Raw genomic sequence first — 57,671 nt, 5'->3', positions numbered from 1 at the left:
CTTGTCGTTTTTTGTGCCGCATTGAGCCAGGTAACCCCGGGTTTGAACAATTGCTCCAGATTAATTACGGCTTAGCCCGCGATGGTAAAACCAACGCCAAAGGCATGCCCAAAGGCTTGTTAAACCTGGCTTACGTTCTTTCATTGGGCGAAACCCGGTTGCCTGGATTGTTGTCGGTTTTAGGCGCTTTTTTTAAAATTTTAGCCCGGCGGGCGGTGAAAAAAGGCATTGCGGCGCAATTGCAACAACAATATGTGCGCTTTTAAATCCAATCTTATTTATCTGAAATAAAGCCTTTTGCAAATTCTCTTTTAAAAAACACCCGAAGTAAATCTTGGCTTTTACCAAGATTAATGCCGGCCTCTTGCCGCACCTTTGTCCTGACGATGAAACGAATAGCTTATCCAGAATCATAAACCAGTCTTAAATAAACCTTATCTATCCTAACCTTAAAAATGAAAAATTTTAAAAAATTATCCTGGTACGTATTACCTATTGCCTTATTACTGAGCTCTTGTAAAGAAGACGACGAAGCAGCCCAACCTACCCCTAATAAGCCCAACACCGAAGCAATAGTTTTGGAAGACATTAAAGTTAAAACCGTGTTGGAAGACCGCAACACCGATCCGCAGGTAGCCGACTACTTCGTGAAACAAGATGTGCGGGTAATGGCCGAGTTGACTATTAAACCCGGCGTAGTAATTGCCTTTGCCGAAAACACCGGTTTAAGCGTAGAAGAAGCCGGCGGTATTTTAATTGCCAAAGGCGAGCCCACCAATAAAATTGTTTTCACCGGCGAAGGTGCCCACCGCGGGTTCTGGAAAGGCATTACGGTTTTTTCGAACAGCCAGGCCAACGAATTCTCCCACACCGAAATTAAATACGCGGGCAGCTATCCTACTTTGTTCAATCAAAAAGCCGCTTTATCGGTGTTTAAAGAAGCCAAAGTAGCGGTAAAAAATACGCTTATCATGCAAAGTGGTGGTTATGGTTTGCACCTCGCCGAGCACAGCATTTTAAATTCTTTCGCCGCTAATACCTTTAAAGATAACCTGGAAGCGCCGCTTTTAACCGCCGTGCAAAACATCCCGAAATTAGATGGGGCAACTGCTTTCACCGGCAACAATGGCCGCGATATTATTGAAGTAACCAGCTCGTCGATTACCGGCACCGGCGAAGTAGTATGGCCCGCCTTTACCGATAAAACCCCTTATCGTTTCCTGGGCCGGGTTACTGCCCAAACCGGCTGGAAGTTGAGCCCCGGCATTACCATTGAAGTAGTTGAAAACCAGATGATCGACGTAGAAGATGGTTACCTAAATGCCGTGGGTACTCCCGAAAAGAAGATTACGTTTACCGGAGTTATTAAAACCGGAGCTTCTTGGAACGGCATTCTTTTCTATACCCACAACCCGGCTAACGTAATGAAACAAGTGCAAATTAGTTATGCCGGTGCCAACAGCTTACTCAGCGGAGTAAAATCAAGCATTGCGCTTTTTGGTACCGATGCCGCTAATTTAACCATTACCCAATCCAGCATCAGCCACAGTGGCGGCTACGGCATTCATGTGTACGGCCAAGACGCAACCCTGAACGCCGACGCCGAAACCAGCAACACGTTTACGGCCAATGCTTTAAAAAGCGTGTACTACGAAGATTAATCCATCCAGAAAGTAAAAAATTAAAAAAACGGGCAACCAAATAAAAAATCACCATAGCGGTTGCCCGGCTTTCTTGCAAAACTATTTCCTACTCTTAAAACTATCCTGCCTAACCTTTTGCCTTTCTTAAAAAATGAAAAATTTAAAAAAAATGTTTTCTGCGTTGCTGTTAAGTGGTTTAGTAATATGTAGTATTAGCCGCTGCAACCCGGATGGAAATATCTCCGAACCCGGAATCAACTTTGAAACCCCCACCGAAGTAGCACCAACGCTTTATAATTCTACTCCCGATGAGCAAATAAGCACCTGGTACACCCACCATAACGGGCTGCTCAATCCGGAAACATCTTCTATTACCATCTACTTAACTACTCAACGTACCGATATCGCCAACCAGTACGCAGTCAATTACATAGATGTGGATGATAACATTGCTGCTGGATGGGCTAGCAACTCAAATGGTGCCACCTGCATCGGGCACGTTCGCTAATAATATGAACCAATAAGTAAGGGGCACCATATGGATAGCGCAGCCAGAATTATTTTTTGTTCAATAGCTAGTAGCTTCCGGGTCGTTTAACTTATTAATCCTTAAAAGATAAATTAGAAAATACTTGCTAAAGTAGTTTTTAAGAACCAAGATTAATCCGTTTTTAAAGTTCTGATCCAAATCTTTTTATCTTATTGTGTTTACCGGCCACTTGTTTACTAGCAGATATCCTGCATTTATTTGATGCTTGTTAAAACCCATCTAGCTATTATTACGAATGACACCTGTAAAGCTTTACCGCACAAGCATTAGCTTTTAAACCCAAGCGTGTAATCGTAAAAATTTAAAAAATGGACTTGAAAAATATAGGCTGGATTGGCTTAGGAAAAATGGGTACCCCGATGGCCCGGAAATTAGTTGATGCGGGTTATTCCGTAACCGTATACAACCGGAGCAAAGAAAAAGAAGCCGCTTTGCGTTCCTCGGGAGTAAGCTCTGCCGAATCGCCGGCTCAACTGATGCAGCAAGCCACGGTAATTTTCCTGATGGTATCCGACGATGCTGCTACCCGCGAAATTTTTACCAACGAACAAGGTTTGCTTCAGGCACAAGCTACCGGAAAAATAATTATTAACATGAGCACGGTTTCGCCGGGTGTTAGCCAAGAAATGGCTAATCTGTGCCAGCAACAGCAACATCATTACCTCGATGCTCCCGTGTCTGGCAGCGTAAAGCAGGCCGAAGAAGGCCAATTGGTAATTATGGTGGGCGGTGAAGAAGCTGTTTTTAACCAGGTTAAACCTATTCTGGACCAACTTGGCAAACTAACTTTGCGGGTAGGAAATACCGGGGCGGGCAATACGGCCAAACTGGCCATAAATACCTTACTCGGATTTTACGCCCAAGGCCTGGCCGAAGCCGTAATTTTTGCGCAACAACGCGGCATTCAACCGCAGGATTTATTAACCTTAATTGGCAACAGCGCCTTAGGAAATATTTTTACCAAATTAAAAGGAGAAGCCATCCTGGCGAACAATTTTCAACCGGCTTTTGCCTTAAAGCACATAGCGAAAGACCTGCGCCTGGCCCAGCAGGAAGGCTCCCACACTCCCCTGGCCGAAGTAGTGCAAGCTACCTTTGAGCAAGCCGAACCCAGCTTAGGCGAAGAAGATATTATTGCGATTATCAAACATTTGAGTGCTGAAAATACAAGCAACTAAAATCTATCGGTACACTTTAGAAGCTTTTCTTTAAAGCCACAGCCTATAGATATTATCTTTCAATCCCTTTTGAAGGAAACTGTTACGGTTATTCCTGTCGCGAGCGTCCACACTCGTGATGCTTATCGTCCGGCCTCTGGCCGGTAGGAACCTGTTGCTGATTATCTTTAATTTAAGTTTATCGGTTTGCCGGGACAAGGGCATACTACATTTTAGACACGAGCGGAACGCACACACCGGCGAGGGTATCAAATTTTAAATTTTTAAAATTTTACTTGCCAGAAATGCAACAGATAGTTCTAACCAAGAGCAAAGAATGACGCTAAACTGTCCTATTGTTCATCAAGTTTTTAGCATCAGGCTTTATCGTGTATACCAGAATTACTATTCCAAAATAACCGCATCTCCTTCGCTGTTTTTAGGGAAGGTGCCGTAGGCGGAAGAGTATTTATAGCCAGACAGAAAAAACAAAGATTCTACTAATAAAATAACCCAATAAGCAAGTCGAAACAGCAATTGCTATGCGAACAAAAGCTCACAAGCAACCACTGCTACCATGCTACCATAAAAATTACTTTAAAAATAACTGCTGCACACACACCACCGTAGGTATTTGAGCTTCTACACCCGAATAAGTCAGTTTGCCCGTTTTAAGATCGCGTTTAAAAACAACTACGTTGTTATCGTCGCGGTTGGCTACAAATAAATAATCGCCTTTTTTATCCACGAAAAAATTGCGGGGGTGTTTGCCCCGGGTAGGTTCAAAGCCCACTAAAGTGAGTTTGCCAGTTTTAGCGTCTACGGCGTAAATAACCAGGCTGTCGTGGCCGCGGTTCGAAGCGTACAGAAACTTACCATCCGGCGAAAAATGAATGTCGGCGGCCGAACTGGTGCCGGTAAAATCCTGGGGTAACATACTGATGCTTTCTAAAGCGGTTAAAGCCCCCGTGGCTTTGTTTACTTTATAGGCCGCTACGGTATTGTTGAGCTCGGCTGCCGAATAAGCAAAATTACCGTTCGGGTGAATAACTAAATGCCGCGGACCGGAACCCGGTTTAGTTTGAGCAAAAGGAGTAGGGGCCGGACTTAGTTTACCGGTTTTCGCGTCAACCGCGTAAATCATAATTTTATCGATGCCTAAATCGGAAACGTAAATAAACTTACCATCGGCAGAAGGTACTGCCTGGTGCACGTGAGGCTCTTTTTGCCGGTTCGGGTTAATGCTAAACCCTTCGTGTTGTTTTAGATCGGCCAGTTGCCCCAAACTGCCATCCGGCTTTATTGGATATACGCTTAAATTACCGGCACCATAATTCGAAATATAAACAAACCGGCCTTTAGGATCTACAGCAATGTGTGCCGGACCCCGACCGCCTGTTGTTTGCTCGTTTAATTTTGTTAACAAACCCGTTTGCGGATTAATCTGGTAAGCCATTACGCTGCCTTCCTGGTTAGGCGCAGGGATAGCCCCCTCGTTGTAAACCGCGTAGAGGTATTTGCCATTGGGGTGCAAATCTAAGTAATTGGGGCTTTGGCCGCCCGCTACCGTGGCGATTTCGGTTAACTTTCCCTGTGCCCGGTCGAAATTTAAGATATAAAGGCCTTTACTGCCTTTGTTGGTGAAAGTGCCCGCGTATATAATTTCTTTACTGCCCGGCTTTTGGGAAAAAGCGGTAAGGTAGCAAAACAGTAAAATGTTAAATAAAAAAAGCGTTCTTTTCATAGTTCGGTTAGTGAGTAATTAAAATTTTAAAATTTTTGCGTTTCCGCAATAAAACAGAAAGAGTACAAAGCCAGTCGGTTACCAGCCAATGTCTTTCGTAAATTAAATGCCAAATTACGGCTACTCTATAAAAAAACAAGCTGCCCTGTTTCTTATACAAGACACCAAACCTAAAATAAAGGTGAAACCCTGGTTGTGGGTGAGCAGATAACATAGGCCTCTTGCAAAAGCATCTTTCTTCAAGCAAAACTAATCTAGGTTAATGTTGAGGGCTTGCAATTTTTAAAATTTTCATTGATGCGGTTTATATAAAGTAATCGTATTACGGAATATTAAATTTTTTGTAATAAGAGATGACTTTAGTAAAAATTTTATGAAAGTATTTTTGATTAACCGAATAATTTAAATACTTTGCAGCGTCAAATAAGCTAATCTTATGACTGCCATGTTTTTGGAAGATGCCTTCTTACAAACGCTTAACCACGTAGAGCGGAAGAAGCATTTGCAAAAACTAAAGCTTATCAAATACTTGTACCTGAAAGGTGCCAAGACCAACGCAGCTATTTGCGAGCATTTTTCGATTAGTGCTCCTACTTCCATCGCGTTACTCAACGAATTAATTTCCGACGGCATCGTAGAAAAACAAGGCCGCGGCTTATCCATTGGTGGCCGCAAACCAGACTTATTCGGTCTCCAGGAAAATTCCTTGTTTGTGCTGAGTATCGAAATGGAAAAGCACAAAATCCGGATGGCGGTTTTTAACAACAATAACCAGAATTTAACCGGTATCCGCACTTATTCGCTGCAAATTACTCAAGACTTAAGCGCCATCGAGCAACTGCACACCTTCGCCGAAGAATTGCTGCAATCCTCAGGCATTAAGCGCGATAAACTTATTGGTATTGGCATTAGTATGCCGGGTCTGGTGGCTTCCAAAGAAGGAAATAACTATACCTATTTATTAAATCCGGATAAATCAGAGTCGTTGCAAGAAGTGCTGGAGAAGAAATTTCAAAAACCAGTATTTATTCAAAACGACGTGAAAACCATTAGTCTGGCGGAACACCGTTTTGGGCTGGCCCACGGCAAAAAAGACGTGTTAGTAATCTGGATGAACTGGGGCATTGGCTTCGGGATGATTCTGGATGGGAAACTGCGCAGCGGTACCTCGGGCTTTGCCGGCGAGTTTGGGCACATACCCATGGTGGAAGACGGTTTGTTGTGCCAATGCGGCAAACGGGGTTGTTTAGAAACCATTGCTTCGGGGATGGCCTTGGTGCGCATGGCGAAAGAAGGTATAAAAGCCGGCGCAATCTCTATGTTAAGCGCTTTGCCGAAGCAGGAATTAGAGCAACTGGAGCCCCGCGCCATTATTGATGCCGCTAACCGCGGCGACCAGTTTGCTATTTCTATTTTATCGGAAATTGGTATTAATTTAGGGAAAGGCTTAGCCGTTCTGATTCAGTTGTTTAACCCGGAATTAATTATATTGAGCGGTACCATTGCCGAAGCCAAGCAATTTATTACCACGCCGGTACAACAATCTTTAAACACGTATTGCATGGCGCAGTTACGCGAAAAAACGAGTATTGCCTTATCTGATTTAGGTGAAAATAACATGATTCTGGGGTCGCTGGCCCTGGTAATGGAAAATATTTAAAAAATTAATGAACTGCTTCTTTCTCAAATTTAAAACTTAAGTTACAGACAGAAACAGCTAAAAACATCAGCATTAAAACCAGGTTATACGAATAATTACGTGTAGCTATTAGAACATAAACTTTAAAACTACTTTATACGGTTTAACTATGATCCGCTTAAACTTACTCGAAGAAACCCGTTTTGAAAAGCTACCCGTTACGGTTTACCCCAATCAGGACATTGCCTCCAAGCAAGTAGCCCGCCGCATTTGTGATCTTATCCGCCGGAAGCTGCAAAACGGAGAAACCACCGTGTTGGGCCTGGCTACCGGTGCTACGCCGGTGGGCGTGTACGCCGAATTGGTTCGCCTGCACCGCGAAGAAGGCTTAAGCTTTCAGAATGTAATTACATTTAACCTGGATGAGTATTATCCCATGAAACCCACCGCGCCGCAAAGCTACGTGACTTTCATGAACGAAAACTTATTCGACCACATCGATATTCCGCGGGAAAACATTAACATTCCGGATGGTACCTTGCCTTTGGAAGAAATTCCGGCTTTCTGTTTGGAATACGAGCGCAAAATAGAAGAACTGGGTGGTTTGGATCTGCAAATCCTGGGTATTGGCCGTACTGGTCACATTGGGTTTAACGAACCCGGCTCGGCACCTAACTCCGGTACCCGCCTGGTAACCCTCGACGACCTAACCCGCCGCGATGCTTCCCGCGATTTCGGTGGGAAAGAAAATGTGCCGACTAAAGCCATTACCATGGGTATCGGTACTATTTTTAAAGCCCGCGAAATTATCTTGATGGCCTGGAACCGCAAAAAAGCCCCAATTATTAAAAAAGCGGTAGAAGGCGAAATGTCCAGCGAAGTACCAGCTACTTATTTGCAATTATCAGATAACGTAGAATTTGTGCTGGACGAAGATGCCGCCGCCGAATTAACCCGTTTCGATACGCCGTGGCAGGTAAAAGATTGCGTTTGGGACGAGCAACTCACCAAAAAAGCGGTTATCTGGTTATCACGGTTGTTAAACAAACCGATTTTAAAACTAACCGAAGAAGATTATAATAATCACGGCATGGCCCAACTGGCCGTAGAAAAAGGCCCGGCTTATAACATTAACATTCACGTTTTCAATAAAATACAGCACACCATTACCGGCTGGCCAGGTGGTAAACCAGATTCCGATGATTCGCAGCGGCCAGAGCGGGCCAACCCGGCAAAAAAACGCGTCATTATTTTCTCGCCGCACCCCGACGATGACGTAATTTCGATGGGTGGTACTTTTATCCGGTTAGTGGACCAAAAGCACGACGTGCATGTGGCTTACCAAACATCGGGAAATACCGCCGTGTGGGACGATGACGTTTTGCGCTACATGGAATTTGCCATTGACTTTAATGCCAGCATCGGCGAAGACAACAGCCACTTGAAATCGATTTACGACGACATGCGGCAGTTTTTTGCCCAAAAACAACCCAACCAGGTTGATACCCGCGAAATCCGCGACGTGAAAGGCTTTATCCGCAAAACCGAAGCTATTTCGGGTGCGCGTTACGCTGGCTTAGCCGACGATCACATTCACTTTATGGCCTTGCCGTTCTACGAAACCGGTAAAACCAGCAAAAATCCGGTTACCGACCGCGACATTGAGTTAACTATGGATTTGTTGCAGAAAGTAAAGCCGCACCAGATTTTTGCCGCCGGCGATTTTGCCGATCCGCACGGTACACACATTGTTTGTTTCCGGATTATTCTGGAAGCAATGAGTCGCTTGCAAAAAACCGAAGAATGGACCAAGGACTGCTGGTTGTGGATGTACCGCGGTGCCTGGCATGAATTTGAAACCCACGAAATTGAAATGGCTGTACCGTTGTCACCGCAGGAAGTGGAACGCAAACGCAACGCTATTTTCAAGCACCAATCACAAAAAGACCGGCCGGTATTCCCCGGCGACGATGCCCGCGAGTTCTGGGTACGCGCTGCGGAGCGTAACCGCGAAACTGCCAAAATTTACGATAAATTAGGCCTCGCGGATTACGAAGCCATGGAAGCTTTTGTGCGCTGGAAATTCTAAAATTTAAAAAACCAGGATCAACGCACAGTTTATAAAGTTGTTTGTGAAGACACAACCAGCGGCAACAGCTAAGGGCGATCGTACCGTCTCATGCCGCCGTTTGTGTCTTCACAAACGGCTTGTGCAAATCATAAAATTTAAAAAAACAGAATCACCTTCCTTTTAACCTTGCGGGGTTAATCAGGAAGGTGATTCTGTTTTAACAAAGTCCAAAATTAAATTATTAACCAAACTGGGCTGCTCGTGGTGAAGCCAGTGCGTAGCGTTATCCAGAAATTCTAAGCGGCCTTGGTTACATTGGTTGATACTGGGCTGGGCCATTTCAGAGCTTAAAAACTTATCTTTCTTGCCCCAGAGCAGCAAAGTAGGAACGGTTATCTTTTCTTTGTTGGTGAGCGGGTCGTATTTATAAGCCCGGTACCAGTTAATCATGGCCCGCAAGGCGCCGGGTTGCTGCCAGGCTTTTTTATACAAGGCAATTGTTTGGCGCGAGAAGGTACGGGGCAAAGCCGTTTTAACCACCGAACTTTCTAAAATTTTAAAATTAAACGCCCGGCACAGCAACTCCGGTAAAACAGGCACCTGAAAAAAGCCGGCGTACCAACTACGGAGACGTTGCTTGCCACTCTTTTTTAATTGTTGCTGCAACACCACCGGGTGCGGCATGTTCAGAATTATTAATTTATGAATAAGTTCGGGATAGTGGAGCGCCAAGGACCAGACTACGGCTCCGCCCCAATCATGACCCGCCAGGTAAACTTGCCCGGGAGTTAGTTGTTGGATTAAAGCGGCTATGTCGGCGGTTAGGTGCGGGAGCGTATAGTCTTTTACTTTGCTGGGTTTGCTGCTGCGGTTGTAGCCCCGCTGGTCGGGCGCGATGGCGTAAAATCCTTGCTCCGCGAAAAACAAAAGCTGCTGGCGCCAGGATAAGCCCATTTCCGGAAACCCGTGTAAAAATAAAATAACAGGATGGTGCGCTTCGCCGGCCGTAGTTACCTGCAATTGCACGTTGTTTACCGCGTATGTTTTTTGCGTTAAGGTCATGAGTAATCATACTGCAAAACCTGGCTTAAGGATGTATTGGAATAAAAGGGGAATGGTTAATATGATTAAAATTTAAAAAAACAGTTTGCAGAAGTAAGTATTGAATTGTTTTAGGCATATCTTGAAAAATAAATTTTATACTTGGCAAAACCGCTCCTGATTTATAGAACTAATTAAACTACACTACATGATACAAACCATCATCTTTGATTTGGGCGGCGTGCTCATCGACTGGAATCCGGAGTATTTGTACCGGAAATTGTTTACTGATGAAACGGAAATGCGGCATTTCCTGGCAAATGTGTGTACCCCGGATTGGAACGAAGAACAGGACGGCGGCCGAACCATACAAGAAGCCACGGATTACTTACTGGCTAAACACCCGAAACACGAGGCAAATATCCGGGCTTACTATGAGCGTTGGCCCGAGATGCTGGGCGGTGCCATTGCCGGTACCGTTGATATTTTTAAAGAATTAAAAGAAACCGGAAAATATAAGTTCTACGCGCTTACCAACTGGTCCGCCGAAACGTTTCCGATAGCGCTGCAACAATTTGATTTCTTGGGTTGGTTTGATGGGGTGGTGGTATCGGGCACTGAAAAAGACCGCAAACCTTTTGCTTCTTTCTACCAAACTTTGCTGAACCGCTACGATGTTAAACCCGAAGAATCTATTTTTATCGACGATAACCTGCGCAACGTACGCGCCGCCGAAGCTTTAGGCATTACCTCCATTGCGTTTACTTCCCCGGAAGCTTTACGGGAAGAGTTACAAGCCCAGGAGCTTTTGTAGATATAGTAGCTCGAAATTAGTCGTTTTTTTAAGATGTTGCCCCAGATTATAAGTAAGTTTATTTACAGAGTAACCTGATAAATTACATAATTTTATTCGGTTCTTCCGGAGGAAACTATTTGGCTACGTAGCTAAATAGTTTCCTCCGGAAGAACCCGTAATACTTAAGTTACTGCGGATGTATGTTTGAGTGGTAATTAAAAGCTTGTAATAGGCTCGTAAATCAGTTGAACTACTCCAGATCGAAAAACTTTGGTATCGACTAATTTTAGGTTTAGCCGGTTTTTTAAATTTTGAAATAAAGGTTTACCGGAACCCAGTACCGTGGGATGTACCGCAATCCGGTAAAGGTCAATCAGGCCCAGATTATTGAATGTAGTGATGAGTTGCGCACCGCCGTACAACCATATATCTTTTCCGGTGCTGTTTTTAATTTCGGCTACTTTTTCCGCTAAGTCGGAGGTAATAAAAGTGGCGTTTGCATCATCCCGGAAATGGCTCGAAAATACGTATTTTTCTTTGGCATGAACCGCTTGCCAGATTGCTTTTTCGGAAGGGCTGGCCGAAGAATCGGGCTGGTAGTTTCCCCACAAATCGTAACTAACCCGGCCGTAGAAAATAGTGTCAATGGAATTTAAAAAATTTTCAAATTCCATATCATCGTCCATGATACACCAATCAATTTCGCCGTTACTCCCTTCAATGTAGCCATCCAGGGTGGTGGCTAAATCCAAAATTACTTTGCGCATAACTACTTTATCATTTTAAATGTCCACAAATTTAGGAACTTGGGATAGATTAGGCTTTGGAAAAAAACGACAAAATTAAATAGCAGAAGGCGTAAGTCCGGTATATTGTTTTATCTCATTAGTTAAATGTGCATGGTCGTAATACCCGCAATCAAAGGCAATATCCAGTAAACTTTTGTGCTGGTAATTATTTTTAATTTTTAAAAAAGCGGTTTGAAAGCGAGTAATTTTGGTAAACTCTTTCGGGCTTAGGCCAATATGTTTCTTAAAACTTCTTTCTAATTGCCTGCAAGTCATAAAATTTCTTCTCGCCAATTGGTCAATACTAATCTGGCCTTTCGCTAATTGAATATCTTTTATGATGGGTATTAGGTTGTGTTTCTCAGAAGTAAGTCTATTGCCGAAGTACTCATTTAGCGAAGAAACAGTATTTTGCATTAGCTTCTGCATAGTTCGTTCTGGTATCAGATCGAAATCTACTGTTTTATCAATAACCTCGGATAGCGGAAATTGATAATAAAACTGTGAAAACGCAGCAGGATTAAAGCAAACACCAATCAAACGGCCACCCGGTGGTATACTGGTTTCTTTAAAGGTAGTCATGGGGCCAACTAAATAGGGTTTTCCTGCATGAAGGATTACTAGCCCATTGTCGGTAGTGCACTTTTCTCCCAAGTTGATAACAAGGCCGCAGCATCCATCCGGAAAGATCCGCTCGCATTCCGGTTTATTGTCCTCACAATCTAAGGTCCAATAACTATCAATGTAGGCCGATAAAGCTGGATGCGGTTTAATTTGCCTGTAAATCATTACTCCTATTAAATGTAAATAGTACCTTACGAACAATGATAAACTCTAAATTAACAGAGGCAATTTGTTTCTTAAGCCTTAATTCTCAGCTCAAAAATGTTGGGCCAGAGTTTACCGGTTACGTAAATAGTGCCGGAAGTTGGGTTAAAAGCGATGCCGTTTAGCTCCAGGGCGTTAGGGTACTTGCTTTTTACCTGGTTGGTTAAGGCGCTTAAATCCAGAATACCGGTGGCCTGGCCGGTAGCTTCGTCTATACGCACAATGCTGTTGGTGGTGTAAATATTAGCGTAAATCACCCCTTTAATGTACTCCAGTTCGTTCAGGTTTACGAGTGGGTCGTAGTTGTATTTTACCTGTAAGGTTTTAACGGTTTTAAACGTATTCGGGTCCAGGTACGTGAGCTGGCTGGTGCCGTCGCTCATAATTAAATGCGTGCCGTCGGTGGTCAGGCCCCAGCCTTCCTGGCTCGGGAAGGTAAATTCCTGTAATTTTTTAAAAGTTTTGGCATCGTACACAAAGCCTACCTTAGTGGTATAAGTTAACTGGTAAATTTTATCGTTTAAAATTACCATGCCTTCGCCAAAGTATTTGTTTCTGTCCAGCTCAATTTTTTCGTCGATTTTACCGGTTTTTAAATCTACAATGCCGATAAGGGAGCGGGTTTGGGGCATTTCGGTGGGGGAGCCGGTACTTTCGAATAACTGGCCCTGGTGCAGCAGCAAGCCTTCGGTAAAAGCGGTGGTATCGTGCGGGAAAGTGTTTACCACTTCGTAATTCATGGTAATCGGGCTTACCACCGGCGGCGGAGCCTGGGTGGTGGTGTTGGACTCCGTAGTCTCTTTTTTGTCGTTGTTACAAGCCGTTGCCAGCCCTAAACTCAGCAGGATAACAAAAGAAGAAAGCAGGTTGCAGTTTAGTTTATTCGAAAAACAGGCAGAGTATCTCACAAAGAAAAAGCTAAAGTAACAGGTAAAAAGCTGGCTCACCCACGGGTGAAAAAGCAAAAATTTTAAAAAATAAAGGTACGTTAGTTTCGGAACGCTAAACTACATTTTTAAATTATAAAATTGTACGGCATTGTTGCCCAGTATAGCCGCTTGCTCATCCGGCGAAAGAGCCGTAACGAAATCCACGACTACCTGCATCACCGCTTCGTACTCCCCGGCCAGACGGCAAACGGGCCAGTCGGAGCCAATCATCAGCCTTTCGGGGCCAAATGCTTCCAGGGCAATATCTAAGTAAGGACTTAAATCCTGCGGTTGCCAGTTGGCCCAATCGGCTTCGGTAACCAAGCCCGATAATTTAGCGCTGACGTTCGGATAGCTGGCCAGTTTTTTTAAATTTTCGGCCCACGGTTGCAGCTCGCCTTTTTTGATGAACGGCTTAGCCAAATGGTCCAACACAAACTTTTGTTCCGGAAACTGCACTACAAATTGGGTAGCTACCGGCAAATGCCGCGGGAATATCAAAATATCGTAGGTTAAGCCCAGCGGCTGTAACAAGGCGATGCCCCGCAAAAAAGCCGGCTGAATCAGGAATAAATTATCGGGCTCGTCCTGCACTACGTGGCGTACGCCTTTAAACAAAGGATTCTGCGCAAAGTAAGCTAATCTTTCCCTGGCATCGTCGGCACGTAAATCTACCCAACCCACTACGCCTTTGATAAAAAAATATTCCACTGCCAGATTTAACAAAAATTCTGTTTCGGCTTCGGTTTGGGCCGCTTGCACGGCTACGCAGCCCGTAAAACCCGCTTTTTTTAAATTTCCCGCTAAATCTTCGGGTAAATAATGGCGCTGTAAAACGGCCATTTCAGGAGTTATCCAATCGTGCGTGGCGGGTGAATATTGCCAGAAATGCTGGTGCGCGTCTATCCTGATCATTTAATTTTCGGGTTTAGATAAAGTGTTTTTAAACTGCCGTTCCGGGTTTAAGCTGTTTTTAAAATTGGTTAGTTTATTCGGTTGACCTGGTTGCTTCCGTAGCTCAAATTGGTCGTATACTTCGCCGGTAACGGTAATGGCTTTATAGAGAACCTGGTCGTGATCAACGGTGATAACCTGATATAGCTGGGTATTTTCGGCTTTTCGCGCCATCCACTCTTCCGGACTTATATCGTACATTTTAGGACCGCTTACCGATACCACGTACACCGTGCCGGTCTGATCGTCTTTGTAATTTACACCGTAAGGCAGATTCGTGCCCCGGGCGTAATTATGTTCGTGGCCCTGCATCACCAAATCTACTTTATATTTATCAAAAATTGGTTTCCAGTGCTTCGCTAAATTTCCAATTTCGTTGCGGCCCGACGTTGAAAATACCGGGTAATGAAAAAAAACAAAGGTCCATTGCTGCGGATTATTTTTTAAAATTTTCTCCAACCAATCGGCTTGCGCGGGTACGTGCATCATGGAGTTAAGCGCAATAATCCGAATGTTCTGGTAGTCTACGTAATAATTGGTGTCTTGCAAATCTTTAATGCCGTTGGCGGGCAACGTAAAATGCGGTTGCCACAACCGGGTAAGCGTAGGAATGCCCACGGTGCGGGTATATTCGTGGTTGCCCGGCGTAGGTAAACTGGGTATGGTGGCGTGAATAAAACTGCCGGCGCTAAACCATTCTTGCCATTCCGCGTCGGCTTCGGCGTGGTTAATTAAATCGCCGGCGTGAATCATGAATTTAGCCTGTGGCGCGGTGGCATAAGCGGCCCGGATGGTACGCGACCACAGCGAAAACAAATCGTTTTGCGCATCGCCCAGGTAAATAAATGAAAAAGGCTCGGGTTGGTTATTGGCAGTTTTAACCTGGTACCACTCGCTCCAGTAGGTGCCATCGCCCACGCGGTAAGCGTATAACGTGTTGGGCTTTAAGTTCTGGAAAGTAACGTGGTGGTACAGAGCGGCGCCGTTTTCGGTTTTAAGGGATTCGGTTTTGGCTTTTACTTCCTGGGCTTGTTGGGTAAAAAATGGCGAGGCATCGGCTATGGCTACTTCGGCTTTAGGGGTTTTTATTGAATTATCGGTGCGCCAGGTAGCCGTAAAAGAAGTGGTAGGATCGGCTACCCAGCTCAAAATAATCCGGTCGGGCCGCGGCGAAGGCGCTGCATTTACCGGCGAAGCCAGAGCCATTTCCTGGCCCTGCGCTGCGGCTAAACGAATTACCAGTACCTGAAATAAAAATAATTTAAAAAATAAGTTTACCAAACCAGCTTTTGGGGGCATAAAGTACGTGTTTTAACCTGCTTCTTTAGCGTAAACCAGGTAAATGGGTTGCCTTTATTTCGGTGATCTGATTTTTTTAAATTTTAAATTATTACTTATTTCCGGGAATAAATTGGGGCTGGCATTTACCTTAAGCTTTGTTAGTAACGCTATTATAAAAAATTATTGTGATAAATGGCAGCCGGTAAAATTTCGGGGTTGGTGTATTTAATAATTTTTGAATACAGCTCGTTCGGGTTAAAAGGTTTACTTACGTGTTCGTTCATGCCGTAATGCAGCGCCTTTTCCCGTACATCCACCATGGCAGATGCCGTTAAAGCAATAATGGGTATAGTGGCGTAGCTGCCCCCCAGCTCCCGGATTTGTTTGGTGGCTTCAAACCCATCCATTACGGGCATTTGTAAATCCATTAAAATTATATCGTAGGTTTGCTGCCGGGCCATGTTTACGGCTACTTCCCCGTTTAAAGCGCAATCTGGCGTAATGCCCCAATTTTTTAAAAACTGCATAGCAATAAACTGGTTTACCTCATTATCTTCTACCAGCAACAAACGCACATTCTCTAAATTCTGGCTGGGGTTATCAAAGTAAGGTTGATCAGGAGCTACTACTTGCTGCGGGCTTTTATTAAACGGAATGGTTACTGTAAATACGCTGCCTTTGCCCAAGGTGCTGGTTACCGATATAGTGCCGTTTTGCAGCTCTATCAGGCGTTTAGTAATAGTTAAACCTAAGCCGGTGCCACCAAATTTGCGGGTAGTGTCGGATTGGGCTTGGGTAAAGCTTTCGAAAATAACAGAAAGTTTATCTTCCGGAATGCCAATGCCGGTATCGGTTACTATAAACGATAGAGTAGCCTGCTCTTTGGTTTCTTCTTCCAGAACAATATCCATGGTAATGCTACCCTGAGCAGTAAATTTAATGGCGTTAGATAGCAAATTAGTAATAATCTGATTTAATCGCACGGGGTCGCCCACCAAAACAGAGGGCAAAGCCGCATCGAGACGGGCTTTAATTTTTAAATTTTTTTCATCGGCCTGGTACTGGAACGATTGCTTTACGCTGGAGATTAAATCAGGCAGGTTAAAAGGTGTTTCTTCAAAGGTAATTTTACCGGCTTCTATTTTACTAAAATCCAGAATATCGTTTATTAAGATAAGCAGGTTTTCGCCGGAAAAACGCAGCACTTTTAAGTTTTCGATTTGTTCCGGTTTGGGGTTGCTTTGCAAAAGCAAATGCGACATGCCAATAACCGCATTTAACGGCGTCCGGATTTCGTGGCTCATCATGGATAAAAACATTTCCTTGGCCCGCACTAATTCTTCGGCTTGTTCTTTGGCCAGAATTAATTCCTGCTCAATTTTCTTGTGGTTAGTGATATCCTGGATGGTGCCCACCAAACGACAAGGCTGGCCGGTTTCATCTAATTCGGTGCGTCCCACATCCTGAATGTAGCGCACTTGCCCATTGGGCAGCATTATTCGCGATTCTGCGGTGTAAGGTTGTTGATAAACAATGGTTTCCTGCAGCTTTCCAATTAAGGCTTGGGCATCTTCGGGGTGCAAAAGCTGCAGTACTTCTTTAAAATTAGGCGGTTCTTCGTGAGGCTCCAATCCAAAAATATGGAAAGTTTCGTCGGACCAAACGGCTTTTTCTAACTTTAAATCGCAGTACCAGGAACCCAGATGTGCAATTTGCTGCGATTCCGTTAGCATTTTCTGGCTTTCCCGCAGGCTTCGTTCTATCTCTTTGGCTTCAGTAATATCGGTGGCAATACACAATATCTGCGGTTTTTTATCAGCTTGAATAAACGGTATTTTTAAAAGATTAAAACACAGTTGTTGGTCTTTTAAAGGGTGATACACGTTTAATTCTTTTATCTCGACGGATTGGCAGGTTTCCAGAACCTGATGATCCTGATTCTGGCTTACCGCGGAGGCTTCCAGGGAGGACTCGAATGCCGCTGAATTTTGCCCGATTAACTGATCGGCCGGTAAACCAAAAAAATCAGCAAAGGCTTTGTTTACCAAGGTAAATTGACCTTCTTCATTTTTTAAATACAGCAAACTCGGGTTGGTATCTATTACTTGTTGCACCAACTCTTTCTGGTACTGCAATTCGGTTTCTATATTTTTGCGATCGGTAATATCAAAACCATAGCCAATGAGGTATTGCAGGTTGTTGGCTTCATCAAAAATAGGATTAAGCCGGCGCATATAATGAAATAGCTGGCCATCGGGAGCTGCAATAGTCTCTTCCCATTGCATAATTTGCTTTTTAACGATAGCTTCTTGTATTTTTTGTGTATGCTGTTCGGCTATGCTTAGTTTACAGTTGCGATAAGCTGCGTATTCAAAATCATTTTTGCCAATAATCCACTGCTGTATCTCCGGATTTTTTATGGCTTGCGGGTTCGCAAATAAGTAGCGTAGTTCGGCATCAAACACGGCCACATCCGACGGTATATTATTTAAAATGCTTTCGTAAAAAGTGCGCTGATTTTGAAGTTCTTCTTCGTTTAGTTTACGTTCCGAAATATCATTTACCACTACCACCAGGCCATCCCCCATTTTATTGGCAATTAGTTGGTACCAGTTCTTCCGGCCATCTTTTCCGTAAAAATAAAGTTCTTCTTGTATGGGCGTATTCTGGTCGATTACTTGTTTAGCTAAAGGAAGGAGGATTTTTAAATTTTCGGAATTTGATACCTTTGAAAAAGCCTGCCCAATGACATCGGAGGCTTTTTGCTCGATAATTTTTTCTACGGCCTGGTTGAGCATTAACCATTTAAAATCAACTATTTGATGGGCTTCATCCCGGATGCATTGAAAAGCGCAAATCCCCGAAGGGGAGTTGTCCAGTACGTTTATGAGCAGGTTTTCTACATTCAGGTTTTCACTACCCGATTTCCGTAATTGGGTAATATCGCGGGCGGTAGCAAATATTTTTCCATGAATGGTTTGGTTACGGCAACTAATCCACCGGATGGTACCATCTTTTGCAAAGTACCTCGATTCTGATTCTATGGCCTCTCCAGCAGGCAATTTCTCGAGTAAGTTAATCCAGTTATTTAAATCTTCGGGATGAATAAAGTCTAAAACCGATTGGCCAATAAGTTCGTGCGGTTCAAAGCCCATTATGGTCTTAACCGCCGCATTTACTTCTATAAACAAGCTTGTTTTTAAATCAATGATGCACATCATCTCCACGCTATTGTTAAACAGCATCTTATGAAGGTTCAACCGTTGATTTTCTTGTTCTAATTTTCTGCGATGAAAACGGAGTTCTAAGCTAGTTATCACGCCTTGTGCCAGGGTTTGTAAGGACTGACGTTGCGCATTGGTTAAGGATCTGGATTTTTTATCAAGCACGCACAAAGTACCTATCCGGTAACCATCTGAGGTAATTAAAGGAGCGCCGGCATAAAAGCGAATTGGCGGGTCCTGGGTTACAGCAAGGTATTTACAAAACAACTCGTGTTCCGACGAATCTTCTACTTCCAGAATATTGTCATCCAGAATAGTATATTGGCACAATGAATTACTACGCGCTATTTCGGTAAATTTCAGACCGATTATCGATTTAAACCATTGCCGATCCTGGTCAATAAAAGATATATGCGCAATAGGCGTATTGCAAATTTGGGAAGCCAATTGCGTGATAGCATCAAAATCAGCTTCTGCCTCGGTATCCAGTATTTCGTATTGGTACAGCGTATTTAATCTTTTCGCTTCTTCGGACGGGGCAAGTAAAGTAAAATTTTTAGCTGGCATGCAAAGCAATTAAATAAATGGCAGAACTTTGAAACAAGAACTTGTTATCGGGAAAATTATAATTGTTAACACATTTTATGTGCCAAATAAATTCAAAAGAAGCTTTTTTTAATAAAAGTTTTGAGGCAGCATTACATAAGTGATAGATCAGGATAGCAGAAATACTTTGAAATTTAACAGTTTTTGGTAGGTAGGAGATTTGTTCAATATAGAAAATAAGAAGTAAGATGAAGAAAGAAAGGGAATATTAATAGAAAATATAAATTAAAAAAATCCTAATTATGAAATTATAGAATAATGCCAGAAAAGTATAACTAATTTTAAGAAAAAGTTACATGTAAAAATAACAGGCAGCTTAAGTTTTAGCTTGTACTGCCTGTTATTAGATTAAGCATTTAACGCTCGGGCTACTTGTTTCGAGACACCCAAACCATCAATTCCCAATTCTACTACGTCGCCGGGTTTTAAGTATTGCGGCGGTTTAAAACCCAATCCAACGCCGGCCGGAGTACCCGTAGAAATAATATCGCCGGGAAGCAGCGACATAAACTGGCTTAAATAACTAACCACGTAAGGTACGTTAAAAATAAGATTGCTGGTATTGCCATCCTGCTTGGTTTCGCCGTTTAGGGTAAGCCATAACCGCAAGTTGTGCACATCGGCAATTTCGTCTTTGGTAGCTAAAAATGGTCCAAGAGGAGCAAACGTGTCGCAACTTTTACCTTTTACCCACTGGCCACCGCGCTCTAACTGGAACGCCCGCTCGCTGTAGTCGTTGTGCAAGGCGTAACCGGCAACGTAATCCAGGGCATCGGCTTCGTCTACGTAAGTAGCTTTTTTACCAATTACCACGGCTAGTTCTACTTCCCAATCGGTTTTTTCGCTGTTTTTCGGAATAATTAAATCATCGTTCGGGCCAACCAAAGAAGAGGTAGCTTTAAAGAAAACAATAGGTTCGGCTGGCGTAGCGGCACCCGTTTCTTTGGCGTGGTCGGAGTAATTTAAACCAATGCAAATAATTTTGCTGGGGCGCGTAATGGGCGGCCCTAAACGTACTTCACTGCCAACTTCGGGAGCCGTAGCCGCATTGGCGTCGGCCCAGGCCTGCAGGCGCGTTAAACCATCGGTAGCAAAAAACTGTTCGGTGTAATCTTCGCCGAAGGCGCTGGCATCTATGCGGCGCTCATCAGGCAATTGCAAGCCGGGCTTTTCCTGGCCGGGCTCTCCAAATCGAATTAATTTCATTTAATATATCAAGTAGGTTATAAGTTTAAAATACCCCTCCCCCTGCGGGACCTCCCCTAAAAACAGGGGAGGAGAGGCGGCTTGTCGTAACTAATAGCATTATTTCTGCTAATAATTGCCGATGTTTTGTTAGGTTCAATTCAGTAGCAATGTCAATCTAGTTTTTTATTAAAATTTTAAAAAATTGATTGATGATTAGAATTAATTGAGTCATCTTTCTACGCAGCATTACCCGCATCTCCTCCCTGTTTTTAGCTTGGCCTTTAGGCCGGAGGAGTTAACTATTCAGCGTTATAAAACCGCCGTCAATCGGGTAGTCGGTGCCGGTGATAAAGCTGGCTTCTTCGGAGCTGAGGTACAGCGCCAGGTGAGCAATTTCGTTGGGAGTGCCCATTCGGCCAATGGGTTGCGTTTTCGATAGTTTCTCGAACATTTCCTGTTCACGGCCCGGATAATTTTTGGCAATAAAGCCGTCAACGAACGGCGTATGTACCCGGCCCGGCGAAATGCAATTGCACCGGATGTTGGATGTTAAATAATCGCGGGCTACCGAATACGTCATGGCGATAACGGCACCTTTACTCATAGAATAAGCAAACCGGTCGGGGATGCCTAACGAACCCGCTACCGAAGCCATGTTGGTAATAACGCCTTTGTTGGCCTTTTTCATGATTTGAACGGCGGCCAGCATGCAGTTATACATGCCTTTAATATTAACCGAGTAAATGCGATCAATATCTGCTTCGGCGGTATTTTCTAAATTACCCACGTGGGCAATACCGGCGTTGTTTATTAAAATATCAATGGTTCCGGCTTTTTGTTCTATACCGGCAAAAACTTCCAGTACCTCGGCTTGTTTGGCCACGTTGCAGGGGCGTAAAGTAGCTTTGCCCCCCGCTTCGGTAATTTCCCGGATTGTTTCCTCGCCGGCTTCGGCGTTTAACTCCAGAATATACACGTGGGCTCCTTGCTGGGCAAACAAATGCGAAATACTTTTACCAATGCCACTACCACCGCCCGTAACTACGGCTGTTTTACCGGTTAAATCAAATAAGGCCATACTGGAAATATTTAAGAATTTTAATTAAGCGTTAAAGTTTGTTCCGAAAATGGTTTTTATCAGAATTTAAACCAACAAGTAAAAGAAGATAAATCTGGAAAAGCAATTTTTTAAAAAATTACTTCGGCAAATAAATTTTTCCGGAGAAGCTGAATTTTTAAAAAATAAACAGGAGCAGTGTTTTGACCGGGTAGGTAAAAAGAAAGGCTCCCGCAACAGGAGCCTTTCTTAATTTTAAATGATGCTTACCGGTAACCGGCTTATGTTATTATAACTCGCGAATCCAGATATTGCGGAAGCTGATAGGTTCGCTAGGGTCGCCGTGGTCTTGTAATTTAATCGGGCCTTTGCCGTGTGGCTGGTTATAGTCTGGTATACCAATGTACTGGGTTGGGCCTTTAATCTGGGTGTTGTTCTGAATTAAAACGCCGTTATGGAATACCGTTACCCGGGCCGGGCTGAAAAGCGTACCATCTTCTTTAAAGCGCGGGGCGGTAAACACCACATCGTATACGTTCCATTCGCCGGGTTTGCGCATAGAGTTTACCAACGGGCGAAATTGTTTGTAAATACTGCCGGCCTGGCCATTGGCGTAAGTACGGTTGTTGTAGCTATCGAGCACCTGCAGTTCGTAACCCGCATCGCCGCCACCAATAGACGATAAGAATACGCCACTGTTGCCCCGGCCCTGGCTTTTGCCGGTAATGTTAGCTGGAATTTGCCACTCGATGTGCAATTGGTAATCCAGGAAAGATTGCTTGGTTTGAATGTTGCCGGTACCTTTTTTAACGGTAAATACGCCTTTGTTTACGGTCCAGCCGGCTGGTGCCGAAGGATCTTTAACCGATACCCACTGCGATAAATCTTTTCCATCAAATAAAATAATGGCATCCGATGGGGCTGCGATGCCGGTACCAGCGCCCGGAGTAACTACTTTTACCTCAGGTTCCCAGAACTCGGTCATTTCGGGTACCATTTTGGGCGGAGTGGGTACGGTTTGTTGCGCCTGGGCTTGGGTTAAGCCAAATACGCCCAGCATCATACCAACCAGAATAAATTTCTTAGAAAAAGAATGGTGTACGTTCATAGAAAATAAAAAATTTAAAAAATAGAATCGGGTTGAAAATTAAACAAAAGTTTGCAATAAGTTACACTCTCCAAAATCTTTCTGCAAGAGTTTAAGCTTAGTTTTAAAAGAGCTGTAACTAATTTGTATAGATATGAATAGGGGAAAGTTCTGAAACAGGCTCGATTAGTTTTTACAATTTTATTGCCTGCACAATGCCGTACACCGCAATAGCCAGAATGGTAATACAACTCAGCCAAAAAGCAAGATCGTACCACCGGGTAGGTTTTAAAGCGGCCGGTAAACGGCGATAGCGGAAATAAATGGCCGCGTACACGACTAAGAGTAATAAGATCGAGGTCATAAAGCCGCCCAGTAAAATCATGCTCATGGGCAGCTTAATAAACAAAAACAGCAAACACCAGCTAACCGGAAAAGCCCAGGCCAGCACCGCAATTGTTTTTTTGCGGGTAGCATAATCGGTAAACGATACCCAACCCAACTGCCCGAAAGCATCTGAAAAAATACGCGTGAAACTGGCGGTAGCCGTGAACATGGTGGAGTACAACACCATAAAAGCGCTGATCATAAAGATAACTTCGGCCCACGGACCTAAGGTTTGCGTGTACATGCCCGATAATACTTTTACCATATTATAGCCTTCGGGCACCTGGCCCTGGTTGTGCAGTACGGCCGCTCCTAAAATATAAAAAGCGGCGGTTACTACGGTGTAAACCACCATGGCCAGCAAGGCATCGTAATACATAATTTTTATCCAGCCTTTGGCTCTTTGCTGCCACTCCGGGGTGTTTTGCCGCATTCCCGTAAATCCGGCGTACCCTTTCTCGATACACCAGTAGTTGTAATACATAATTTCGTCGCCACCCACGCCGGTTATGCCAAAAGCTGCAATGGCAATAGCCACGGTACTGGGCGGCAGCTTTAGTTGTAAACCTTCCTGAATATCGGCCCACGAAATAGCAAATGGCGTGTATTGCAGAAAAAACACCGAAGCCAAGGTAAAAACCGTGAAGAACACCATCATGATCAGCGAAAACTGCTCGACTACTTTGTAGTAACCTTTGTACACCAGCAAAGCGGTAATGAAGGTTATGACTACGGCCCAGACGGGAATGCTAATAACCGGGGCCATCATGTTCAGCGTAATGGCTACGCCACCCACAATGCCGCCCACCTGCAAAAGCTTAAACAGTTGAATAAACAACCACAGCCAGATGCTCCAGTTCGCCTTACCCATTTTAAAACCGGGTAGTTGGTTAAGCGAGGCCATGGACGTTTCGCCGGAATGAATCACGTGTTTGCCCCACTCCAGCTGTAAGGCTACTTTTACCAGACAACTTAAAATAATTACCCAAAAGGTAACAAAACCCGCTTGCGCGCCCAAGGCCGTGGTAGCAATCAACTCGCCGGAACCCACTATTGCCGCCGAAAGCACAAAACCCGGACCCAGGTGACGGGCAATTCCCCGAAGGGTAGTTGGCGGTTCCTGGATTTTGTTGTTCGTTATTACGTACGGGTCTTGCAACATTGCTTGGTTCTCCCGGACAGAAGGCTCTTGTAGCGTTTGCATAGGTGGTGGCTTTAGCTAAAACTCTTGAAGTTAATATTTTATCCGGGATAATTTTAAAAGCTATTTTTTAAATTTTTTAAAATTTGAAGGAACAAAAGCCCTTTAAAAACGCTAAAATTTAAAAAACTTTAGTACCTGATGGAAAACAAAACGGCTCTGTTGCGTAACAGAGCCGTTAAATATAATACCAGGTTTTAGTAAGCTTATGAGGCGATGAACTGGATCAAATCCTGGTTTAAGCGTTCTTTATGCGTGTAAAAAAGTCCGTGCGGCGCACCTTCGTACACTAGGTACTGGGCGGCCGGAATCATGCTGGCAGTGCGCTTGCCACTCGCCTCAATTGGCACGGTCTGGTCGTCGTCGCCGTGAATAATCAAGGTTGGTACCGAAATAGCTTGTACATCTTGCCGGAAGTCCGTTTGCGCAAAGGCAATGGCACATTGCTCCGTGGCCCGCGGCGACGCCACCGAAGCCAGCATGCGGTAATAATCCAGTAAAGGCGCGCTCACCGGGTGGTTTAATAAATTTACACCAAAGAACTTTTTGCCAAAATCATCCAGAAAAGCAATGCGGTCTTCTTTGATTTGGGTAAGCATTTCAGCGAATACGCTAGGGGCTACACCATCCGGGTTATCCTGGGTTTTACCTAAGTAAGGCGTAACGGCCGAAACCAGTACAATTTTAGAAACCCGGCTGCTGCCGTAACGGCTTAAATACCGCACTACTTCGCCCCCACCCATGGAAAAGCCTACCAGCACGGCGTCGGATAAATCTAACTCCTCGATGAGCGCGTGTAAATCGCTGGTTAAAGAATCGTAATCGTAGCCGCTCCAGGGTTTTTCGGAATGCCCAAAGCCCCGGCGGTCGTATTTAATTACCCGGTGCCCCGATTCTACCAGAGGACCTACCTGGTATTCCCACATTTCTTTGCTTAAAGGCCAGCCATGGATCAAAATTACGGGTCGACCGCTACCATAATCGGCATAGGCTATTTTTATTTCTTCGCCGGTACTGGCGTTTTTATTTGTGATAAATTTCATAGTTTGTTGGGTTTAGATTGTAAAGGTTGGATGTACGGAAAAACCTAGCTGATCAGATCTTTCTCTGCAAAATTTGTATCATGTTTTTTAATGTCACTTTGGATTTGATCTACCTGGAGCTTTTCAAATCTCCAGGCTTTTGTTACCCCTCCGCCCTAAAGGGCACCTCCCCTAAAAACAGGGGAGGAGATGCGGTTATTACTGATCTGCATCAGGATGGAAGTAACTGCATGCTTAAGGTATTTACCTAATGGATCTGTTTTGCTTCGTAGTTAAATAGGTTCCTTCTGAATGACAAAATTTTAAAAATTTAAAAAATCTAAAATTTTACTTGCCTGCAACAATCAGCCTGAGCCAGGTGCAAGTGTTGACGCTAAACTGTTTGAGCGGTCAGCGAGTTTTTAGCGTCATGATTTTCGTTGGTTCTTTTTGTATCAAGACAAAAAGAACAAGACCTAAACTATGAAACAACTTCAATCAGCAATCAAAGCAGCCACAACCGCTATGCGAACAAGAGTTTAAAAATTTTGATAACGAGAAATAAAATGAAAGATTTTAAAGATTGATTTTAGCTGGTTTTCAATGATCGTTTTAATCCGAAAGATTTATTCCCTATTATTATCTTTCGAAAAAATCAAATACCCGAATAACCTTACCCATTCATGAAAAATCTTTACCTGCAACTGGCTTTTTGCCTAATGGCTTTAACTACATTAGGTCAAACTACTGCTAGCCAAAAAACACCCGCCATTATACCGCAACCCGTTTCCATGACTGTGGATAACGGCCAGTTTGTACTGCCCCAAAATGTAGTTATTAGCGCCGGTGCGCACCCGGAGCTAAAGCAAACCATTGCTTTTTTAAAAGAATTCTTAGCCGTGCCTACCGACCGTAGTGTAACCGTTAGTGCACCGGCCACTACCGCTACCATCCGGTTAATTTTAAATGAAACCACCGATAAAGCCCTTGGCAAAGAAGGCTACCGGTTAACCGTAACCCCGAAAGATATCGTAATCCGGGCGAACCAACCGGCTGGTTTATTTTACGGCGCGCAATCGTTGGTGCAGTTATTCCCGGCCGAAATCGAAAGTGCTACTCCGGTTAAAAATGTAGACTGGCAAATACCCTGTGTAACCGTAATGGATTACCCCCGGTTTGGCTGGCGGGGCTTGATGTTTGATGTGTCGCGACATTTCTTCACCAAAGACGAAGTAAAGCAGTTTATTGATGATATGGTGCGCTACAAGTACAATTTGCTGCACCTGCATTTAACCGACGACGAAGGTTGGCGCATTGAAATTAAAAGTCTGCCCAAACTTACCCAGGTAGGCGCCTGGAACGTGAAAAAAGAAGGGTATTTCGGCACGTTTTCGCCGCCGGCGCCCGATGAGCCCCGCACCTACGGTGGTTTTTATACCCAGGACGACATTAAAGAACTGGTGCAGTACGCCCGGGATCGTTTCGTAAGTATTTTGCCCGAAATAGATGTACCCGGCCATAGTTTGGCGGCGGTAGTGGCTTACCCCGAGCTATCGTGCACGCCTGGCGTAGAAAATTACCGGGTGCGGTCCGGCGAACAAATCATGGATTGGTCGCGCGGCGCGCCGCCCATTGCTTTAATAGATAATACGTTGTGCCCGGCCAACGAAAAGGTGTACGAGTTTATGGATAAGGTGCTTACCGAGGTAGCCCAGCTTTTCCCGTTTGAGTACATCCATTTGGGCGGCGACGAAACCCCACAGAATTTCTGGGAAAAAAGTGACGCTATTAAAAGCCTCATGAAAAAAGAAAAATTAAAAAATATGCACGAAGTGCAGGGGTATTTTGAAAGACGAATGGAGAAAATAGTGTTGGCCAAAGGTAAAAAGTTTATGGGCTGGGACGAGATTCTGGAAGGCGGTTTGGCGCCTAGTGCAGCCGTAATGAGCTGGCGTGGCATGAAAGGCGGCATTGAGGCTGCGCGCCAAAAACACGAAGTGGTGATGAGCCCCACTGATTTTGCTTACATTGACTACATGCAAGGCGACCCGGCCATTGAGCCCAAGATTTACGCTTCGCTGCGGTTAAACAAAGCTTACCAATTTGAACCCCTGCCCGACGGCGTAAATCCCAAATACATTAAAGGCGGACAGGCTAACCTCTGGACGGAGCAAATTTACAACATGCGCCACGCGCAGTACATGACCTGGCCCCGCGGTTTTGCTATAGCCGAATCGTTGTGGTCGCCGAAAGAAAATAAAAGCTGGCCCGATTTCTTTAACCGCGTTGAGAATCACTTTACCCGCTACCAGTTTGCCGAGAAAAATTACGCTCCCAGCGTGTATGAGCCCATTATAAACGTAACCCGCACCCCCGGCGATTATTTAAGCCTGGAGCTAAGCACCGAAGTAGAAGGACTGGATATTTATTACACGTTCGACAACTCTTTCCCGGACCGGTTTTACCCAAAATACCTGGAACCGCTGGTGCCCCCTAAAGATGCCGCTATGTTAAGATTGATTACTTACCGGGGCAACAAACCAGTAGGTCGCTTAATTACCATACCCATTGCAGACTTAGAACAACGCGCTCCCAAGAAGAAGTAATTTTATTGTTTTTGAGGTTTTAAACACGCTCTACTTGTATTGTATTATTATGCAACAATGTAATTAGAGCGTGTTCTGTTTTTAAAAAATCTAGGCCTTATTGCTGAATTTTTAATTGAAATAATTTTAAATTTAAACTCTTTTCTCCTTTGTTTTTAACCGGTAACTTAAACCTAACTGGGCCGCTTGGTTGTGGCTTTGTTTAGGTGAATAAGTGTTTCCTTGAGCGTCAGTAGCTTCGTACTGCAGCATGGTGCTAAAACCATAAGTGTACCGGATATCTGCGTTCAACTTCTCGTTTATTTTGTACCGGAAACCAGCAGTAATTCCCATATCTGGAGCATTATATCTTAAAATATGTCGCATATTGTGCGCTTTACCCCCATCTTCCTTAATACGAGGAGCTATTAATAAGCTAAGTTCCGGACCTAGGAAAATGGCTGTTTTGCTATTAAGGTTATAGCCAAGTAACCATGGAAGTGTGAAATAGTTATAAATGAGCGTTCCTTTACTTCGGATTGTTTCATTGGTAAAAGGCAAGGTTAAAGTGTCGGAATATCTACTTCCTTTTTGGGTATAGAATAATTCTATCCGTAAAAAGACTTTAGGCGAAAAGTTAGATTCTTTATATAAACCGAGGTGATACCCTAACCGATTTTTAACTTTTAAAGTGTGAGCCTCATTTACATTCATCTTGGTTACATTCAGGCCAGCTTTCACGCCAAAAGATTTCTGGCTGTAGCAAAATGGGGCAATCAGGAAAAACAAGTACACTATTAAAACTACTTTTCTCATAAACTTAATTAGCGTTAAGATTTAGTTATAAATGTTAAAAGCCGAAAGGCAAGGGTAAATCTTACTAAGCAAAAGTCACCGCCAAGAGCCGTGGCTTATAGCAACCGATGATGTAAAAGTAGTGGGAGAGTAAAAGAACCACTTTGGCAGGTAGTAACAGCCAATTTCATTGCATAATGGTTCTTGTTGTTGCTATAACGCCAGAACTAGGTTTTATTTTATTGGCCGAAAACGATTTTTTAAAATTTTATTTTCTACCAACTTTTTGTGGCATTAACAATTAGGAACGGAAAAGGCAAGTAAACTTTTACGAGGCTACAATCTGCAAGTATTCCGTTGGAATGTGGTCGGTGAGCCAAACCTGGTTTTCGGATAAGTAAAACAAATACCCATTTTTAGTCATGATTTCGGCATCGATACGTAAAATTACGGGTTTGCCGTGTCGTTGCCCTACGTTCCGGGCGGTAACTACATCCGTAGACAGATGGACGTGGTGGCGGTTTTGTTTCTGCAAACCCGTGGCCAGGATAGATTTTAAGTGGCGCTCGCTGGTGCCGTGGTAGAGAATAGCGGGTGGAGTTTGAGGGGTATAATCTAAATTTACGTTAACCGAATGCCCTTGACTGGCCCGGATCTTGGTTTTATCGGCGTTAAAGGCGAACCGTTTTTTACTATTGGTTTCCACTACTAACTTCAAAACTTCCCGCGAAAGTGGCACGCCATTTTTATTGACTTGTTGGATTAGGGTTGTTACGTCGGTCCAGCCGTTTTCATCCAGTGAAATGCCGATTTTTTCGGGTCGATGCCGCAACACCAAACTCAGAAATTTACTAATCCGTACAATTTCTTTTTCGGGTAACATGGCTGTGTTGGGGGCAAAATAATGAAAAGGGAAATGCGGAGTTGCCCTGAAATCCTGAAATTTTAAAAATTTAAAAATATAGCAAGCCTGTAAGCCGGGTTCTGTCGCTAACCAAAAGGTTAACGTCTTATCATTTATCTAGGCCCAACCTCGCGGCGGGGCTCCATCAACCTACCCACTGGCATCGGACGAGCCGCCCTTAACTACCACCGAAGTGGCAGTGCTGCCAGCCTATTTGGTCTTTCAACGCCTAAGGTTTACCCAGCTACAACGGTCACCCGCGTACTGGTGCGCTCTTACCGCACCTTTTCACCCTTACCATTTTAAAAAATTAAAAATGGCGGTTATTTTCTGTGGCACTGGCTGTATCCCGGCTGGCGCCGGAACCCTTCCCGTTAGGAAGTAGGCTGCTCTACGTTGCCCGGACTTTCCTCTCCGCCCGAAGGCGCAGCGATAAGACGGCTTGCCATATTTTTACAAATTTAACTCAAATTTATGAGGTTTGGTTCTGCTCCGGAAAAAGCAGCGGATTTCTGGTCTTCGTTTCTGCAAAAAACTGGTAAAGTCTTTCGGTAAATACAATGTGGCTTAGCATTTTAAATAGCTGCACAAAGGCTACCTTGGATAGTTTTTGGCCCACCCAAGATAGCTAGTTATTTTACAAAAGATGTAAGGCACGATTCCCCAGTTGGCCAGGTGAGGTTTTGGTAACGCGCATTGGCTAAGTGCTGGTGCTGCGTGGTAAACATCGAATACATATACTGACTTTGCTGCCATTTGGCGTACAATTCCTTTTTCTCCCGCGGGGTTTTCGGCTCTTTGCTTTTTAACAGACTGTGCAAATTCTTCCAGGCTGCCCATCGAATACAGTCTAAATTCCTGGTTCGTGGCTTTTTGCGCTATACCCTGGATCATAGCGGGGCTTACCTGAAAACTGGCAATCTGTAAATCGCGGACCCAAATACTCCCAAGTTTAAGATTAATTGATTTGAGCTTTTGTAATTGAAGAAGACGATTCAGTTAATAGTTTATATCGTAAGCAGGATATGCAATATAAAATTTGGTAAAAAGTTAATAAAAGTGCCTGGTTGAGCCTTTAATCACAAACCTTAACTTGGGTTGGGCATTTAGTCATTAATGTCCTTGGAACATTGCCACCATTGTCGTTAAAGCAATTTCGGAGTGCATTCGCTCCCCGTTTTCCAGTGATTCCTGGGCGGCCTTGGCGGCTCTTTTGCGCATATTTTCTTCATAAAAAGCAAGAGCTTCTTGCAAAGAAGAGTAGCGACTAGCGGTTAAACAGGCACTTAATTCCAAGGCATCCAGCATGGCCATGTTGGCCCCTTCTCCGGCAAAAGGCGGCATTACATGGGCAGCGTCGCCCAGTAGTGTTGCGTTGGGCAAGGTTTCCCAGGTTTGATCGAAAGGCATACAATAAATAGGCCGTGGAATAAAAGGGGGGGCGGCATTCTCAAAGAGTTCGTACCAAACTGGGCTCCATTCGCTATACTCTTTTTTAAACCACGTTAGCAATTGCGTTTTATCAGAAAAATCTAAGTTACTATTGGCGGCCCATTTTTCATCGGCTCTAAAACTGGCATAAAACCCCAAATCGCCGTTGCCTTTTTGGCCGAGTAGTAAATTTTTAGTATTTCCGAAAGCCATTATTTTGCCGCCTTGTAAAAGCGCGGCAATATGAGGTGTTGTTTTTTCGGCGTTATAAACATTGCCTTCCAGCATGGTAATGCCGGAGTAAAAAGGTTTAATGTTGGTAATGTAAGGTCGGATTTTAGAATTGGCGCCATCTGCCGCAATTACCAGATCAGCATAAGCCGGTAGGCCGTTTTTAAAATGTAATAACCAACCCTCATTTTGTTGTTCCATCGAAATAAAATGACTATCCCATACCACGGTGTCTGGTTGTAAAGAGGCCAGCAACATATTTCTTAGGGGGCCACGGTCTATTTCGGGGCGGAAATTTGCACTGCCAAAATCTTCCTGGGGCTTCTCATTGTGGTCGCTGAAAAATAATTCGGCGCGTTCATTCAGGATAACCATTTTATCTGCCCCAGGCCGGAAATTCTGTTTAAACTCGTTTAACAAATCTGCCTGGCGTAAAGCCGCTAACCCGGATTCTTCGTGCATATCCAGGGGGGAGCCTTGCACCCGGGCATGTTTATTTAAATCTCTTTCGTACACTTTTACCTGAGCGCCGTGCATTTGCAACAATCTGGCTAAGGTAAGTCCGCCGGGGCCGCCGCCCACTATGGCAATGGATTTATGTTCTATCAGCATTTTTTTAAAATTAGTTTTACAGAAGCAAAACTATTTCTGCTTTAAGACTGATAATAGTACAAATCGGTCGTTTTTATTTTTAGATAACTCTTTGGGTGCTACCCCCGAAAATTTTTTAATTTCTTTAATAAAATGGGTTTGGTCGGTGAATTTTAGTTCCGGAAAAAGCTGGCCTTCAGCAATATGTTCCAGCGAAGCCCGGAAGCGTAGAACAGTACAGTAAGCCTTTAAGGAAAGCCCGAGTTGTTGATTAAAATAACGATTAATTTGCCGGCTGCTCCAGCATACTTTTTGAGAAAGCTCGGTTACACTCATTTGGCCCTTGGAGGAATAAATTAACTTGAAAAGCTGACGTTTTCTTTCATCTATTTCCTGTGGTAAAAGTTCTGTAATTTTCTTGAAGGCTTTCTGATAAAAAACATCAAAATTCTGTAAATCATTTGCATTAAAATCCCAGAAACCAGGCCCAACATCTTTGGCAGTATTCAATAAATCAGCGATGGAAGTTTGTAAAATGTATTCGACGGCCAGCGGTTTAAAACTAATAACAAAAGTGAGGGCATGGGGCAGAATGCTTCTGGTTTCGGGGGCAGTTTCTAAGCCAATCAAAGTAACATGAAAAGGCTCTGAAGCAGATAATGAAAAGAATAAATCAATGCGTCCATCAGGCATTACCACCACTTCTTTGGCTTCATCCGATGGATTGTGAAACATACCGATACTTTCTACAAAATCAGAAATCGGCTTATCGGGTTTAAGGAACTTATAATGGAAGCTATCAATCATAATGGTCGGTTGGTATAGAGTTGGGTACTATTAATAATACCCAACTCTATAACCAAAGCAAGTTTCCGCAATTTTTTAAAAAATCTTGTTGATCAGAATTTTAACTAGCTACTGGATGTTGCCTTAAGTGCTGGTTAGCAGTTTTTTTTTCAGCGGGCTTTTTTAAAAAACTAGCTGATTCATAACTGCGTTTTAGTTGCTTTTCTTACTTCTCATCTGCCGGATTTAACTTTATTTCAATCGAACGAGCGTAGCGCCGTAGCCAAATTTTTCTTTGCGGGCATCTTCGTAGAACTTAATCTGGGTGCGCCGCTGGCTTAGTATTTTATGAATTTCTTTGCGCAGCACGCCGTTGCCGGTGCCATGAATAAAAATAATTTCGTGCATGTTAGTGGCCAGCGCCCGGTCCAGGTTATCCTGAAAAGCCGCTAATTGGGTGCGCAGCATTTCGCTGTTGCTCATTAATGTCGGATCCAGGTCGGTTAGTTTTTCAATGTGCAAATCCACTTCGTGCGACGGGGCTACCAGCTGGTAATTTTCCGGATTTTTCGTTTCGGTTTCGGTTAAGTTTTCCAGGATTTTAGATGGATTTACTTCTACTGGTTTTTGGTCCAGGGTAAACAAGTAAGCTTCTTTCTTAACAACCGGAGCCGTTTTTTTGCTCTTGTAAAACGATGACGCTTTAAACTTAATGCGTTTTACTACGGGTTCCAGTAAGGTAACACCACTCGCGCGGTGTTGTAGATATTGGATTACCAAATCGGGCCACTTATCGAAATCTTTCAGGTGCAAATGGCTCACCACTTTACTATTCTTAGGCGTTAATTTATCGCTCTGGATGCCTCTATAGCGACTGTTGGTTTCTTCGCCGTAGGTAAACAGCAAATCAAAATCCGAAAAGTTAATGATGGTAACGGCCAATAGCTCATCAGTTTGGGGCACCAGGGCTACGTAAACCCCGGCCGTGGCCGTTACGGGTAAAGGGGTCGGTTCGTTTTTCCGGGTTTCTTTGGCGGGTTGCTCTAACCCCGAATTTTTTAAATATTTATCTTCTTCCTCGGCAATTACCACCACTTCGCGACGCAAAACCGGAATGGTAAAATCATTGTCGATGGCAATTTCTACCTGGTCAGTGCCAATAAATTGGGTAACAATGCCTTGTTCTTTGCCGTGCAATAAACGCACGCGATCACCTATATTCATGTTATTAGTTTCTTATAATGTTTACTTGATAAACCCGAATTTAACTCCTACGGGCAATTACAATGGGAGAACGTTCTACTGGAAGCAACTGTCTCTTTTACCTCTAAACAAAACTGCCAGCCATTTTGGTTTTTAAAAATAAAAAGGGTGAAATTTAAATTTCTGTCGTTTGTTAAATTCCAGGGTAGGGGCGGGTACATGCACCATATCCAGAATAAAAAATGCGGTTTTTACAAATTTACTGCGCGTACGCAGCGCCGATAGATTTAAATCCGGAGCCAGGTAAAATTGCCGGTATGCCCGGAAGCCTGCCTGCCGGTTTGTGTCTACGTCATTGTAAACCATTTCTTCGGTGCCGTAACCTACGGCCACGTTCAACCATTTGGGAAAGCGGCTGGTAGGCGGTAAGAAATGCGCGACTTCTACGGCCAGCCAGTAGGTTTGGCCGTTATAATCTTTCAGCATTTGTTCGGGTACATTGCTGCCTAATACCGCGGGCCGTTCACGGGCAAACCGGGTAGTATGGAACGAATACTTGGGCTGCAACCGTAACTCCGGCCACACCAGATATTGGCTTAAAACCGCGGCCGAACCCAAAGCATTGGCCACCACATCGCCGGTAGAAGCGCCGTAATCTACGGCATAACCATCCAGTATTTCGATGGGCGTTTGCAGAATAACTCCGGCCAAGCTGCCCCAGATAATCGCTTTTCGGGTGGGTACATCGGCCCAGTGCAAAGCAGCTACTGCCAAACGGCTCTGGTGAAACGCCCCCCAGAAATGCCCGACTTTATCTACCTGCTGCCACTGGTGATTGTCGTTAAAAAAGTGAAAGCGCGTGCGAGACATATCTTTGTACCAGGCCTGACTAGCGGCGGTTAAAAAGCTTGCGTACGCTAAACCAGTACCAATCCCCAATGCTTTTAATTTCGTTTTATCGGGTTGCTTTTCCGGCACGGCAAACGTTATTACGGAATCGGTTTGCGCCCAAACCTGACCGGAAAGCAAGCAAAGCAGGCCAATCAGCCATTTTGCTTTTACAAATCCACTTCGAAGTTTAAAAATTGGACAGCGCGTATTCACGGCGCAAATATACCGGAATTATTCCGCTCACCCGAAAAACAAACTGCTTCTGCGGTTAACAGAAACAGTTTGAATATGGAGGAAGGTTAGAGAGAACCTACCATCATTTTTATTTTTTATCTGAAATTATCAGTGTCCCCATTAGACCCTACTTAGAAAATGACTAAAGCTGGTTCTAAAGACACAACCAGCGGCGAATTGCACAATCAGCAGCGGATGAAACCAGCGGCGTATGAAGGTCGCCTGAAAAGCAAAAAGCTTCTGCGGTTGGCAGAAGCTTTTTTAAAATATTTTAAAAATTAAGAATATGCTTTGATTTATGTAAGTCTAACGTCTAATATCTAGCGTCTAACATCTAAATATCTAGATCTGAGTTTGCGGTGCTAATACCGAGTGGTAATGTACTAAATCATCTATAGGCGAACGGATAATTTTACCAAAGGCCATGTTATGCTCGGCACTTACTTCTTCTAACACATCGCGGAAGTTATAACCTACGGAACCTACGCAGTTTAAAGAATACTGTTCGTAGTTGGGGTAATGACAAACCAAATTTTTAAAAAATGCTTCGAAAGATTCTTTTACTACTTCGCGGGAGTATGAGAAATTATTGTTTTCGTACAAAAACTTGCTAAAGCTGGCCAGGAACCGGTTAGGCAAAGGTTTGTTGTATAAATTATCAAAAATATCTTCGTTGGTCAGTTCGTAAGTATCCCGGAAGATTTTCTGCATGCCTTCGGGTAAGTAACCGCGCATGTAATCCCGAACCAATCGCTTACCTAAATGCGAACCGCTACCTTCGTCGCCCAGGAAATATCCTAAAGAATCAATGTTTAAGGTAACATTTTTACCATCGTACAGGCAAGTATTGGCACCAGTACCCAAAATAGCCGCAAATCCCGGATCTACCCCTAATAAGGCCCGGGCGGCCGCTAATAAATCGTGGCCCACGTACACGTTGGCATTGGTAAAAACAGCTCGCATGGCCGCCGCCACTACTTCAATTTTTTCAGGAACAGAACATCCGGCACCGTAGTAATTTACTTCATTAACGGCCTCTTTACGAAGATTTTCCGGTAAGTTTTTTTGGAGTGAGGCAATAATAGTAGGAGTATCAGAAAAATACGGGTTATAACCTTCTGTGTTGAAATAAACCTTGGTATTAGAGTCTGTTATCAAACACCAACTTGTTTTGGTTGAACCACCATCTGCAATAATTACCATGTGAAAAAAATAAGTTATAAGGGTTTAAGCTGTTAATTAATTAAATACGAGTGCCCGGTATTCGAAAATATTTAATTGCTCCTGCACGAAGTAAAAGGTTTGTAAACTTAAGATAAATAATTAATAATTTAATAATTAAGTAACCAGAAATATTTCATTTTATGCAAAGAACTAGCGCAATCGTGTTAAAATTACCGGAATAATGCGTTATCTTTTTAGATGAAAGTAAATGTTAGATCTAAATTTCTAATTTTCACAACTATAACCATCGGCTGGTTACTCGCTTATTAAAGTGCCGGATTCTGGTATTCCACTAAACAGATTCAGAAAATATAATGGCCATTTTGTGTAATAAATCTGAGCTTTCTGGAGGTAAACTTTCGGGATGTACGCTCCAGGAGCAAGCCGATAAAAGCTCTTTTATACAGGTTGATTTACTTTTGCAATTCTAAAACCAAAGCGGTTTGCGCCGGAACTTTAATAGTAGCTAAACTGCTGAGAACTTCGTTGGTAAGTACGTTGCGGGCCCGCGTAAAACCTTGGGTGCGTTCGGTAAACCGGCTGGTTTCCAGGGAAATTTCCTGCGCGGTGGGGTTGGTGGCCACCATAATGGTTTTGGCGGCATCGTACCTAAAGTACACGTAGGTATTGTTTTGCGGTAAGTACTGCATCAGTTTTCCGTTTTGCAGGGCGGGGGTACTTTTGCGGTACTGGGCCAGTGTTTTCACAAAGTTAAAAGCTTCGTTTTCCTGGGCATTGCGGCCCGTTGCCGTAAACTTGTTTTCTTTATCTCCCGGAAAACCGCCCGGAAAATCCCGGCGTACCTCGGCATCCGACGGATTTTTAAAATTTTTCATTAAAATCTCGGTGCCGTAGTACAAACTGGGTATGCCGCGGGTGGTGAGCAGCCAGGTAAGCCCGATTTTGTACTTATTAAAATTTTCGCCGATTACCGAATAATACCGGTCCATGTCGTGGTTATCCAGAAAGTTGACCAGTTTTAAAGGATCGGCGTACACGGCATCCTGGGCCAGAACCTGGTACACCGGGTTCTCGTCGTAATTAGAATTTTGGTTTAAAGCCTGGTTAAAAGCGCCCCATAGCACAAAATCTAAGGTGCCCGGCTGGTTACATTTAAACGGGAAATTAATTTTGTTCTTCACGAAGTAAGCCTGGCTAATGACGTTGTTTACCCACGACTCGCCGAAAATATGGATGTTGGGGTATTCATCGAGTAGAGCCTGGTTGCAGCGGTTCATAAAGGCCTGGTTGTTGTACAAATAGGTATCGATGCGCCAGGCATCTACGCCAAAATATTCTACCGTCCAGAGCGCGTGCTGAATCAGGTAATTAGCCACGTACGGATTTTCCTGATTTAAGTCCGGCAGGAAAGGTACGAACCAACCATCCAGCGTTACTTTTTTATCGCTCAGTGCCGCGTATGGATCCAGCACCGGTTGAAATTTGTAAGAAGTATTGGTGTAGGTGGGCCATTGGTGCAGCCAATCTTTGGCCGGGGCATCTTTTAAGAGCCAATGATTAATGCCCACGTGGTTATAAACCGCATCCTGCACTACTTTCAGGTTCTTGGCGTGTGCCGCCTGAATAAATTTTAAATAAGCCTCGTTGCCACCCAAGCGCCGGTCTACCTGGTAATGGTCGGTAAAGCCATAGCCGTGGTACGCACTACGCATGGAACCGCCTTCGTTGGTTTGTGGCTGATTATTCTCGATTACCGGATTCAGCCAAAGTGCGGTTACGCCTAGTTCCTCAAAATAATCTAAGTGGTTGGTAATACCGGCAATATCACCGCCGTGGCGTAGAAAAGGATTTGTGCGGTCGGCTTCCGGATCAGCCATGTCGGCAAATTTATCGTTGCTTTCGTCGGCGTTGGCAAACCGGTCTGGGAGTACCAGGTAAATAAAATCTTTACTGCTTACGCCTTGCCCTTTGGGCAGTTTATCCCGGGCTTTTAGCTCGTAAGCGTAGGTAGTTTTTTTGGCGCCAGAAAACACAAAGTTTACTTTACCCGGCTTGGCAGTAGGGCTAATTGTTACATCCAAAAACAAATAATTCGGGTTTTCTACTTTACTTACTTTCTCCAGCTTCACGCCGGGGTAACTCAAACTTACCTGACTGCGGGCAATGTCCGGACCATAAACCAGTAATTGCACTTTCGGGTTTTTCATGCCCACCCACCAGAACGTAGGATCTACGCGGGTAATTTGCTGGGCTTGTGCCACGGTGCCGCTCACCAGGAAAAAGAAGAACCAACTTAAAAGATTATACCGGCTACTCTGGGTAAAATAATTGTTCATAAGCGCAAGATCACGGGTTACAAGTAGGTAAAGGTACCAGCCGCACCCGGCTTGGGTATAAGGTTGCGTGAGGCTGGTAAGGAGCTAAATGTAAGCGTTTTTACGCGGGAGCACAAGGCCAGAGTGCCGGTATATTACAACTTGCCGGAAAAATATAGTTGGGCCGGATATTGTACATTATACCATTACTTACCCCTAAAAGTGCCTTCTTTTTGAAATTTAACCTGTTTTCTAATTAAAGAGCAATCCTATGACGTTAGGTGATAAATTAGTGCGAGTTGATAAAATTATACTTTAATCAAAATACTATTGCCCGATGGAAATGCTTTTGGCAAAATTTAAAAAAAACTAACGTTCACCTGCTCCAGAACTATTTGGTAACGCATAGAGTACACCTTGGAACAGAGTTACCGGTTCTAAAACCGAGCTTTAAATTATACACCTACTTGATTTATTATGTCGGGAAAGCGCGCATGAAAATAGTGGTCAATCAGATTCCGGAAAATACGCCGCCGGGGGCGCACCTGTACCTGGTAGGGAATTTTAACCGCTGGCAACCGGGAGCGTCGGCTTACCGCCTGCAATTACAGCCCGATGGTACCTATGAAGTAAAAATACCCATCATGAACCGGCCGGTCGAGTTTAAAGTAACCCGTGGCACCTGGGAGTCGGTGGAGGCCGCGGCCGACGGCAGCGACCTGCCCAACCGCATCATTAAACTGCCCTCACCGGAAGTAGTTGCCGTGCAAGTAGCCAACTGGACGGACTTGGTTGTCCGGCCACCCCGCAAACACACGGCCAGCCCCCAGGTGCAAGTACTGGATGCCGCTTTTGAAATGCCGGAACTGGGTCGAACCCGGCGCATCTGGTTGTATTTACCCCTAAATTATGCTACCAGCAACGAACGCTACCCGGTGTTGTATTTGCACGACGGCCAGAACTTATTCGATGCCTATTACAGCTTTACCGAGGAATGGGGCGTAGACGAAACCCTGGATGAACTGGCGCAAACCGGTGGCCCGCAGGTAATAGTAGTGGGTATTGAACACGGCGGGGAAGAACGGATTAACGAACTTACGCCCTATGAAAATCCGGAATACGGCGGAGGCGATGGCGAAAAATACCTGCAGTTTATTGTGCAGGATTTAAAACCGTACGTGGACGCTACTTTCCGCACCAAGCCCGAGGCCGAACATACCGGCATTGGCGGTTCTTCGTTGGGTGGTTTAATTTCGTTGTACGCGGCGGCGCATTACCCACAGGTTTTTGGCAAAGCTTTAGTTATGTCGCCTTCCTTGTGGTTTTCGGATAAGATATTTAGCGTAGCCCAGAAAGATTTTAAAAATACCCGTCTGGTTTTGCTGGCTGGCGAGCAGGAAGGCGAAGAAATGGTACCGCAAATGCGTGAACTTTACGAACAATTATTGGCCCAGGGCTTTCCGGCGGAACACATCTGGTACCAGACCCGCCCGGACGGGGACCACAGCGAAAGGTTCTGGCGGCGCGAGTTCCCGGAGGCGTTTAAATGGCTCTACGCAAAAAAATAAAAAAAATGTTGCGCGCTTAAATACGAGTGCTATATTTGCAGCATCATGAAGATGAAACAACTCTATACTGCTGGCTGGTGGCACCTTTTAGAATTCTAAAAGAGTGAACCGGCACGTTTGTATACAGCTATAAATAGCAGAAAAGCCCAAGTTCACTTGGGCTTTTTTATTTTTAAACTTTTTAGAAATAGTATCCATGATGCAATATTTTTTCTTCCGGACAAATTATTATTGGCGAGGCTAAGTTGCTTTTACCCGGTGTACTCCGGTTAATGCTTTGTTAACTTAATTTTTAGAAAATCATCTACCCAATAAATTAGTATTAGTCAAATTGATGAAAATTTCTAATTCATAATTTCTAATTTTTAATTAAGCGAAGCGCTCGTTCCCTTTTAATAATTGTCATAGAAAAACAGAAATTTAAAAAATGAATAAATACAAGCTGTATAACACCCACAAACAGCTCCTCGCCGATACCGTTACCCCTGTTGGTATTTATTTACAATTACGTGATAAATATCCCAACTGCATTTTGCTCGAAAGCTCGGATTACCACGGCAACGAAAATAGCTTTTCCTACATCTGTTGTGACCCGATTGGGGGATTTGAGTTAAAAGACCAGGTAATCAGTCAGTATTTCCCAGATGGTACCGAAGAACAAATTCCTCTGGAAGACCGTCGTGATGCTGTGAAGCATTTGCAGCAGTTTATTAATTCGTTTTACGTGCGGGCCAATCCTTTTAACTTCATCAATAACGGCTTGTTTGGCTACATGACCTACGATGCCGTTACGTATTACGAAGACATTGAATTCCGGCCGAAGGAAACCGCTTACCCGGAGTTACCCGAAATTCTGTACCGTTTGTACCGGTTTATTGTAGTGGTAGATCCGTTTAAAAACGAGCTGTATATTTTCGAGCACAGCATTGACGAAAACACCACCGGCCCGGGCCTGGAACAACTGGAAGCGCTGATTAAAAATAAAAACATTCCGGCTTTTACCTTCACTCCGGATGCCGACGAAACTTCTAACTTCACCGACGACCATTTTTTAAAAGTACTCAACGAAGGCCAGCGCCATTGCAAACTGGGTAACGTTTTTCAAATAGTATTGTCGCGCAAGTTCTCGAAAGGCTTTAAAGGCGATGAGTTTAACGTATACCGGGCTTTGCGTTCTATTAATCCGTCGCCGTATTTATTTTACTTCGACTACGGAAATTTTAAAATTTTTGGTTCTTCGCCCGAGGCTCAGATTACTTTAAAAGGCAATAAAGCCAGCATTTACCCCATTGCCGGCACTTTTAGAAGAACCGGCAACGACAACGCCGACGCCGAACTAGCCCGCAAACTCTACGACGACCCGAAAGAAAATTCCGAGCACGTAATGCTGGTAGACCTGGCCCGCAACGACTTAGGCCGCCACGGCGACCAGGTAGCCGTAGAGGTGTTTAAAGAAGTGCAGTATTATTCGCACGTGATCCATTTGGTTTCGAAAGTTACCAGCCAGCGGTCCAAAGAAGTAGCACCCATGCTCATGGTCGCCGACACGTTCCCGGCCGGTACCTTATCCGGTGCCCCCAAGTACCGCGCCATGAGTATTATCGACGAGCTGGAACCCACCGGCCGCGGGTATTACGGTGGTTGCATCGGTTACATTGGTTTTAACGGCGACTTTAACCACGCCATCATGATCCGGTCTTTCCTGAGCACCCGCAACCGCCTGCACTACCAGGCCGGCGCCGGCGTAGTTGCCAAATCCAACCCCGAATCCGAACTCAACGAAGTACACCACAAACTAGCCGCCCTCCGCTCCGCCATGGAAAAGGCAGCTTCGATATAGTTGCAGGTTGCAAGTTGCAGGTTACAGGTGGGTATTGATTAAAAAAATTAAAAAAATAGATGGCGCGGATAGGGCGGTTTGAGGATTTTGAGATTTATCAGAAAGCGACTTCTATTGCGATTGATATTTATAAGATGTGCGCTTCCGGTAATTTAAAAATAGATTACGGTACCCGGGACCAAATGCAACGAGCGGCCATGTCTATCTCCAATAATATTGCAGAAGGATTTGAATACGACAACAATGCTGATTTTATCCGCTTTTTAAAATACGCCAAGGGATTAGCGGGGGAACTAAGAAATCAGTTGTATGTTTTAAAAGAATTAAAAATGTTAGAAGATGCTTTTTACCAGAATAAATATGAAGAACTCATTCAGTTATCCCGGCAATTAGCAGCTTTTATCAAATATTTGAAAAACCGACAACTTAATAATAGTTAATAGTTAAAATTTTTAACCTGCAACTTGTAACCTGCAACTTGCAACCTCTATCATGAAAATACTAGTTTTAGATAATTACGATTCGTTCACTTATAACCTGGTGCAGCTGGTGAAAAAGCTGGGCTACGGCATGAACATGGAGGTGTACCGGAACGATAAAATCAGTCTGGCCGACGTGGAAGAATACGACAGCATTTTGCTGTCGCCGGGACCGGGCGTGCCTTCCGAAGCCGGAATTATGATGGACCTGATTAAACAATACGCGCCGACCAAAAAAATAATGGGCGTGTGTTTGGGGCACCAGGCCATTGGCGAAGCTTTTGGGGCGAGTTTGTACAATTTACCGGAGCCCATGCATGGCGTAGCTACCAACATTAAAATTACTTCTAAAAACGAACCTCTTTTCCGGGGGCTGCCCGCCGAATTTAAAGTGTGCCGCTACCATTCCTGGGTAGTGGTGCCCACCACCATGCCGAAAGAACTGGAAGTAACAGCCCTGGATGCCGACGGGCAGATTATGGCTTTGCGACATAAGGTGCACAACGTACGGGGCGTACAGTTTCATCCGGAATCGATTTTAACCGAGCACGGCGAAAACATGATGCGCAGTTGGTTAAAAGGCTCTATTACGCCTAAAAAAAGCTGGATATGAAAGAAATACTGCAGCAGTTATTTGAGCAAAAAGCGCTCACCAAAGAAGCTGCTTACAACGTGTTAGTGGATTTAGGGCAGGGCCGGTTTAACCAGTCTGAGATGGCCGCTTTCTTAACGGTGTTTTTAATGCGCAACATTACCGTGCACGAACTAGAAGGTTTCCGGGACGCTTTGCTGGAACTATGCATTAAACCCGAACTGGGAACGCACGAAGTGATTGATATGTGCGGTACCGGCGGCGATGGCAAAGATACCTTTAATATATCTACGCTGGCTTCGTTTGTGGTAGCCGGAGCGGGGTATAAAGTTGCCAAGCACGGTAATTTTGGGGTATCGTCGGTGTGCGGGTCCTCTAATATTATGGCCCATTTTGGCTACCAGTTTACCCACGACAGCGATTACCTGCGCCGGAAACTCGACGAAGCGAATATTTGCTTTTTGCACGCACCAGCGTTTCACCCGGCCATGAGCCACGTAGGTCCTATCCGGAAGCAATTAGGTTTAAAGACCTTTTTTAATATGCTGGGCCCCATGGTGAACCCAGCCCGGCCTAACTACCAGATGGTCGGCGTTTTTAACCTGGAACTGCTGCGTTTGTACGCCTATTTATACCAGCAAACTGATAAGCATTTTATGGTGGTGCACGCCTTGGATGGCTATGACGAAATTTCGTTAACCGGCTCGTTTAAAGTAGTAACCGAAAACGGCGAACAAATTTTAAGCCCTCAAAAAATAGGCTTTAAAGAAGTAAAACAAGAAGAATTAGCCGGTGGTACCACCGTAGAAGAATCCGCCAAAATCTTCACCGACGTGCTGGAAAACCGCGGCACCGAAGCGCAAACCAACGCCGTAGTTGCCAACGCCGCCATGGGCTTGTACTTAATGAACGAAGAATTTTCCATAGACGAAGCCGTAGCCGCCGCCCGCGAATCTTTAGTTTCCGGCAAAGCCCTGGAGTCGTTTAAAAAGCTCATAGCTTAGTTGGATGTTGGATATTGGATGTTAGACTTTAGACACTAAACATTGGACAGTCGAAATTAAATATTCGATTTAAAACGAAAAAGAATTTTGTAAACAAGTAAAAAGTCCCCCTTTGGAGGGGGTAGGGGGAGGACCAGGAGCTACGAAAATTTAAATTTTTAAAAAATCAACCACCCCTAACCCCTCCTAAAACAGGAGGGGAGCTAAATAACCAAAAAATGAACTGTGGACTATGGGCCATGGACTATCGACTAAAAATAAATAAGAGCACAACTTGCAACCTGCAACTTGTAACCTGCAACTAAAAAATGAACATACTCGAACAAATAGCCGCCCATAAGCGCCAGGAAGTAGCGGAACGCAAAGCTTTGTTTCCGGTGAAATTGCTGGAGCAAAGTATTTATTTCGAAACGCAGCCGGTATCTTTTCGGAAGTATCTGCTGCGGGAAGATTTGCACGGCATTATTGCGGAATTTAAGCGGAAGTCACCTTCGCTGGGTGTGATTAACGGCCATGCTTCCGTGGAGCGTACCACCATTGGTTACATGCAGGCGGGCGCTTCGGCTTTGTCGGTGCTTACAGATACCGAGTTCTTCGGCGGTAAAAACGAGGATTTAACTACTTCCCGCAAGTTTAATTCCTGCCCGATCCTGCGCAAAGATTTTATTATCGACGAGTACCAGATCATCGAAGCCAAATCCATCGGCGCTGACGTGATTCTGTTAATTGCCGGTATCCTGGAAGCCGAAGAAGTAACAAGACTAGCAACTTTCGCCAAGTCGCTAGGGCTGGAAATTTTGCTGGAAGTACACGACCGCGAAGAACTGGAGCGCACCTTAACCGACCAGGTAGATGCCATTGGCGTGAACAACCGCAATCTGAAAGATTTCACGGTCAGCATCAACACTTCCAAAGAACTGGCGGCATTGATTCCAGACACTTTCGTGAAAGTTTCGGAAAGTGGAATCGGAAAAGTTGAAACTATCCTGGATTTGCAAACTTACGGGTACCGGGGTTTTTTAATGGGCGAAGCCTTCATGAAAACCAGCCAGCCCGAAAAAACTTTAGCCGAGTTAATTGAATCATTAAAAACCGCCAAATCTTCTCTGACGCAATAATTTTTAAAAAATGACTATTCCGCCCATGGCTGTTTCCTTAACTAATGCACCCACTACTTTACAGGTGAAAGTATGCGGCATGCGGGAGCCTGAAAACATTGGCGATTTAGTAGCCTTGCAGCCCGATTACATCGGCTTTATTTTTTACCGGAAATCTGCCCGGTACGCCGGCGAAAAACTAAATCCCGAATACGCCAAACACTTGCCGGCTACCGTGCAAAAAGTAGGCGTATTTGTAAACGAAGCCTTGGAAACAATTCTGGCGCTAACAGAAAAGTATGGCTTGCAGGCCGTACAACTCCACGGCCACGAAACTCCAGAACTGTGCCGTAAATTAAAGCAAGCGGGTTTTCTTGTGTTAAAAGCTTTCGCCCTGGATGATAGTTTTGATTTCACAACTTTAGAATTTTACGAAGGCACCTGCGACTATTATTTATTCGATACCAAAGGCCAGCAACACGGCGGCAACGGGGTTACTTTTAACTGGCAAGTTCTGGATCAGTATCACTTAAATACGCCTTTTTTCCTAAGTGGCGGTCTGGACATAGAACATGTTGCTGCCATTAAAGCCGGCCGATGGCCCCAGCTCCGGGGCATCGACATCAATAGCCGGTTTGAACTGGAACCCGGCTTAAAAAATATTTCCAAAGTAAAAAAAATGCTAACGGCATTTCGAGAAAACATTAGCATTGCTGATAAATAAAATTAAAGGTTGTATTGGTTTAAAGAATGAAAACGGAAGTAGATAAATTTTTAAAATTAACTGTTTAAGAATAATCTTCCGGGTTTTCAACCTGCCAACTTTTCAACCTTCTAACTTTTAAACTAATATAGAATGGATTTTTCTGTTGATGAACGTGGGTATTATGGTAAGTTCGGTGGCGCTTACATTCCGGAAATGTTATACCCGAACGTAGAAGAACTGCGCCAGAAATACCTGGATATTATCTACGAACCCAGCTTTCAGGAAGAATTAGATGAGCTGTTGCGCGATTACGTGGGCCGGCCGACGCCTTTGTATTACGCCAAGCGGCTTTCCGAAAAATTTAACGCTAAAATTTACCTGAAACGCGAAGATTTAGCCCATACCGGTGCGCATAAAATAAACAACACCGTCGGGCAAATTTTGCTGGCGAAACGTTTGGGTAAAAAACGCATTATTGCCGAAACCGGGGCGGGACAACACGGCGTAGCAACGGCTACGGTTTGCGCTTTAGCGGGTCTGGAATGCATTGTGTACATGGGCCAGATTGATACCGAACGTCAAAAACCGAACGTAGCCCGCATGAAGCTGCTCGGCGCGAAAGTAGTGCCGGTAACTTCCGGTAGCCAAACCTTAAAAGATGCCACCAACGAAGCCATCCGCGACTGGATCAGCAATCCCGAAGACACGCATTACATTATTGGTTCGGTAGTTGGTCCGCACCCGTACCCCGATATGGTAGCCCGTTTTCAGGCGGTAATCAGCGCCGAAGTGCGGCAGCAGTTATTGTATAAAGAAGGTACCGAGTTCCCGAATTACGTAGTGGCCTGTGTGGGTGGCGGTAGCAACGCGGCGGGCGCTTTTTACCATTATTTAAACGAACCAGCCGTAAACTTAGTGGCAGTGGAAGCCGCCGGACACGGTGTAAATTCCGGTTTATCGGCGGCTACCTCGGTGCTTGGTTCTTTGGGTATTATTCACGGCAGCAAGACCCTGCTTATGCAAACCGAAGACGGCCAGATTGTAGAACCCCATTCTATTTCGGCGGGTCTGGATTACCCGGGTATCGGGCCGATGCACGCGCACTTATACGACAGCGGTCGCGCTAAATTCTACGCCATCACCGACGAAGAAGCCATGCAGGGCGTGGTATTGTGCAGCCGGATGGAAGGCATTATTCCGGCCATTGAATCGGCGCACGCTATTGCCGCTTTACATTACATGCAGTTAAAATCCGACGATGTGGTAGTATTAAACCTATCGGGCCGCGGCGATAAAGATTTGCAAACCATTATTAATTACCTCGACGAGCATGACGGACAATAAAATAGCCCAACTTTTTAAAAAACAACCCGGCCGCAGCCTGAATGTATATTTTACCGCGGGCTTTCCGGAGTTAGAATCCACCACCACTATTTTGCAAACCCTGCAGGATGCTGGTGCCGATTTAGTAGAAATTGGCATGCCGTACTCCGATCCTTTAGCCGATGGCCCGACCATCCAGCAGAGTAACACGGTGGCTCTGAATAATGGTATGTCCATTAAAAAGTTGTTTGAGCAACTGAATAACGTGCGGGATACCGTAACGCTCCCCATTATTCTGATGGGTTATTTAAATCCGGTGCTGCAATTTGGTTTTGAGAATTTTTGCCGTGAAGCTGCGAGAGTAGGGGTAGACGGTTTGATTATTCCGGACATGCCTCTGGTAGAGTACGAAGAAGAATACCAGGCTATTTTCGAAAAATATAACCTGAGCGCCATTTTCCTGATTACCCCGCAAACGTCTGAGGATCGTATTCGCCGCATAGATGCCCTCACCAATGCTTTTATTTACATGGTTTCCACGGCCAGCACCACCGGTAATACCGTAGCCGGCACCGACAGCCAGATAGAATATTTTAAGCGTATCCAGCAAATGAATTTAAAAAATCCGAAGCTCATCGGCTTTGGCATTTCAGATAAAAAATCGTTCGACCTGGCCTGCCGTTACGCCGAAGGGGCAATTATTGGTAGTGCCTTTATTAAAGTTATTCAACAACCCACCGGCCTGCAGGAAAACATCCGCGACTTTATCTATTTAATTAAATCGGGAGAGGAAATTTTTAGTTAGTCTTTAGTCCATGGTCCATAGTCGATAGTCGACAGAAAATTAACTAAGGCTTACACTGGTGTAATAAACTTTAAATCCTAGCGGGTCATTTAGGCGGAACCTATTTAGCTACTCAGTAGTAAAGGTTCCGCCTAAATGACCCGCTGGATTTAAACGCCGTCCCAATTCTAAAAGACAAAACACACTTACCCGTTATCGTAGATCCGTCGCATGGCATTGGCATCCGCGATTATATTGAGCCTATGGCTTTGGCTGCTGTAATGGCCGGCGCTGATGGGTATTATTTAAGAAATCCACGAAAAACCCGAAGAAGCCGCATCCGATGGTGCGCAAACCTTAAACTTTGCCGAGTCGGAAAGGCTGGTGAAAAAACTTTTGGCTACTTACGAGTTGCGGCAGAAGTTGGGGTAACTCAGCGTATGCCATAAAGGGTAAATTTTAAATTTTTAAAATTTGCGTCTATCTTCCTTTATCTTCAACTATGGCGCGGAAGTTACTTCCGTGCCTTGCCTTACTTGCAAGAAATTAAAAATTCTCGTTCGCATAGCTGCTTTATTAATTTTTTTAAATTTAATATACTGCTTGTTGATTAGCATGTTGGTTGTTTTCAGGGCTTAATAGAACTAAGTTACCATCCAGCATTAGAGTAAAAGATCTGGTTTTGAGGTTACTTGGGAAAATCGATTATTGAACCCAATTAGCAAAATAGTTCTGGCGGAAAACAAATTCAAGGTTGCCTTTTTTGGTTAAGCAGATTCTATCTTGTTAATTAGTCTGCTAATCCAAAAAGTTTAACCGGTAAAATAATAGCCCACTATGAAAATAATGATCCAGAACGATTTCGATGATTTGTCGAAAGCTGTTGCCGAGTACATTGTGCAGTATGTAAAGCAAAAGCCTAATGCCTTGTTGTGTTTTCCTTCGGGCGAGTCACCGACTGGGGTTTTGCGGCACTTCGTACAAGCGGTGCAGGCAGGTCAGGTGGATGTGAGCCAGTGTACTTTTATCGGTTTAGACGAGTGGGTTGGTTTAGACGAAAGCAGCGACGGCAGTTGCCGGTATTTTCTGCAGCAGAATTTGTTCGGCCCTTTAAACTTAGCCCCGGAAAAAGCCATTGTGTTTAACGGAAAAGCCGCCGATCTGGACCAGGAGTGCGCACGCGTGAACAACTTTATTCAACAACACGGTCCTTTGGATATCATGCTGGTAGGTATTGGCCTGAATGGGCACATTGGCCTGAACGAACCCGGCACCTCCTTTGATTTGTACGCCCACCATGCCCCGCTAGCCGAAATGACCATTACGGTTGGGCAAAAATATTTTAAGCAACCTACCCCTTTAACCAATGGCATTACCTTGGGCCTGAAACATTTCCAGGAAGCCCACGTGCCTATTTTAATTGCTTCTGGTGGGAAGAAAGCTCCGATCATTGCGCAGTCGCTGGAAGGGGAAGTTACCAACCAGGTGCCCGCCAGCATTCTGCAAACCTTACCCGAGGCTCTTGTGTACCTGGACCGGGCTGCGGCTTCTGAGCTACAGTTTGCTACGGCGAAGTAAAGCGGCTGTTGGGCTGTAGCGTAAAGCCATTTCAGAAGAGTATCGTTGCTGTTTACATAACTAAATTTAAAACTTTAAGCTTATGATTACCCGGCAAACTATTTTTATGATTTTCTTTTTTCTGGCAGTTGCTTGCACGCAGGCCCAAAGCCAAGGGATTGATAGAAGATTGCTAATTGGCAAATGGCAATTAGTGGAAACTACCGTGGGCGAAAACGGATATCCGTCGGGTAACAATGCCAGGTCTATACTTACATTTCAAGAAAATGGCCGTTGGAAAACCGAAGATAAGATTGCCACTTTTCGGGGCTCGGGTACCTGGAAATTACAAGATTCAATTCTGATCCGGGTGCCAGATCTGCATCTTACAAATTATACCGGAACCCGCGAGGTGCACCGAAAAATTACGTTACTAACGCCGCAAAAAATGGTGTTTGAATTGACCAACCATCCGGAAGGAGGTCAGGAGGGTTATCCTAAGTATATTTTCCACTTAACTAAAATCAAGTAATTAAGCATTTTATTACTAGGTTCAATTTTAAGCAAAGTAATCTTTAAAGTATAGGGTAGTCTACAAACCTATAAATTAAAGATAAAAGACAAACGCCAGCTTAGAGACTGGCGTTTGTCTTTAAGGCAGCTGATGCGGGTTATAGGCTCGCACCAGTAATATGAACAATTTTATCTGCATCCTACCCGAAGTTAAGAACCAGATTAAATCAAAAAATTACTTATTCTGCGACTCGTAGGTGCGCACAATTTCCTGGAGGTATTTCAGGAATGGACCAGCAAATTCTTTGCGTTTTAAGGCAAATTCTACATTGGTTTTTAAAAAATCGAGTTTGTTGCCAATGTCGTAGCGCTTGCCTTCGATGGAGCAGGAGTAAACTTTTTCCGTGGAAAGTAAATGCAGCATCGCATCGGTCAGTTGAATTTCGTTGTTTTTACCTTTCGGCGTGGCATCCAGGGAGCGGTAAATTTCCGGGGTTAAAATATAACGGCCAGCAATAGCCAGGTTCGACGGTGCGGTTTCTACGGCGGGTTTTTCAATTAAGGTATTTAATTCCATAATCGAATCGCTGATTGATTGGCCGCCCACAATGCCGTAACGGTTTACTTTGTCGTGGGGCACGGTTTCTACGGCAATTACGGTAGCCTGGTATTGCTGGTAAATATCAATGAGCTGCTGGGTAACCGGAATAATAGAATCAATCACGGTATCGCCGAGCAATACTGCAAAAGGCTCGTCGCCGGTATGATTGCGGGCGTGATTAATAGCATCGCCTAAACCATTGATTTCTTTTTGCCGGATAAAGTAAATGTTCGCCATTTCGGATAAACGGCGCATTTCTTTATACATGGTTTCCTCGTTTTTCTCCTGCAGCCGTTGTTCCAGTTCAAAGCTGCGATCGAAATGGTCGGCAATGGCGCCTTTGCCTTTTCCCGTAATAATCAAGATATCTTCAATGCCCGAGTCAACGGCTTCCTGCACCACGTACTGGATGGTAGGCGTATCAATAATCGGGAGCATTTCTTTCGGCTGGGCCTTGGTGGCCGGCAAAAATCGGGTGCCGAAACCGGCAGCCGGGATTACTGCTTTTTTTACCATAAGTTTTTATTTAGTCGATAGTCTTTAGTCCACAGTCCATGGTAGATAGTCCATGGTGATTTTATTTAATTTATAGTCTACAGTCGGTGAGCTGGGAAATGAAAATTTTAAAATTTTTGCGTTTTATAAATTACGACGGTATGTATTTCCTCTCCCTACCCCCTCCAAAGGGGGACTTTTACTTCACTTACTTTGTAACCTTCCAACTTTCTAACTTTTCAACCTGCCAACTATCAAACAATTGTTGGTTTAATCACGCGGGCGTTTACTTTACGCATTTCGGCTACCAGTTTGTTCAGCATGTCGTCGTCCTGGTAAATGCCGATAACGGAGCCACCAGAGCCGGTAAAGGTGGCCGAGGCGCCGCATTGCCGGGCAGTGTTTACCAGTTCCATGTTGCTATCGCTGATTTTCATAATCTGGCAGCGCTGGTCGAAATTTTCGTTCATCAGATGGTGCAAGGTTACGTAATCGCGTTCCAGTATGGCTTTTTTGCCCGCATCGGCTAAGCTGGCAATGTGGTTTAAAGTATTAATTACGTGCGGATCGCCTTTGTCGTAGCGGGTTTTAATGTCGTTTAACACTTTGCCCGATACTTTACCGAGTTCGGTTTTATAAGCAATGTATAGGTTAGGCAATAAGTCTGGATCGAGGGGTTCGTACAAACCGTGTTTCTTTTCGGCGATAATCTGCTTGTCAAAATTCATGTACACGCAGCCTTCGTACGTTTGAATAACCCGGTCCTGCAAGCCCGCGTTAATACCCAGTTCTTCAGTTTCTACGGCCAAAGCCAGGTTCGGTAGTATTTCCTGCGGAATTTGTACCCGGTAAAATTGCATGAGGCCACGCAAAGTGGCAATAATAATAGCGCTGCTGCCAGCCAAGCCAATCTGGCGCGGAATCGACGAATTATACCGGATAGTAAAGTTTTTATTTTCCAGCTTTATTTTTTCGTTCTGGCAATACTCCACAAACTTTTTAATAGCTGCTTTTAGCAAGGGCGCGCCTCCGTGGTAGCCGGTTAAGTTTACCTGGTCTTGCAACTGGTAAATATTTTTAAATTGATTAATGTCTTGCGGTTGAGGCTCAATAACCAGCTCCGGAGTTTGGTACAATAAAATATGGGCGCCAAAATTTTTAACAATCAGCGAGATGGTTTTTCCATTATAGCCATCCGATGGATTTCCCAGAATGGCGGCTCTGGCATAAGCGCGGGCTTCGATAATCATAAGGTGCGGGTTGCATTTAATTAACCGGAAGCGGAAAGTAATACAAAATGGCTGAATTGTAAGAATACAGGTAGCTAAAAATCTTTCCGCAGTAAATAATTTTAAAATTTCCGCTTCGGAATTAAGGCTAGATTGGCGTGGAAGGAGCCGGAAATTTAACAGTAATCAGATAAAGCTTTATTAATTTTTAGTAAATATTTCAGAATGCTTCATCTAAAACCTTGCGTTAGCCGTATGAATGATATGTTGGAATAAATCAAATATTAATGCATAAAATGATATTATTTAGTAATTTGTATTAATTTGTAAGGATTTGTTATCAAATTATTTATAATTTATAACATAAGTTTAAAGGTAATATTTAACTTTGTATATATTATTGCTTGTTCCTGATCGGCTGCTATTCTGGCGGTAATGTTTGTGGTTGTTGCACCCGTATTAAGCCTTCTCCGGCGGTAAATACCTGGGTTTTCTGAATTTATTATCAATAATTATCTTAGAACCAATCGGTTATTAATTTATGAAACAAATTTACCTTAGTGGATTGCTTCGTATGAGGCAGGTAGTTGCATTTTGTCTTTCTTTATTGGTTTTTGTCAGCCTGGTTTTTCAAGGAAATATTTCTTATGCGCAGTGGACCCGCAAAGCAGATGCGCTTAAAAAGCGGTCGGAGTGCCCGAGTATAATGTATAAAAATAAAATTTATGTATTTGGCGGTTTTGGCGAGTACCCCAACTTTGAACTAGCCGCTGAAATGTATGACCCTGCCACAAACAAATGGACTTTACGGGCACCTTTCCCATCCGGTAAAAAAGTGAGCCATCAGGGCATTGTTCTGGTCGATGATAAAATCTGGCACATCGGTGGCCGGTCCGTAGATGTAAATGGCCCAGTTACCAGCCAAGTAATCATTTACGATATTACCAATAATAAATGGATTAATGGCCCGCAGTTAATTGACCCGGCTACCGGCAAAGCTTTGCCATTGGGCGGTGGGGGAGCTGCTTTAATTGGGCGTACCATTCACGTTTTTGGCGGTTTCTCGCCCAGTATTTGCGTAGATCAAACCAAATACCATTTAACCTTAGACGTAGATAAATGGAAAGCCAACCCAAGTGGTACCAAATGGGAAAACAAAAGTGCGCCTATGCCTTTGGCCCGCAATCATTTTAGTACCGTAGTATTGGGCGGTAAGATATATGCCATTGGCGGCCAGGTAAAACACGATTGCGGGGCCACCGAACTAAACTACGTGCACGCCTACGATCCGGTAAATAACTCCTGGACCCGCTTGAGCAATTTGCCGGCCCCGCGTTCGCATAACGAAATGGGCACTTTTGCCGTGGACGAAAAAATTTATACTATAGGTGGCCAGGGACCTAGTAATGTGGCGCAAAAAACCGTTTTCGTATTTAACCCCGACGCCAATAGCGGCTCTGGTTCCTGGTCTAATGCAACGCAGTACACGTTACCTAACAATTACTTTGGCATATCTGGCAAAGTAGTGGGCAATAAAATTATTATTTCGCATGGGGCCCAGAAATCGGTAAGTAATGAGCGCCGCGAAACGTATACAGCTTCTATTACACGGAATATCCCTTATAAATTTGGGTTTACCGCCAAGTGTTTTACTAAATCTGTAAGCGCGGGGAGTAAGTTAGTGCTTAAAAACTTGCTTTATACCCTTGAGGGCAACAAAACCTATAGCTTAACTTCTAACGCCGCGTGGTTAACGATTACGAAAAATGCCAGCGGTACTGCCGTGCCCACCGGAGTAAACGTAGAAGCCACCATTAATACATCCAGTTTAGCCAAAGGTAGTTACTCGGCCACGGTTACCGCCAAAAGTACCGGCAGCGGAACCACGTACAGCAGCGCCAGTTTCTGCGTGAATATAACCGTAGGCAGCAGTACTACCGGCCAACGCGTAGTAAGTTTTACCCTGATTAACGCTGATTCGGATAAAGATATTCAAACTTTAAACAACAACGCTACCCTGGATTTAGCTAAACTACCTACCAAAAATTTAAATATCCGGGTAAATACCAGCCCGAGTATGGTGGGCAGCGTAAAAGCGGTATTAAGCGGTGTGCAATCGTTAACTAAAACCGAAAGCAGTGCGCCTTACGCCGTTTTTGGTGAAACAAATTATGATTACAACGCCTGGGTACCTAAACTTGGTAGCTATTCTTTAAAGGCCACTCCTTATTCCGGCGCTAGCGCGAGCGGTACGGCGGGTACGGCTTTATCTATTTCTTTTAAAGTGGTTAATTCGGCCGCCCGGCTGGCAAGTGTGGTTGCCCCCCAAGAAACTAAGATAGCCCAACCCGTCGACCTGAAATTACAAGTATACCCTAATCCTAGCGCCGGCAACGACCTGCAGGTAGTGCTCGAAAATTTTGCGGACAAAGAACTGGTGAGCGTAGTCCTGTACGATGGCCTGGGCCGGGTAGCCCACACCAAAACGGTAGAGACTGATGCCGCCGGTAAAGGTACTTTGGTATTGCCGGTAACTCATTTAACTAAAGGTTTCTACATTGTAAAAGCCCAGGGAAAATCGGGTAGTAAACAAACCAAAGTACTCGTGGACTAATATTTTTAATAAAACTGATTAGCATTAATTTTAAGGTTTTTGCTGTTTTTTACCTGCTTAAACTTAACCGTATAAGCAGGTCGTAAAAATTAAAAAAATGTTGATTACGCCCTAGGGAAGCAGAAGAGCAGTCTAAAAATAAGACTGCTTTTTCTTTTTAATTACCGCGATGGTTATTTTTTAAATTTTTTAATTTTACTCAAGGTAAAGTAAGCTCCAGTTCCAGTAATTCCGATTGACCATTGTCGTTGTCCGTAATCGCCAAAGCTTGGTACTGATTGGCTGCGTTTTTTCGGAGAATGCTAATGGATTCTACTTTCCCGGAATAGAAATTACCCTTTGGATCAATGATCCGGGTGGTATGTACTACAGCATCGGGGGCTTGATTTACCGGGATATAACCTACAAAGCTGCCGAGTACTTCGCCATCGAGGTAAGCATCGTTGGTATTTTCTACGGAAGCCGTGATAAATATTTTATTGTCGTAAAAGCTGGTTCCGGAAAAGCCTGCTTTCCAGCCATCAATCTCGGGCAATCGAAAGCGGATAACAGTGTAAGCGGGTAGCGAACCGGTAGGTTGCTGCAAGTAAGCCATGAACGCCGGCAACGGAAAAATAAGGAGCGCATCGGGACCATCTTTCCCGGAGCGTTGCAGCAAATACAGATGTTCTGGGGATGCGGCTGCGGCTTCCAGGTTTAAAGTGCCGCCTGCCGTTACCGCTATATCGTTTTGTAAGGCTTCGTATAAATACTGTAAAGATATTGCTTGTACCGAAGGTTTTTCTTGCGTTGTTGGAGCTAGTTGCACCACAAAACAAGTGTTGCGCTTAGCGGTAGAACCCGACCCAAAAGCTAGTAAATAAGTATTTTTTTTAAATTTTACCCTAGTTAGGCATTCCAGGTCGGGTTTAAGCGGTTTAGGGATGCGGCCAGTGGCAAAATCGTTGGTTTGGAAAAGGGGGTAGGTAGCAATCTGTTCCCAGGTATCGGCTTGCAGTTGATACAACAGCGGTGAATCGTCGCCGATTACAAATAGCTGATTATGGATTATTTCCATGCCCGAGCCGGACGGCAGGTTGGTTAGCAATTTCTGGCGCAGGAGGGTGGCTTTCATGGGTAAATGGCTAACTTGTACGTTTTTAACTGTGGCCTGTTGTTTATCTTTGGGCTTACAGGCCATTGGCTGCCACAGCATAAATCCGAAACAAACGCCAAACATCACCCGCCAGTAATTAAGCATATATCATTTTTAAATTTCTTCCGATTTTATATTCAACCAGGGCAAGGGGTGATGTTACCCGCAACTCCGCCCATCGATGCTTTCACAATTGTTCTATTTCGCAACTTGGTATACGTAATTGTAATGTCCGGTAGATACGGTGCCATTATCAGCTTCGTCAGTAATCTGATTTTGTAAATACAACCTGAATGCACTTCTTCTAAAGCACGAAAGCCGACCAGAGATGCTTTGGTCGGCTTTGGAGAAATGGAAAAATTTAAAAAATTACTTTTGTAAAAGTAGTTTTTGCGTGTGTTGTCCCGCCTGAGTTTGCAGTTGTAGGAAATACAAACCGGCTTCTTGCTTATTGGCTTGCCATTCTAGCTGGTAAGTTTGGTTAGCTTGAGCTTCTGCTTGGAACAAGGTAGTTACAGGATAGCCTTGACTATCATACACCGTCAAAGTAGCGGATTGTGTTTCAGGTAAGGTAAAGCTTACGGTTACTTGGTTCTGAAACGGATTGGGAAAAGCTGTGAATTGAACTAATTCTGTGGGTGCTACGGGTTCTTCTATCGCACTTTCTTCCCTGACTGCAATGATGGAACTAGTTGTGGGAGCTACTTTGACGAGCCAGTAATCGGTTGATCCTTGGCTGGGTTGGGTACGGTCGCCACTCACGCCCGAGTCGGACCTACCGGCCAGTACGTAGTTGCCTTCTTTAGTGAGCAGCATACTCCGCAGTTCCTCGTTACCGCTGCCACCAAACCGCTGGTCCCATTCTTTTACTCCCGTGGCTGTGGTTTTCACCAGCCAGTAGTCTTTCCCTCCTTGGCTCACCTGACTCTTGTCGCCACTTACCCCTGAGCTGGAACTACCTCCCAGCAAGTAGCCGCCTTCCGGGGTCATGCTAATCGTACGTAGTTCTTCGTCTGCGCTGCCGCCATAACGTTTATCCCAGATCTTCTTGCCCGTGGGGTTGATCTTGATAAGCCAGTAGTCTTTGCCGTCCTGGCTGCTTTGGCTTTTGTCCCCGCTCTTGCCCGAGGTGCTGGTGCCGGCCAGAAAAAAGTTGCCCGTGCTGGTGTTCGTGCTACCCAGTGCCATGAGCTGGTCTTCCCCGCTGCCACCGTACCGTTGATCCCAGACCTGCTCGCCTTCGCCGGTAAGACGGACCACCCAGAAATCACTGCTGCCCTGACTCATCTGGGTTTTTGTGCCGCTGATGCCCGAAGCGGAAGTTCCGCCCACCAGAAAGCCGCCGTCGGAGTTAAACACGATTCCTTCTAAGGTTTCATCCTGAGCGCCACCCAGGCGCGTATCCCAGATCTTCTTGCCCGAACGGCTAATCTTAAGTACCCAGTAGTCTTTTCCACCGTAGCTGTTCTGCGAGATATCGCCACTAGCCGGGGAGTTGCTGGTACCCGCCAAAATAAAGGAACCCGAAGGCAGCACCAGCACTTGCGTTAACTCGTCGGTACCCGTGCCACCATAGCGTTTGTCCCAGAGCTTGGTTCCAGAAGCATTAACTTTTACTACCCAGTAGTCCTGGTCGCCGCGGCTTTCCTGGCTTTTATCGCCACTCCTGGAGGAAGCAGAAGAGCCAGCCAGTAAATAGCCGCCATCTGCTGTTTGAACTATACTGTTCAAATAGTCATCCTGACTTCCGCCGTAGCTTTGATCCCACAGCTTTTTGCCGTTCTGGTCAC

At 44.5% G+C, this 57,671-nt stretch carries 47 protein-coding genes, 1 other RNA gene and 1 pseudogene (2 of these 49 only partly in view); 22 read left to right on the top strand and 27 right to left on the bottom strand.

Features of this window, described 5'->3' with window-relative positions; genetic code table 11:
- From HUW51_RS05355 to HUW51_RS05340, 4 genes are all read left to right on the top strand, one after another.
- A protein-coding gene (locus HUW51_RS05355; RefSeq protein ID WP_185272961.1) for a cupin domain-containing protein crosses the window boundary here: on the top strand, positions 1 to 266 show its end. 286 nt of this gene lie to the left of the window's left edge; 266 of the gene's 552 nt are visible here — the last part of the coding sequence; the start codon falls outside the window, past its left edge; the stop codon is at positions 264 to 266.
- A 189-nt stretch (positions 267 to 455) separates the two neighbouring features.
- On the top strand, positions 456 to 1,661 hold the full coding sequence (locus HUW51_RS05350; RefSeq protein ID WP_185272960.1) for a hypothetical protein: 1,206 nt from the start codon (positions 456 to 458) through the stop codon (positions 1,659 to 1,661).
- A gap of 133 nt (positions 1,662 to 1,794) precedes the next feature.
- Positions 1,795 to 2,151, top strand: coding sequence for a hypothetical protein (locus HUW51_RS05345; protein ID WP_185272959.1), 357 nt, complete (start codon positions 1,795 to 1,797; stop codon positions 2,149 to 2,151).
- A gap of 350 nt (positions 2,152 to 2,501) precedes the next feature.
- Positions 2,502 to 3,371 carry an NAD(P)-dependent oxidoreductase gene (locus HUW51_RS05340; RefSeq protein ID WP_185272958.1) on the top strand — a complete coding sequence of 290 codons (870 nt, stop codon included), beginning with the start codon at positions 2,502 to 2,504 and terminating at the stop codon, positions 3,369 to 3,371.
- A 571-nt stretch (positions 3,372 to 3,942) separates the two neighbouring features.
- Here HUW51_RS05340 and HUW51_RS05335 read toward each other — a convergent pair.
- Entirely contained in the window at positions 3,943 to 5,094 is a 1,152-nt protein-coding gene (locus HUW51_RS05335) for a lactonase family protein (RefSeq protein ID WP_185272957.1), read from the bottom strand.
- A 436-nt stretch (positions 5,095 to 5,530) separates the two neighbouring features.
- Between HUW51_RS05335 and HUW51_RS05330 the strand changes: the two genes are divergently transcribed.
- Positions 5,531 to 6,754, top strand: a complete 1,224-nt coding sequence (locus HUW51_RS05330) for an ROK family transcriptional regulator (RefSeq protein ID WP_185272956.1) — start codon at positions 5,531 to 5,533, stop codon at positions 6,752 to 6,754.
- A 148-nt stretch (positions 6,755 to 6,902) separates the two neighbouring features.
- Positions 6,903 to 8,822, top strand: a complete 1,920-nt coding sequence (gene nagB / locus HUW51_RS05325) for a glucosamine-6-phosphate deaminase (RefSeq protein ID WP_185272955.1) — start codon at positions 6,903 to 6,905, stop codon at positions 8,820 to 8,822.
- A 180-nt stretch (positions 8,823 to 9,002) separates the two neighbouring features.
- Here the strand turns inward: nagB and HUW51_RS05320 are convergent, their stop codons facing one another.
- Entirely contained in the window at positions 9,003 to 9,866 is an 864-nt protein-coding gene (locus tag HUW51_RS05320; protein WP_185272954.1) for an alpha/beta fold hydrolase, read from the bottom strand.
- Positions 9,867 to 10,053: 187 nt separating this feature from the next.
- Here HUW51_RS05320 and HUW51_RS05315 point away from each other — a divergent pair, with 187 nt between their 5' ends.
- Entirely contained in the window at positions 10,054 to 10,659 is a 606-nt protein-coding gene (locus HUW51_RS05315) for an HAD family hydrolase (RefSeq protein ID WP_185272953.1), read from the top strand.
- 197 nt (positions 10,660 to 10,856) lie between these two features.
- Here HUW51_RS05315 and HUW51_RS05310 read toward each other — a convergent pair whose 3' ends face one another.
- From HUW51_RS05310 to HUW51_RS05260, 11 genes are all read right to left on the bottom strand, one after another.
- Entirely contained in the window at positions 10,857 to 11,408 is a 552-nt protein-coding gene (locus HUW51_RS05310; protein WP_185272952.1) for a dihydrofolate reductase family protein, read from the bottom strand.
- 75 nt (positions 11,409 to 11,483) lie between these two features.
- A complete protein-coding gene (locus HUW51_RS05305) occupies positions 11,484 to 12,218 on the bottom strand; it encodes a helix-turn-helix transcriptional regulator (RefSeq protein ID WP_185272951.1) in 735 nt (244 codons plus the stop codon).
- A gap of 71 nt (positions 12,219 to 12,289) precedes the next feature.
- Positions 12,290 to 13,165, bottom strand: coding sequence for a glutaminyl-peptide cyclotransferase (locus HUW51_RS05300; protein ID WP_185272950.1), 876 nt, complete (start codon positions 13,163 to 13,165; stop codon positions 12,290 to 12,292).
- 99 nt (positions 13,166 to 13,264) lie between these two features.
- Complete coding sequence (locus tag HUW51_RS05295; RefSeq protein ID WP_317175617.1) at positions 13,265 to 14,101, bottom strand: amidohydrolase family protein; 837 nt, start codon at positions 14,099 to 14,101, stop codon at positions 13,265 to 13,267.
- Positions 14,102 to 15,439 carry a purple acid phosphatase family protein gene (locus tag HUW51_RS05290; protein ID WP_185272949.1) on the bottom strand — a complete coding sequence of 446 codons (1,338 nt, stop codon included), beginning with the start codon at positions 15,437 to 15,439 and terminating at the stop codon, positions 14,102 to 14,104.
- A 152-nt stretch (positions 15,440 to 15,591) separates the two neighbouring features.
- Positions 15,592 to 19,212, bottom strand: coding sequence for a PAS domain S-box protein (locus tag HUW51_RS05285; RefSeq protein ID WP_185272948.1), 3,621 nt, complete (start codon positions 19,210 to 19,212; stop codon positions 15,592 to 15,594).
- Between the two features lie 387 nt (positions 19,213 to 19,599).
- A complete protein-coding gene (locus tag HUW51_RS05280) occupies positions 19,600 to 20,457 on the bottom strand; it encodes a fumarylacetoacetate hydrolase family protein (RefSeq protein WP_185272947.1) in 858 nt (285 codons plus the stop codon).
- A gap of 277 nt (positions 20,458 to 20,734) precedes the next feature.
- Complete coding sequence (locus tag HUW51_RS05275; protein ID WP_185272946.1) at positions 20,735 to 21,517, bottom strand: SDR family NAD(P)-dependent oxidoreductase; 783 nt, start codon at positions 21,515 to 21,517, stop codon at positions 20,735 to 20,737.
- 268 nt (positions 21,518 to 21,785) lie between these two features.
- Complete coding sequence (locus tag HUW51_RS05270) at positions 21,786 to 22,604, bottom strand: 3-keto-disaccharide hydrolase (RefSeq protein ID WP_394353945.1); 819 nt, start codon at positions 22,602 to 22,604, stop codon at positions 21,786 to 21,788.
- Positions 22,605 to 22,776: 172 nt separating this feature from the next.
- Positions 22,777 to 24,174, bottom strand: a complete 1,398-nt coding sequence (locus HUW51_RS05265) for an Nramp family divalent metal transporter (protein ID WP_228466934.1) — start codon at positions 24,172 to 24,174, stop codon at positions 22,777 to 22,779.
- Between the two features lie 203 nt (positions 24,175 to 24,377).
- On the bottom strand, positions 24,378 to 25,214 hold the full coding sequence (locus HUW51_RS05260) for an alpha/beta fold hydrolase (RefSeq protein WP_185272945.1): 837 nt from the start codon (positions 25,212 to 25,214) through the stop codon (positions 24,378 to 24,380).
- Between the two features lie 662 nt (positions 25,215 to 25,876).
- Here HUW51_RS05260 and HUW51_RS05255 point away from each other — a divergent pair.
- On the top strand, positions 25,877 to 27,799 hold the full coding sequence (locus HUW51_RS05255; protein ID WP_185272944.1) for a beta-N-acetylhexosaminidase: 1,923 nt from the start codon (positions 25,877 to 25,879) through the stop codon (positions 27,797 to 27,799).
- A 132-nt stretch (positions 27,800 to 27,931) separates the two neighbouring features.
- On the opposite strand, the gene HUW51_RS05250 is transcribed toward HUW51_RS05255, so the two are convergent.
- The 8 genes from HUW51_RS05250 to HUW51_RS05215 form a co-directional block, all read right to left on the bottom strand.
- Positions 27,932 to 28,594 carry a porin family protein gene (locus HUW51_RS05250; RefSeq protein ID WP_185272943.1) on the bottom strand — a complete coding sequence of 221 codons (663 nt, stop codon included), beginning with the start codon at positions 28,592 to 28,594 and terminating at the stop codon, positions 27,932 to 27,934.
- Between the two features lie 307 nt (positions 28,595 to 28,901).
- Positions 28,902 to 29,456 carry an RNA 2'-phosphotransferase gene (locus HUW51_RS05245; RefSeq protein ID WP_185272942.1) on the bottom strand — a complete coding sequence of 185 codons (555 nt, stop codon included), beginning with the start codon at positions 29,454 to 29,456 and terminating at the stop codon, positions 28,902 to 28,904.
- Positions 29,457 to 29,530: 74 nt separating this feature from the next.
- Positions 29,531 to 29,926, bottom strand: an RNA gene (gene rnpB / locus HUW51_RS05240) — RNase P RNA component class A.
- A gap of 145 nt (positions 29,927 to 30,071) precedes the next feature.
- Positions 30,072 to 30,371: a hypothetical protein gene (locus HUW51_RS05235; RefSeq protein ID WP_185272941.1), complete on the bottom strand. Its 300-nt coding sequence runs from the start codon at positions 30,369 to 30,371 to the stop codon at positions 30,072 to 30,074.
- A gap of 219 nt (positions 30,372 to 30,590) precedes the next feature.
- On the bottom strand, positions 30,591 to 31,751 hold the full coding sequence (locus HUW51_RS05230) for an FAD-dependent oxidoreductase (protein WP_185272940.1): 1,161 nt from the start codon (positions 31,749 to 31,751) through the stop codon (positions 30,591 to 30,593).
- Between the two features lie 30 nt (positions 31,752 to 31,781).
- Positions 31,782 to 32,537: a helix-turn-helix domain-containing protein gene (locus HUW51_RS05225; RefSeq protein ID WP_185272939.1), complete on the bottom strand. Its 756-nt coding sequence runs from the start codon at positions 32,535 to 32,537 to the stop codon at positions 31,782 to 31,784.
- A gap of 231 nt (positions 32,538 to 32,768) precedes the next feature.
- Entirely contained in the window at positions 32,769 to 33,740 is a 972-nt protein-coding gene (locus HUW51_RS05220) for a Smr/MutS family protein (protein WP_185272938.1), read from the bottom strand.
- Positions 33,741 to 33,872: 132 nt separating this feature from the next.
- On the bottom strand, positions 33,873 to 34,823 hold the full coding sequence (locus tag HUW51_RS05215) for a DUF2279 domain-containing protein (RefSeq protein WP_228466933.1): 951 nt from the start codon (positions 34,821 to 34,823) through the stop codon (positions 33,873 to 33,875).
- 159 nt (positions 34,824 to 34,982) lie between these two features.
- On the opposite strand from HUW51_RS05215, the gene HUW51_RS05210 reads away from it, so the two are divergent.
- Positions 34,983 to 35,126, top strand: coding sequence for a hypothetical protein (locus HUW51_RS05210; protein WP_185272937.1), 144 nt, complete (start codon positions 34,983 to 34,985; stop codon positions 35,124 to 35,126).
- A gap of 60 nt (positions 35,127 to 35,186) precedes the next feature.
- Here the strand turns inward: HUW51_RS05210 and HUW51_RS05205 are convergent, their stop codons facing one another.
- Entirely contained in the window at positions 35,187 to 36,047 is an 861-nt protein-coding gene (locus HUW51_RS05205) for an N-acetylglucosamine kinase (protein WP_185272936.1), read from the bottom strand.
- A 434-nt stretch (positions 36,048 to 36,481) separates the two neighbouring features.
- Complete coding sequence (locus HUW51_RS05200; protein WP_185272935.1) at positions 36,482 to 38,365, bottom strand: glycoside hydrolase family 13 protein; 1,884 nt, start codon at positions 38,363 to 38,365, stop codon at positions 36,482 to 36,484.
- 473 nt (positions 38,366 to 38,838) lie between these two features.
- Here HUW51_RS05200 and HUW51_RS05195 point away from each other — a divergent pair, with 473 nt between their 5' ends.
- The 12 genes and pseudogenes from HUW51_RS05195 to HUW51_RS05140 all read left to right on the top strand — a co-directional run bounded on the left by HUW51_RS05195 (position 38,839) and on the right by HUW51_RS05140 (position 49,826).
- On the top strand, positions 38,839 to 39,912 hold the full coding sequence (locus HUW51_RS05195; RefSeq protein WP_185272934.1) for an alpha/beta hydrolase-fold protein: 1,074 nt from the start codon (positions 38,839 to 38,841) through the stop codon (positions 39,910 to 39,912).
- Positions 39,913 to 40,339: 427 nt separating this feature from the next.
- Positions 40,340 to 41,752, top strand: coding sequence for an anthranilate synthase component I family protein (locus HUW51_RS05190; RefSeq protein ID WP_185272933.1), 1,413 nt, complete (start codon positions 40,340 to 40,342; stop codon positions 41,750 to 41,752).
- 59 nt (positions 41,753 to 41,811) lie between these two features.
- Entirely contained in the window at positions 41,812 to 42,192 is a 381-nt protein-coding gene (locus tag HUW51_RS05185) for a four helix bundle protein (RefSeq protein WP_185272932.1), read from the top strand.
- Positions 42,193 to 42,244: 52 nt separating this feature from the next.
- Positions 42,245 to 42,844, top strand: a complete 600-nt coding sequence (locus tag HUW51_RS05180; protein WP_185272931.1) for an anthranilate synthase component II — start codon at positions 42,245 to 42,247, stop codon at positions 42,842 to 42,844.
- Entirely contained in the window at positions 42,841 to 43,827 is a 987-nt protein-coding gene (gene trpD, locus HUW51_RS05175) for an anthranilate phosphoribosyltransferase (RefSeq protein ID WP_185272930.1), read from the top strand. The genes HUW51_RS05180 and trpD overlap by 4 nt, the downstream gene beginning before the upstream one ends.
- 308 nt (positions 43,828 to 44,135) lie before the next feature.
- Positions 44,136 to 44,945 (top strand): indole-3-glycerol phosphate synthase TrpC, encoded by an 810-nt coding sequence (gene trpC, locus HUW51_RS05170; RefSeq protein ID WP_185272929.1) that lies wholly within the window; start codon positions 44,136 to 44,138, stop codon positions 44,943 to 44,945.
- Between the two features lie 10 nt (positions 44,946 to 44,955).
- Positions 44,956 to 45,648, top strand: coding sequence for a phosphoribosylanthranilate isomerase (locus HUW51_RS05165; protein WP_228466932.1), 693 nt, complete (start codon positions 44,956 to 44,958; stop codon positions 45,646 to 45,648).
- A 132-nt stretch (positions 45,649 to 45,780) separates the two neighbouring features.
- Positions 45,781 to 46,974: a tryptophan synthase subunit beta gene (gene trpB / locus HUW51_RS05160; protein WP_185272928.1), complete on the top strand. Its 1,194-nt coding sequence runs from the start codon at positions 45,781 to 45,783 to the stop codon at positions 46,972 to 46,974.
- Complete coding sequence (gene trpA / locus HUW51_RS05155) at positions 46,961 to 47,758, top strand: tryptophan synthase subunit alpha (RefSeq protein ID WP_185272927.1); 798 nt, start codon at positions 46,961 to 46,963, stop codon at positions 47,756 to 47,758. The genes trpB and trpA overlap by 14 nt, the downstream gene beginning before the upstream one ends.
- Before the next feature lie 143 nt (positions 47,759 to 47,901).
- Positions 47,902 to 48,169 (top strand): annotated as a pseudogene (locus tag HUW51_RS05150) (3-deoxy-7-phosphoheptulonate synthase); the annotation flags it as partial.
- 405 nt (positions 48,170 to 48,574) lie between these two features.
- Positions 48,575 to 49,315: a 6-phosphogluconolactonase gene (locus HUW51_RS05145; protein ID WP_185272926.1), complete on the top strand. Its 741-nt coding sequence runs from the start codon at positions 48,575 to 48,577 to the stop codon at positions 49,313 to 49,315.
- 82 nt (positions 49,316 to 49,397) lie between these two features.
- A complete protein-coding gene (locus HUW51_RS05140; RefSeq protein ID WP_185272925.1) occupies positions 49,398 to 49,826 on the top strand; it encodes a lipocalin-like domain-containing protein in 429 nt (142 codons plus the stop codon).
- Positions 49,827 to 50,042: 216 nt separating this feature from the next.
- On the opposite strand, the gene galU is transcribed toward HUW51_RS05140, so the two are convergent.
- Both galU and HUW51_RS05130 read right to left on the bottom strand, forming a co-directional pair.
- Complete coding sequence (gene galU, locus HUW51_RS05135) at positions 50,043 to 50,924, bottom strand: UTP--glucose-1-phosphate uridylyltransferase GalU (protein WP_185272924.1); 882 nt, start codon at positions 50,922 to 50,924, stop codon at positions 50,043 to 50,045.
- Between the two features lie 233 nt (positions 50,925 to 51,157).
- Positions 51,158 to 52,153, bottom strand: coding sequence for a mevalonate kinase family protein (locus tag HUW51_RS05130; protein ID WP_185272923.1), 996 nt, complete (start codon positions 52,151 to 52,153; stop codon positions 51,158 to 51,160).
- Positions 52,154 to 52,706: 553 nt separating this feature from the next.
- On the opposite strand from HUW51_RS05130, the gene HUW51_RS05125 reads away from it, so the two are divergent.
- Positions 52,707 to 54,746, top strand: a complete 2,040-nt coding sequence (locus HUW51_RS05125; RefSeq protein WP_185272922.1) for a Kelch repeat-containing protein — start codon at positions 52,707 to 52,709, stop codon at positions 54,744 to 54,746.
- 199 nt (positions 54,747 to 54,945) lie between these two features.
- Here HUW51_RS05125 and HUW51_RS05120 read toward each other — a convergent pair whose 3' ends face one another.
- Positions 54,946 to 55,986: a DUF6929 family protein gene (locus HUW51_RS05120; protein ID WP_185272921.1), complete on the bottom strand. Its 1,041-nt coding sequence runs from the start codon at positions 55,984 to 55,986 to the stop codon at positions 54,946 to 54,948.
- A gap of 264 nt (positions 55,987 to 56,250) precedes the next feature.
- A protein-coding gene (locus tag HUW51_RS05115) for a T9SS type A sorting domain-containing protein (protein WP_185272920.1) crosses the window boundary here: on the bottom strand, positions 56,251 to 57,671 show its final stretch. It continues 3,013 nt past the right edge of the window; only the last 1,421 of its 4,434 coding nucleotides appear in the window; its start codon lies beyond the right edge, outside the window — the gene reads right to left on this strand; it ends in the stop codon at positions 56,251 to 56,253.

Origin of the sequence: Adhaeribacter swui, from assembly GCF_014217805.1 — a bacterium.
Classification (GTDB): Bacteria; Bacteroidota; Bacteroidia; order Cytophagales; family Hymenobacteraceae; genus Adhaeribacter; species Adhaeribacter swui.
This window is presented reverse-complemented; position numbering and strand designations above follow the sequence as displayed.

What these genes read in the sequence shown, in the direction of transcription:
- HUW51_RS05200 (WP_185272935.1), bottom strand. Translation starts at nt 38,365, where the DNA reads ATGAACAATTATTTTACCCAGAGTAGCCGGTATAATCTTTTAAGTTGG.
- HUW51_RS05320 (WP_185272954.1), bottom strand. Translation starts at nt 9,866, where the DNA reads ATGACCTTAACGCAAAAAACATACGCGGTAAACAACGTGCAATTGCAG.
- HUW51_RS05350 (WP_185272960.1), top strand. Translation starts at nt 456, where the DNA reads ATGAAAAATTTTAAAAAATTATCCTGGTACGTATTACCTATTGCCTTA.
- HUW51_RS05145 (WP_185272926.1), top strand. Translation starts at nt 48,575, where the DNA reads ATGAAAATAATGATCCAGAACGATTTCGATGATTTGTCGAAAGCTGTT.
- HUW51_RS05335 (WP_185272957.1), bottom strand. Translation starts at nt 5,094, where the DNA reads ATGAAAAGAACGCTTTTTTTATTTAACATTTTACTGTTTTGCTACCTT.
- HUW51_RS05345 (WP_185272959.1), top strand. Translation starts at nt 1,795, where the DNA reads ATGAAAAATTTAAAAAAAATGTTTTCTGCGTTGCTGTTAAGTGGTTTA.
- HUW51_RS05290 (WP_185272949.1), bottom strand. Translation starts at nt 15,439, where the DNA reads ATGCCCCCAAAAGCTGGTTTGGTAAACTTATTTTTTAAATTATTTTTA.
- HUW51_RS05245 (WP_185272942.1), bottom strand. Translation starts at nt 29,456, where the DNA reads ATGTTACCCGAAAAAGAAATTGTACGGATTAGTAAATTTCTGAGTTTG.
- HUW51_RS05185 (WP_185272932.1), top strand. Translation starts at nt 41,812, where the DNA reads ATGGCGCGGATAGGGCGGTTTGAGGATTTTGAGATTTATCAGAAAGCG.
- HUW51_RS05220 (WP_185272938.1), bottom strand. Translation starts at nt 33,740, where the DNA reads ATGAATATAGGTGATCGCGTGCGTTTATTGCACGGCAAAGAACAAGGC.
- trpD (WP_185272930.1), top strand. Translation starts at nt 42,841, where the DNA reads ATGAAAGAAATACTGCAGCAGTTATTTGAGCAAAAAGCGCTCACCAAA.
- HUW51_RS05125 (WP_185272922.1), top strand. Translation starts at nt 52,707, where the DNA reads ATGAGGCAGGTAGTTGCATTTTGTCTTTCTTTATTGGTTTTTGTCAGC.
- HUW51_RS05275 (WP_185272946.1), bottom strand. Translation starts at nt 21,517, where the DNA reads ATGGCCTTATTTGATTTAACCGGTAAAACAGCCGTAGTTACGGGCGGT.
- HUW51_RS05280 (WP_185272947.1), bottom strand. Translation starts at nt 20,457, where the DNA reads ATGAAATTAATTCGATTTGGAGAGCCCGGCCAGGAAAAGCCCGGCTTG.
- HUW51_RS05305 (WP_185272951.1), bottom strand. Translation starts at nt 12,218, where the DNA reads ATGATTTACAGGCAAATTAAACCGCATCCAGCTTTATCGGCCTACATT.
- HUW51_RS05225 (WP_185272939.1), bottom strand. Translation starts at nt 32,537, where the DNA reads ATGATTGATAGCTTCCATTATAAGTTCCTTAAACCCGATAAGCCGATT.
- HUW51_RS05295 (WP_317175617.1), bottom strand. Translation starts at nt 14,101, where the DNA reads ATGATCAGGATAGACGCGCACCAGCATTTCTGGCAATATTCACCCGCC.
- HUW51_RS05130 (WP_185272923.1), bottom strand. Translation starts at nt 52,153, where the DNA reads ATGATTATCGAAGCCCGCGCTTATGCCAGAGCCGCCATTCTGGGAAAT.
- HUW51_RS05120 (WP_185272921.1), bottom strand. Translation starts at nt 55,986, where the DNA reads ATGCTTAATTACTGGCGGGTGATGTTTGGCGTTTGTTTCGGATTTATG.
- HUW51_RS05285 (WP_185272948.1), bottom strand. Translation starts at nt 19,212, where the DNA reads ATGCCAGCTAAAAATTTTACTTTACTTGCCCCGTCCGAAGAAGCGAAA.
- HUW51_RS05310 (WP_185272952.1), bottom strand. Translation starts at nt 11,408, where the DNA reads ATGCGCAAAGTAATTTTGGATTTAGCCACCACCCTGGATGGCTACATT.
- nagB (WP_185272955.1), top strand. Translation starts at nt 6,903, where the DNA reads ATGATCCGCTTAAACTTACTCGAAGAAACCCGTTTTGAAAAGCTACCC.
- HUW51_RS05330 (WP_185272956.1), top strand. Translation starts at nt 5,531, where the DNA reads ATGACTGCCATGTTTTTGGAAGATGCCTTCTTACAAACGCTTAACCAC.
- HUW51_RS05165 (WP_228466932.1), top strand. Translation starts at nt 44,956, where the DNA reads ATGACTATTCCGCCCATGGCTGTTTCCTTAACTAATGCACCCACTACT.
- HUW51_RS05205 (WP_185272936.1), bottom strand. Translation starts at nt 36,047, where the DNA reads ATGGTAATTATTGCAGATGGTGGTTCAACCAAAACAAGTTGGTGTTTG.
- HUW51_RS05180 (WP_185272931.1), top strand. Translation starts at nt 42,245, where the DNA reads ATGAAAATACTAGTTTTAGATAATTACGATTCGTTCACTTATAACCTG.
- trpB (WP_185272928.1), top strand. Translation starts at nt 45,781, where the DNA reads ATGGATTTTTCTGTTGATGAACGTGGGTATTATGGTAAGTTCGGTGGC.
- trpA (WP_185272927.1), top strand. Translation starts at nt 46,961, where the DNA reads ATGACGGACAATAAAATAGCCCAACTTTTTAAAAAACAACCCGGCCGC.
- HUW51_RS05235 (WP_185272941.1), bottom strand. Translation starts at nt 30,371, where the DNA reads ATGATCCAGGGTATAGCGCAAAAAGCCACGAACCAGGAATTTAGACTG.
- HUW51_RS05250 (WP_185272943.1), bottom strand. Translation starts at nt 28,594, where the DNA reads ATGAGAAAAGTAGTTTTAATAGTGTACTTGTTTTTCCTGATTGCCCCA.
- trpC (WP_185272929.1), top strand. Translation starts at nt 44,136, where the DNA reads ATGAACATACTCGAACAAATAGCCGCCCATAAGCGCCAGGAAGTAGCG.
- HUW51_RS05340 (WP_185272958.1), top strand. Translation starts at nt 2,502, where the DNA reads ATGGACTTGAAAAATATAGGCTGGATTGGCTTAGGAAAAATGGGTACC.
- HUW51_RS05210 (WP_185272937.1), top strand. Translation starts at nt 34,983, where the DNA reads ATGACTAAAGCTGGTTCTAAAGACACAACCAGCGGCGAATTGCACAAT.
- HUW51_RS05255 (WP_185272944.1), top strand. Translation starts at nt 25,877, where the DNA reads ATGAAAAATCTTTACCTGCAACTGGCTTTTTGCCTAATGGCTTTAACT.
- HUW51_RS05140 (WP_185272925.1), top strand. Translation starts at nt 49,398, where the DNA reads ATGATTACCCGGCAAACTATTTTTATGATTTTCTTTTTTCTGGCAGTT.
- HUW51_RS05195 (WP_185272934.1), top strand. Translation starts at nt 38,839, where the DNA reads ATGAAAATAGTGGTCAATCAGATTCCGGAAAATACGCCGCCGGGGGCG.
- galU (WP_185272924.1), bottom strand. Translation starts at nt 50,924, where the DNA reads ATGGTAAAAAAAGCAGTAATCCCGGCTGCCGGTTTCGGCACCCGATTT.
- HUW51_RS05270 (WP_394353945.1), bottom strand. Translation starts at nt 22,604, where the DNA reads ATGAACGTACACCATTCTTTTTCTAAGAAATTTATTCTGGTTGGTATG.
- HUW51_RS05190 (WP_185272933.1), top strand. Translation starts at nt 40,340, where the DNA reads ATGAATAAATACAAGCTGTATAACACCCACAAACAGCTCCTCGCCGAT.
- HUW51_RS05260 (WP_185272945.1), bottom strand. Translation starts at nt 25,214, where the DNA reads ATGAAATTTATCACAAATAAAAACGCCAGTACCGGCGAAGAAATAAAA.
- HUW51_RS05265 (WP_228466934.1), bottom strand. Translation starts at nt 24,174, where the DNA reads ATGCAAACGCTACAAGAGCCTTCTGTCCGGGAGAACCAAGCAATGTTG.
- HUW51_RS05315 (WP_185272953.1), top strand. Translation starts at nt 10,054, where the DNA reads ATGATACAAACCATCATCTTTGATTTGGGCGGCGTGCTCATCGACTGG.
- HUW51_RS05230 (WP_185272940.1), bottom strand. Translation starts at nt 31,751, where the DNA reads ATGCTGATAGAACATAAATCCATTGCCATAGTGGGCGGCGGCCCCGGC.